General features: G+C 62.7%; 57 protein-coding genes and 1 riboswitch (2 of these 58 only partly in view). Of the genes, 34 read left to right on the forward strand and 23 right to left on the reverse strand.

All coding sequences use genetic code 11. From position 1 onward, the window contains the following. The 4 genes from DFO46_RS13095 to DFO46_RS13110 form a co-directional block, all read left to right on the forward strand. Positions 1-306 carry the 3' portion of an RT0821/Lpp0805 family surface protein gene (locus DFO46_RS13095; RefSeq protein WP_110789630.1) on the forward strand. Its footprint begins 105 nt before the window's first position, so 306 of the gene's 411 nt are visible here — the last part of the coding sequence; the start codon falls outside the window, past its left edge; its stop codon occupies positions 304-306. A 223-nt stretch (positions 307-529) separates the two neighbouring features. Beyond that, positions 530-1804: a DnaJ domain-containing protein gene (locus tag DFO46_RS13100; RefSeq protein ID WP_120277596.1), complete on the forward strand. Its 1275-nt coding sequence runs from the start codon at positions 530-532 to the stop codon at positions 1802-1804. A gap of 180 nt (positions 1805-1984) precedes the next feature. Further along, complete coding sequence (fabI, locus tag DFO46_RS13105; RefSeq protein ID WP_120277597.1) at positions 1985-2803, forward strand: enoyl-ACP reductase FabI; 819 nt, start codon at positions 1985-1987, stop codon at positions 2801-2803. Positions 2804-2820: 17 nt separating this feature from the next. After that, the gene (locus DFO46_RS13110) at positions 2821-3423 is read left to right on the forward strand and encodes a histidine phosphatase family protein (RefSeq protein WP_110789633.1); all 603 of its coding nucleotides are present in this window, start codon (positions 2821-2823) and stop codon (positions 3421-3423) included. 54 nt (positions 3424-3477) lie between these two features. On the opposite strand, the gene DFO46_RS13115 is transcribed toward DFO46_RS13110, so the two are convergent. Next, a complete protein-coding gene (locus DFO46_RS13115) occupies positions 3478-3738 on the reverse strand; it encodes a DUF1344 domain-containing protein (RefSeq protein ID WP_110789634.1) in 261 nt (86 codons plus the stop codon). 299 nt (positions 3739-4037) lie between these two features. Here DFO46_RS13115 and DFO46_RS13120 point away from each other — a divergent pair, with 299 nt between their 5' ends. The 3 genes from DFO46_RS13120 to ribB all read left to right on the forward strand — a co-directional run bounded on the left by DFO46_RS13120 (position 4038) and on the right by ribB (position 9481). After that, positions 4038-7094, forward strand: a complete 3057-nt coding sequence (locus DFO46_RS13120) for a GGDEF and EAL domain-containing protein (RefSeq protein ID WP_110789635.1) — start codon at positions 4038-4040, stop codon at positions 7092-7094. 182 nt (positions 7095-7276) lie between these two features. Beyond that, positions 7277-8371 carry a chorismate synthase gene (gene aroC, locus DFO46_RS13125; RefSeq protein WP_110789636.1) on the forward strand — a complete coding sequence of 365 codons (1095 nt, stop codon included), beginning with the start codon at positions 7277-7279 and terminating at the stop codon, positions 8369-8371. 9 nt (positions 8372-8380) lie between these two features. Further along, positions 8381-9481: a 3,4-dihydroxy-2-butanone-4-phosphate synthase gene (ribB, locus tag DFO46_RS13130; protein WP_120277598.1), complete on the forward strand. Its 1101-nt coding sequence runs from the start codon at positions 8381-8383 to the stop codon at positions 9479-9481. A 258-nt stretch (positions 9482-9739) separates the two neighbouring features. Here ribB and DFO46_RS13135 read toward each other — a convergent pair whose 3' ends face one another. The 3 genes from DFO46_RS13135 to DFO46_RS13145 form a co-directional block, all read right to left on the reverse strand. Further along, complete coding sequence (locus DFO46_RS13135; protein WP_120277599.1) at positions 9740-10438, reverse strand: RES family NAD+ phosphorylase; 699 nt, start codon at positions 10436-10438, stop codon at positions 9740-9742. Further along, positions 10439-10870, reverse strand: coding sequence for an antitoxin Xre-like helix-turn-helix domain-containing protein (locus DFO46_RS13140; protein WP_120277600.1), 432 nt, complete (start codon positions 10868-10870; stop codon positions 10439-10441). A 65-nt stretch (positions 10871-10935) separates the two neighbouring features. Beyond that, positions 10936-12999, reverse strand: a complete 2064-nt coding sequence (locus tag DFO46_RS13145) for an autotransporter domain-containing protein (protein WP_183041895.1) — start codon at positions 12997-12999, stop codon at positions 10936-10938. 240 nt (positions 13000-13239) lie between these two features. Here DFO46_RS13145 and DFO46_RS13150 point away from each other — a divergent pair, with 240 nt between their 5' ends. Beyond that, positions 13240-14187, forward strand: a complete 948-nt coding sequence (locus DFO46_RS13150; protein ID WP_120277602.1) for a hypothetical protein — start codon at positions 13240-13242, stop codon at positions 14185-14187. Positions 14188-14211: 24 nt separating this feature from the next. Here the strand turns inward: DFO46_RS13150 and DFO46_RS13155 are convergent, their stop codons facing one another. Next, the gene (locus DFO46_RS13155) at positions 14212-14628 is read right to left on the reverse strand and encodes a GNAT family N-acetyltransferase (RefSeq protein WP_120277603.1); all 417 of its coding nucleotides are present in this window, start codon (positions 14626-14628) and stop codon (positions 14212-14214) included. Between the two features lie 34 nt (positions 14629-14662). Then, entirely contained in the window at positions 14663-15850 is a 1188-nt protein-coding gene (locus DFO46_RS13160; RefSeq protein WP_120277604.1) for a winged helix-turn-helix domain-containing protein, read from the reverse strand. Between DFO46_RS13160 and DFO46_RS13165 the strand changes: the two genes are divergently transcribed. The 7 genes from DFO46_RS13165 to DFO46_RS13195 all read left to right on the forward strand — a co-directional run bounded on the left by DFO46_RS13165 (position 15849) and on the right by DFO46_RS13195 (position 20225). Further along, entirely contained in the window at positions 15849-16364 is a 516-nt protein-coding gene (locus DFO46_RS13165; protein ID WP_147412768.1) for a hypothetical protein, read from the forward strand. The two genes, DFO46_RS13160 and DFO46_RS13165, sit on opposite strands and share 2 nt — an antisense overlap. Positions 16365-16614: 250 nt before the next feature. Further along, positions 16615-17295, forward strand: coding sequence for an ABC transporter ATP-binding protein (locus DFO46_RS13170; RefSeq protein ID WP_120277606.1), 681 nt, complete (start codon positions 16615-16617; stop codon positions 17293-17295). Then, on the forward strand, positions 17289-17894 hold the full coding sequence (locus DFO46_RS13175; protein WP_120277607.1) for an energy-coupling factor transporter transmembrane protein EcfT: 606 nt from the start codon (positions 17289-17291) through the stop codon (positions 17892-17894). Before DFO46_RS13170 ends, DFO46_RS13175 begins: the two co-directional genes overlap by 7 nt. Positions 17895-17924: 30 nt before the next feature. Further along, the gene (locus DFO46_RS13180) at positions 17925-18488 is read left to right on the forward strand and encodes a biotin transporter BioY (RefSeq protein ID WP_120277608.1); all 564 of its coding nucleotides are present in this window, start codon (positions 17925-17927) and stop codon (positions 18486-18488) included. 267 nt (positions 18489-18755) lie between these two features. Continuing rightward, positions 18756-18986 carry a hypothetical protein gene (locus DFO46_RS13185; protein WP_133252992.1) on the forward strand — a complete coding sequence of 77 codons (231 nt, stop codon included), beginning with the start codon at positions 18756-18758 and terminating at the stop codon, positions 18984-18986. Positions 18987-19025: 39 nt separating this feature from the next. After that, positions 19026-19262: a hypothetical protein gene (locus tag DFO46_RS13190; protein ID WP_110789649.1), complete on the forward strand. Its 237-nt coding sequence runs from the start codon at positions 19026-19028 to the stop codon at positions 19260-19262. A gap of 69 nt (positions 19263-19331) precedes the next feature. After that, positions 19332-20225, forward strand: a complete 894-nt coding sequence (locus tag DFO46_RS13195; protein ID WP_120277609.1) for an SAM-dependent methyltransferase — start codon at positions 19332-19334, stop codon at positions 20223-20225. A gap of 32 nt (positions 20226-20257) precedes the next feature. On the opposite strand, the gene DFO46_RS13200 is transcribed toward DFO46_RS13195, so the two are convergent. After that, positions 20258-20659, reverse strand: a complete 402-nt coding sequence (locus DFO46_RS13200; RefSeq protein ID WP_120277610.1) for a thioesterase family protein — start codon at positions 20657-20659, stop codon at positions 20258-20260. A 188-nt stretch (positions 20660-20847) separates the two neighbouring features. Between DFO46_RS13200 and DFO46_RS13205 the strand changes: the two genes are divergently transcribed. From DFO46_RS13205 to DFO46_RS13240, 8 genes are all read left to right on the forward strand, one after another. Next, positions 20848-21783, forward strand: coding sequence for a histone deacetylase family protein (locus DFO46_RS13205; protein ID WP_120278252.1), 936 nt, complete (start codon positions 20848-20850; stop codon positions 21781-21783). A gap of 2 nt (positions 21784-21785) precedes the next feature. Beyond that, positions 21786-22040, forward strand: coding sequence for an exodeoxyribonuclease VII small subunit (locus tag DFO46_RS13210; RefSeq protein WP_110789652.1), 255 nt, complete (start codon positions 21786-21788; stop codon positions 22038-22040). Positions 22041-22098: 58 nt separating this feature from the next. Further along, positions 22099-22395 (forward strand): nucleotidyltransferase domain-containing protein, encoded by a 297-nt coding sequence (locus DFO46_RS13215; protein WP_245408806.1) that lies wholly within the window; start codon positions 22099-22101, stop codon positions 22393-22395. Positions 22396-22414: 19 nt separating this feature from the next. Further along, entirely contained in the window at positions 22415-22741 is a 327-nt protein-coding gene (locus tag DFO46_RS13220) for a HepT-like ribonuclease domain-containing protein (RefSeq protein ID WP_120277611.1), read from the forward strand. Positions 22742-22866: 125 nt separating this feature from the next. Next, positions 22867-23793: a pirin family protein gene (locus DFO46_RS13225; RefSeq protein ID WP_120277612.1), complete on the forward strand. Its 927-nt coding sequence runs from the start codon at positions 22867-22869 to the stop codon at positions 23791-23793. Between the two features lie 89 nt (positions 23794-23882). Further along, positions 23883-25802, forward strand: a complete 1920-nt coding sequence (dxs, locus tag DFO46_RS13230) for a 1-deoxy-D-xylulose-5-phosphate synthase (protein WP_120277613.1) — start codon at positions 23883-23885, stop codon at positions 25800-25802. Positions 25803-25901: 99 nt separating this feature from the next. Further along, entirely contained in the window at positions 25902-27086 is a 1185-nt protein-coding gene (locus DFO46_RS13235; protein ID WP_110789656.1) for an MFS transporter, read from the forward strand. Between the two features lie 4 nt (positions 27087-27090). After that, positions 27091-27432 (forward strand): YkgJ family cysteine cluster protein, encoded by a 342-nt coding sequence (locus tag DFO46_RS13240; protein WP_120277614.1) that lies wholly within the window; start codon positions 27091-27093, stop codon positions 27430-27432. 3 nt (positions 27433-27435) lie between these two features. Here the strand turns inward: DFO46_RS13240 and DFO46_RS13245 are convergent, their stop codons facing one another. Next, a complete protein-coding gene (locus DFO46_RS13245) occupies positions 27436-27765 on the reverse strand; it encodes a hypothetical protein (RefSeq protein ID WP_120277615.1) in 330 nt (109 codons plus the stop codon). 194 nt (positions 27766-27959) lie between these two features. Here DFO46_RS13245 and DFO46_RS13250 point away from each other — a divergent pair, with 194 nt between their 5' ends. The 3 genes from DFO46_RS13250 to DFO46_RS13260 all read left to right on the forward strand — a co-directional run bounded on the left by DFO46_RS13250 (position 27960) and on the right by DFO46_RS13260 (position 29395). Next, positions 27960-28562, forward strand: a complete 603-nt coding sequence (locus tag DFO46_RS13250; protein WP_110789659.1) for a superoxide dismutase — start codon at positions 27960-27962, stop codon at positions 28560-28562. A gap of 157 nt (positions 28563-28719) precedes the next feature. Then, the gene (locus tag DFO46_RS13255; protein WP_120277616.1) at positions 28720-29127 is read left to right on the forward strand and encodes a hypothetical protein; all 408 of its coding nucleotides are present in this window, start codon (positions 28720-28722) and stop codon (positions 29125-29127) included. Positions 29128-29137: 10 nt separating this feature from the next. Next, positions 29138-29395: a DUF2188 domain-containing protein gene (locus DFO46_RS13260; protein ID WP_110789661.1), complete on the forward strand. Its 258-nt coding sequence runs from the start codon at positions 29138-29140 to the stop codon at positions 29393-29395. Between the two features lie 94 nt (positions 29396-29489). On the opposite strand, the gene DFO46_RS13265 is transcribed toward DFO46_RS13260, so the two are convergent. The 4 genes from DFO46_RS13265 to DFO46_RS13280 form a co-directional block, all read right to left on the reverse strand. Continuing rightward, positions 29490-31334: a HAMP domain-containing methyl-accepting chemotaxis protein gene (locus DFO46_RS13265; protein WP_120277617.1), complete on the reverse strand. Its 1845-nt coding sequence runs from the start codon at positions 31332-31334 to the stop codon at positions 29490-29492. Between the two features lie 185 nt (positions 31335-31519). Continuing rightward, positions 31520-33556, reverse strand: a complete 2037-nt coding sequence (locus tag DFO46_RS13270) for a methyl-accepting chemotaxis protein (RefSeq protein ID WP_120277618.1) — start codon at positions 33554-33556, stop codon at positions 31520-31522. 208 nt (positions 33557-33764) lie between these two features. Then, on the reverse strand, positions 33765-34790 hold the full coding sequence (locus tag DFO46_RS13275) for a DUF4424 domain-containing protein (protein WP_120277619.1): 1026 nt from the start codon (positions 34788-34790) through the stop codon (positions 33765-33767). Between the two features lie 221 nt (positions 34791-35011). Next, a complete protein-coding gene (locus tag DFO46_RS13280; RefSeq protein WP_120277620.1) occupies positions 35012-36913 on the reverse strand; it encodes a methyl-accepting chemotaxis protein in 1902 nt (633 codons plus the stop codon). Between the two features lie 99 nt (positions 36914-37012). Between DFO46_RS13280 and DFO46_RS23775 the strand changes: the two genes are divergently transcribed. The 3 genes from DFO46_RS23775 (at position 37013) to DFO46_RS13290 (ending at position 39615) form a co-directional block, all read left to right on the forward strand. Then, on the forward strand, positions 37013-37216 hold the full coding sequence (locus DFO46_RS23775) for a hypothetical protein (RefSeq protein WP_147412769.1): 204 nt from the start codon (positions 37013-37015) through the stop codon (positions 37214-37216). A 324-nt stretch (positions 37217-37540) separates the two neighbouring features. Then, the gene (locus tag DFO46_RS13285; RefSeq protein WP_120277621.1) at positions 37541-38368 is read left to right on the forward strand and encodes a TlyA family RNA methyltransferase; all 828 of its coding nucleotides are present in this window, start codon (positions 37541-37543) and stop codon (positions 38366-38368) included. Then, positions 38365-39615, forward strand: a complete 1251-nt coding sequence (locus DFO46_RS13290; protein WP_120277622.1) for a class I SAM-dependent RNA methyltransferase — start codon at positions 38365-38367, stop codon at positions 39613-39615. Before DFO46_RS13285 ends, DFO46_RS13290 begins: the two co-directional genes overlap by 4 nt. Positions 39616-39620: 5 nt before the next feature. Here DFO46_RS13290 and DFO46_RS13295 read toward each other — a convergent pair whose 3' ends face one another. The 3 genes from DFO46_RS13295 to DFO46_RS13305 form a co-directional block, all read right to left on the reverse strand. Continuing rightward, positions 39621-39944, reverse strand: coding sequence for a hypothetical protein (locus DFO46_RS13295; RefSeq protein ID WP_110789668.1), 324 nt, complete (start codon positions 39942-39944; stop codon positions 39621-39623). Positions 39945-40076: 132 nt separating this feature from the next. Continuing rightward, positions 40077-40835, reverse strand: a complete 759-nt coding sequence (locus tag DFO46_RS13300) for a crotonase/enoyl-CoA hydratase family protein (protein WP_120277623.1) — start codon at positions 40833-40835, stop codon at positions 40077-40079. A 271-nt stretch (positions 40836-41106) separates the two neighbouring features. After that, complete coding sequence (locus DFO46_RS13305) at positions 41107-42885, reverse strand: acyl-CoA dehydrogenase (protein ID WP_120277624.1); 1779 nt, start codon at positions 42883-42885, stop codon at positions 41107-41109. 401 nt (positions 42886-43286) lie between these two features. Between DFO46_RS13305 and DFO46_RS13310 the strand changes: the two genes are divergently transcribed. Then, a complete protein-coding gene (locus tag DFO46_RS13310) occupies positions 43287-45200 on the forward strand; it encodes a PhoX family phosphatase (protein WP_120277625.1) in 1914 nt (637 codons plus the stop codon). A gap of 129 nt (positions 45201-45329) precedes the next feature. On the opposite strand, the gene minE is transcribed toward DFO46_RS13310, so the two are convergent. The 7 genes from minE to DFO46_RS13345 all read right to left on the reverse strand — a co-directional run bounded on the left by minE (position 45330) and on the right by DFO46_RS13345 (position 51067). Beyond that, on the reverse strand, positions 45330-45590 hold the full coding sequence (gene minE, locus DFO46_RS13315; RefSeq protein ID WP_062275848.1) for a cell division topological specificity factor MinE: 261 nt from the start codon (positions 45588-45590) through the stop codon (positions 45330-45332). Further along, entirely contained in the window at positions 45587-46402 is an 816-nt protein-coding gene (gene minD / locus DFO46_RS13320; RefSeq protein ID WP_110789672.1) for a septum site-determining protein MinD, read from the reverse strand. Before minD ends, minE begins: the two co-directional genes overlap by 4 nt. A 29-nt stretch (positions 46403-46431) precedes the next feature. Then, complete coding sequence (minC, locus tag DFO46_RS13325; protein ID WP_120277626.1) at positions 46432-47202, reverse strand: septum site-determining protein MinC; 771 nt, start codon at positions 47200-47202, stop codon at positions 46432-46434. Between the two features lie 177 nt (positions 47203-47379). Further along, a complete protein-coding gene (locus tag DFO46_RS13330; protein WP_120277627.1) occupies positions 47380-47883 on the reverse strand; it encodes a BA14K family protein in 504 nt (167 codons plus the stop codon). 207 nt (positions 47884-48090) lie between these two features. After that, positions 48091-48510: a BA14K family protein gene (locus DFO46_RS13335; RefSeq protein ID WP_183041896.1), complete on the reverse strand. Its 420-nt coding sequence runs from the start codon at positions 48508-48510 to the stop codon at positions 48091-48093. 224 nt (positions 48511-48734) lie between these two features. Next, positions 48735-49820, reverse strand: a complete 1086-nt coding sequence (locus DFO46_RS13340) for a hybrid-cluster NAD(P)-dependent oxidoreductase (protein WP_120277629.1) — start codon at positions 49818-49820, stop codon at positions 48735-48737. A 2-nt stretch (positions 49821-49822) separates the two neighbouring features. Next, positions 49823-51067 carry an aromatic ring-hydroxylating dioxygenase subunit alpha gene (locus DFO46_RS13345; protein ID WP_110789677.1) on the reverse strand — a complete coding sequence of 415 codons (1245 nt, stop codon included), beginning with the start codon at positions 51065-51067 and terminating at the stop codon, positions 49823-49825. 100 nt (positions 51068-51167) lie between these two features. Beyond that, a riboswitch (cobalamin riboswitch) is annotated at positions 51168-51371 on the reverse strand. 303 nt (positions 51372-51674) lie between these two features. Here DFO46_RS13345 and DFO46_RS13350 point away from each other — a divergent pair. After that, the gene (locus DFO46_RS13350) at positions 51675-52277 is read left to right on the forward strand and encodes a DUF6656 family protein (protein WP_110789678.1); all 603 of its coding nucleotides are present in this window, start codon (positions 51675-51677) and stop codon (positions 52275-52277) included. A gap of 6 nt (positions 52278-52283) precedes the next feature. Here the strand turns inward: DFO46_RS13350 and DFO46_RS13355 are convergent, their stop codons facing one another. Next, the gene (locus tag DFO46_RS13355; RefSeq protein ID WP_245408807.1) at positions 52284-53354 is read right to left on the reverse strand and encodes a GGDEF domain-containing protein; all 1071 of its coding nucleotides are present in this window, start codon (positions 53352-53354) and stop codon (positions 52284-52286) included. 227 nt (positions 53355-53581) lie between these two features. Between DFO46_RS13355 and DFO46_RS13360 the strand changes: the two genes are divergently transcribed. The 3 genes in view from DFO46_RS13360 to DFO46_RS13370 are tightly spaced (at most 5 nt apart) and all read left to right on the forward strand, a layout consistent with a single transcriptional unit that may run on beyond the window. Further along, the gene (locus DFO46_RS13360) at positions 53582-54574 is read left to right on the forward strand and encodes an L-threonylcarbamoyladenylate synthase (protein ID WP_120277630.1); all 993 of its coding nucleotides are present in this window, start codon (positions 53582-53584) and stop codon (positions 54572-54574) included. Between the two features lie 5 nt (positions 54575-54579). Then, positions 54580-56007 (forward strand): FAD-binding oxidoreductase, encoded by a 1428-nt coding sequence (locus DFO46_RS13365; RefSeq protein WP_120277631.1) that lies wholly within the window; start codon positions 54580-54582, stop codon positions 56005-56007. 4 nt (positions 56008-56011) lie between these two features. Next, positions 56012-56218 carry the 5' portion of a LysR family transcriptional regulator gene (locus DFO46_RS13370; RefSeq protein WP_120277632.1) on the forward strand. The gene runs 180 nt beyond the window's last position, so 207 of the gene's 387 nt are visible here — the first part of the coding sequence; it begins with the start codon at positions 56012-56014; the stop codon falls past the right edge of the window.

The following is a 56218-nucleotide window of genomic DNA, read 5'->3' on the forward strand; positions in this document are numbered from 1 at the left end:
ATCTCGACCTCGACGGTTGCGAAGAAGGGCAATCCCTCCAGCCATTCGGACGAACTGACCGTCCAGAGTGCCGTCTCGTCCGCAGACCTCGACAAGACCGATGGCAAGCCCCTTCCCTGGGCCAATGCCACGACCGGCAGTGCCGGTGTCGTGACCGCCATTCAGGAAGAGAAGGGCCAGGGCTTCATCTGCCGGAACTTCTCCACCACCCGCCACTCCTATGAGGGCATCGCCTATTTCTCCGGCAAGACCTGCACATCGGGAACCGGGAACTGGGAACTTATGAGCTTCGATCGCCGTTCGTAAACGGCGACCTCATGTTCGGTCGCATTTGAAAGGTTTGCTTAAGCAAGCTGAAAGAATAGCCCGACCGACACCTGCTCCATGTAACTTTCAATTAGCGAATTGCATGCGACGGTTTCGGCCTATTGTTCTGCCGTCACCGCCATGTCTGCGGTGTGGTTACCGAATTTCTGCGGCTCAAGGCGCCATGAACGGGCCTCGCCGCTTTCGATAGTTGGTGTCATCGATGCGTGACTTCTATTCGATCCTGGGCGTAAAGCGCGATGCGGGTGCGGACGAGATCAAGGCCGCGTGGCGCACGAAGGCGAAATCCATCCACCCGGACCAGAACCGGGACGATCCCAATGCGCATAACCGCTTTGCCGAGATGGGCCGCGCCTACGAGGTGCTGAAGGACCCGGCCAAGCGCAGCCGCTATGACCAGCAGCGCTCCAAGGTCGAGGCGCTGGAGCGCGAACAGACGATCATGCAGCAGCGCAACGCTGCCCGCGAGGCGGCCGAAAAGGCGAAACAGGCCAAGGCGAATGCCGAGCGCATTCTGGCGGAACTTGCCCAGGCGGAAGCCGAAAAGGCGAAGGCGGAAGCCGCAGCCGCCGCAAAGGCCGAGGCTGCAAAGGCCGCCAAGCAGGCAAAGTCCGCAAAGACTGAGAGCAAGGCCGAGGCACCCAAGGCGGCAAGCGCGACCGGCGAGACTGCCAGCAAGGCTTCGCCGGATGGGAACGCCGGCGATGGAGCCAAGGCACAAGCCTCGGCCTCCGCTTCCGGCACAAGTGCCAATGGCAAGGCGGAAGGGCCGGAGGAGATGGTCTCCCGCATCTTCGGCGACAGCCCGGAAGCGGCGGTGGCGGCCGAGCAGTTGAAACGCGATCAGGATGCGGCCGACATCAATGACGGCATTCCGTTGCGCAATACGAGTTCGCCCCTTCTGGCGCCGATCGAGCTGTTCAGCTCGCTTGTGCGTCGCCTGCGCGGCACCCCTCCTCCGCCGCCGCCGGAAAAGGCGCCTGACGTCTTTGCCGAAGCGATCGTCGCGATCTCTGACCTTCTCGAACAGAAGGCGGTCCCGGTAACCCTCACGGACGGGCGCGAAGTGCGCGTGCCGCTCAGCGGTGCCACCGAAGGGCATGTGGTCAAGCTGAAAGGCCAGGGGCTGAAGTTCCAGGGGCTGCTGCGCGGCGACCTCGCCGTCACTGTCCGGATCCAGCGCCACGAACGCTTCGTCGTCGATGGTCTCGACATCAAGACCGTTCTGCCGATCACGCTCGAAAATGCCGTTCTCGGTTGCGAAACGGACGTCGAGGGGCCGGAGGGTCCGGTCAAGGTGACCGTCCCGCCATGGTCCAATTCCGATCAGGTGATCCGCATCGAGGCGCTCGGCCTGCCGGATGGCGAAGGCGGCCGCGGCGCGCTTGTCGTCGAACTGCGTGTCATGCTGTGGGAAAAGCCGGACGAAAAGGTGACCGACCTGATGCGCCTGATGCGCGAAGGCCTCTACATCTGACGAGCTCTCGTGCGGGCGTCAAACCCGGCGCCCGCGATCGCCCCCTCCACTCGATTCATTCAACAATTCAAACATACAGGCCATTGTCGGCCCGACAGGGCCTGACCGTCCGGTTCAATCTTGAACGCTGGAACGGGCTATGCCATAGGCAACACCAATCGACGGTTTAGGGGATGCATCATGGTTCAGGGTTCGGGCCTCATGGCAGGCAAGCGCGGCGTCATCATGGGCGTCGCCAACAATCGCTCCATCGCATGGGGCATTGCCAAGGCCTGTCGCGACCAGGGCGCCGAGATCGCCCTGACCTGGCAGGGTGATGCGCTGAAGAAACGCGTGGAGCCGCTGGCGGCCGAACTGGACGCATTCCTGGCCGGCGACTGCGATGTCACCAATCTCGAAAGCATCGATGCCGTCTTCGCCAATCTCGAAGCCAAGTGGGGCAAGATCGATTTCGTCGTGCATGCCATCGCGTTTTCCGACAAGGACGAACTGACCGGCCGCTATATCGACACGACGCGCGACAATTTTGCCCGGACGATGGACATCTCGGTCTATTCCTTCACGGCTGTCGCCGCACGGGCCGAAAAGATCATGAATGACGGCGGCTCGCTTCTGACCCTCACCTATTACGGCGCCGAAAAGGTCATGCCGCATTACAACGTCATGGGCGTGGCGAAGGCGGCACTCGAAGCCTCCGTGCGTTATCTTGCCGTCGACATGGGCGGTCGCGGCATTCGCGTCAACGCCATCTCTGCCGGCCCGATCAAGACGCTTGCGGCATCCGGCATCGGCGATTTCCGCTATATCCTGAAGTGGAACGAGCTTAACTCTCCGCTGAAGCGCAACGTCACCACGGATGAAGTGGGCTCGTCGGGCATGTATCTGCTCTCCGACCTGTCGAGCGGCGTTTCCGGCGAAGTGCATCACGTCGACTGCGGCTATCACACGGTCGGCATGAAGGCCGTGGACGCGCCCGACATTTCCGTCGCCAAGGATTGAAACCGAGGTCTGCCGCCGTGCTCATCTACATGATCCGTCACGGCCAGACCGACTGGAACGCCGAAGGGCGCATGCAGGGGCAGAAGGATATCGGGCTCAACGATATCGGCCGCGCCCAGGCGAGCGAAAACGGGCGCAAGCTCGGCCAGATCCTCGGCGAGACGGCACTCGATTTCGACTTCGTCAGCTCGCCGCTCTGGCGGACCCGCGACACGATGGAGCGGGTGCGAAGCTCCATGGGCCTGCCGCCCGAACGCTACCGCCTCGACGAACGCCTCAAGGAACTCTCCTTCGGTGACTGGGAAGGCTCGACGCTTCCGGAACTCGCCCGCGTGTCGCCCGAACGGGTGGCGGAACGGGCGCGGCAAAAATGGAGCTTCATCCCCCCAGGCGACGATGCGGAAAGCTACGAAATCCTGTCCTGGCGGATCGGTGCCTGGCTCGCCTCGGTCGATCGGGCGACCGTCTGTGTCAGCCACGGCGGCGTGATCCGCAGCTGTTTCCGGCTGATCGGGAATGTCGATGAAAACGAGGCCTGCGAGATGAACATTCCGCAGGACCGGATCCTCAAGATGGAACTCGAGCCTCAGGCCGAGGGCGGCTCGATCAGCTGGATCTGACGGGCGGCCGTTGTCCGATCGGCATCCACCCGTCGGCTCAGACCAGAGGCTGCCTTACTGGACGACCTCGAGATCATCGATGACGCGCTTGCCGTCGACTTCCGTGTAAAACACGATGACCTTCTGACCCTTTTCCAGCCCTTCGAAATTGAACTCGTCCGGAACCGTGTAGGTCTTGCCGTCATCGAGCATCAGGCTCATGCCATCGACATTGACAGCAGCAATCGTCGCCTCGACGTCGTGGCTGCCGGCAAAGGCAGCGATCGGAGACAGGAGGCTTGCCGCTCCAAGAAGCAGGGAGATCACGACACGCATACGAACCACCTTCGACCAAATCAATTCTGAAAACGAGTACAAGATAGGCCTCCGGAATATGGCAAAATTTGCCCGATGACGTGTCAATTCGGTGAGATTGTGGAGAGGAACGCAGCCGTGATCAAGCCATGGACAAGGTTTATCCCGTGCGTTGACGTCTAGCCTCTTCTTCCGGCCGCCAAAGCATTCCCGGAACGCCCCGAAGGCACCAAGCTCAAGACTGCGCAAACTCTTCGAAATTCTAAATTAACCGCCATCGCATAGGGTTTCTCGCAACAGGGGTTTAAGGGTTGGTAGCGTTGCGTAAACGGAAAGCAGGGCCGCAGTCCGACGGCAAATGGGGCAACGGCATCTTCTTGCTGGCGGGTGGCGCTGTCATCGGCCTCCTGGTGCTCGTTGCCGGCTTCCTGATCGATCGCAACACCGCAGCCCACGAGCGCAAGCGTGTCGAGCATCTGGTTCAGGATGGGCTGGAACATGCCAGCGCCGCGATCCGCAGCAAGATCAACCACGATGTGCAATTGGCACTCGAAGTGGCGGATGACATCGCCGACGACCCGATGCTGTCCCCCCCCGAATTCAACCGTACGGTTGCCATGCTGCTGGCGCGGAACCCGCATTTTCGATCGATCCGCCTCCAGCCTCTTCAAGATCAATTCCGAATGGCGTTCGACCCGGTGATCCGAAACGCCGGAAGCCTTCTGTCGATCGACATTCCTGTGCCGCCGATGACCTGGCAGACGAAACGCCAGTGGCAATCCTTGCTGATCGAAATCGATTCGATGGCCTTCATGGCCGATGCGGAGATCAACAGCGACAACGCGGAGACCGCTCACACCGATGGTAGCGGACTCAAGATCGCCGTCGCCCAGATCACGCCGACCGGTGCACTGGAAATCATCCTCGGCGACCCGAAGCTGATCGAGGAGCCAACCCTTACCCTGCCCGTCGACGTCGACCGCATGTCGCTCGTCGTGCTCGGCATGCCGGAAGAGGGTTGGGATGCGGCGATGAACCGGCTGCTGCCGAGCCGTTTGCTGCTGGCAGCCGGCGTCGGGGCCATGATGGTTTCCATCCTGCTGGCGATCGTGCTGCTGCGCGAGCGCAATCTCAACATCCAGCGGCTGCGGGCTCGCGAGGAGCGGTTGCTGGAACTGTCGCAGCGTTTCCAGCTTGCGCTCGAAACCTCGAATATCGGCATCTGGGAGATCGACGAATCCACCCATTCGCTGCTCTGGGACGAGCGCACCGCCGGTCTGCACGGCCTTCCGGTCAGCCTGGACGACGAGGAAGACCGACTGGCCGACTGGTATGGCTGCATTCAGGCCGATGATCTCGGCCGTGCAGAACAACTCTATTTCGACAGCGTGATCGCCCGCACCACCGATTCCTGGGACGTGGCCTATCGCGTGCCGCTCAGCGACAACAGCTTCCGTTACCTGCGATCCGTCGGCGCGCGAACGGTGGATGGCCGGATCACCGGCATTGTCTGCGACGTCACGACCGACACGCTCATGACGCAATCGCTGAGCCGCGCCAAAGAGAACAGCGACATCAAGAATGCCGAACTGGAACTGGCGCTCGAGGAATTGTCGAGCCGCGAACACCAGCTGGCGGAAGCCTCACGGCGGCTGGACCTTGCACTCGGCTCCTACAATTGTGGCACCTGGGAAGGCGATCCGGCCAACAAGACCGCTGTCTGGGACGAGCGCATGCATCAGCTCTACGGCGTTCCCTATAGCGACAAGCCCGTTCCCGAGCATGTCTGGCTGTCGCGGGTCCATCCGGACGAACGCGGCGAGATTCAGCTGGCGACCAAACGCGCCTCCACACTGGACCAGACACTCAACACGACCCAGAAGGTCGTGCTGCCGAACAACGAGATCCGCTACATCCGCTCCGTGGGGCAACCGCATATCGGGCGTGACGGGCGCAAGAAGCTGATCGGCATCGCCTTCGACGTCACGGCAGACGCGCTTCTGGCGGAGCAGATGCGGGCGGCCAAGGCCGAGGCCGATATGCGCAATATCGAGCTGGAGCTTGCCAAGAACCGCATCGAGTTCAATGCGCTGCACGATCCGCTCACCTCGCTTGCCAACCGTCGCAAGCTCGATCTCGAACTCGACGGACTGAGCCGCGGAAACTCCGCCCAACGCGCCAAGTTCGCGATCCTCCATCTCGATCTCGACCGGTTCAAGGAAATCAACGATACGCTTGGCCATGCCGCAGGCGATGCCATGCTGGTGCATACATCGGAAGTCCTGCGCCGGCACGTGCCGCGTGGCGATCTGGTCGCCCGCATCGGCGGCGATGAATTCGTCGTGCTTGCCCGGCGCGCGACCTCGATCGAGGAACTGACCAGCCTTGCCAGCCGGATTATCGAGGAGATGCGCCATCCGATCGATTTCGAAGGCTTCGACTGTCGCTGTGGCGTGTCGATCGGCATTGCCCAGGCCTCCGGCCTGATGCCGGATGCCCGCAAGGTTCTGATCAACGCCGACATCGCCCTCTACCAGGCCAAGGAAAAGGGCCGGAACTGCTACGAATTCTTCACGCCGGACCTGCAGGCGAACATCATTGCCAAGAAGCGCATGGCCGACGACATGCTGGCCGGGCTTGAGCGCGACGAGTTCATCGTCTGGTACCAGCCGCAATTCGAAGCCAACAGCATGCAGCTCTGCGGGGCCGAAGCACTGGTGCGCTGGCGCCATCCCGATCGCGGCGTGCTGGCCTCCGGAAACTTCCTCAAGGTGGCGGAAGACCTGAACGTCATGGCGCGTATCGACCAGCTCGTTCTACAGACGGCGCTGAAGGACCAGATGCGCTGGACGGCCGCCGGCATGCCGGTGCCGCGGATCTCGGTCAACGTCTCCTCCAAGCGCCTGCATGACGAAAACCTGATCGAGCAGTTGCAGGGGCTGTCGATCACGCCCGGATCGATCTGTTTCGAACTGGTGGAATCGATCTTCCTCGACGAGAGCGACACCAAGGCCACCGAGAACATCGAGAAGATCAAGGCGCTCGGCATCGACATCGAAATCGACGATTTCGGCACCGGCCACACCTCGATCGTCTCGCTGCTGAAGCTGAAACCGAAGCGGCTGAAGATCGACCGCCAGCTGGTCATGCCGATCACGGTGCAGCCGCAGGAGCGCAGCCTGGTGCGCAACATCGTCGAGATCGCCCGCTCGCTGGGCATCGAAACGGTGGCCGAGGGCGTCGAGACGCATGAGCATGCCGGCATGCTGCGCCAGCTTGGCTGCGACTATCTGCAGGGTTATGCCTTCGCCAAGCCGCTGTCCTTCGACGACTTCACCCGCTTCGTCGACCGTCTGCCGCAGCAGAAGGCATCGTGACGGAGGGATGGCGGCGTGCGATCCGTGTGCCGCTAGACCACGCTTGCATCTGCCGGATTTCCGGGCGGCCGGGTCGAAAACCCCTTCCCCCCCTTCGGGGAATTGCTTTATGAGTGACGCCATCCAAGGCAGGGCCTGCCGGAACGCTGTCCGGTGGGAAAGAATGGAACGGTAGCTCTCGCATGTCGCACAATACCTTCGGTCATCTCTTCCGCGTCACCACCTGGGGCGAAAGCCACGGGCCGGCGCTCGGCGCTGTTGTCGACGGCTGCCCTCCGGGCGTGCGCTTTACCCAACAGGACCTGCAGGTCTTCATGGACAAGCGCAAACCCGGCCAGTCCCGCTTCGTCACGCAACGCCGCGAGGACGACATCGTCAAGGTCCTCTCCGGTGTCATGCCGCAGGAAGACGGCTCGATGATCACCACCGGTACGCCGGTGTCGCTGTTCATCGAGAATACCGACCAGCGCTCGAAGGATTACGGCGAGATCGCCAAGCGTTACCGCCCCGGCCATGCCGACTATACCTACGACCTGAAATACGGCATCCGCGACTATCGTGGCGGCGGCCGCTCGTCGGCCCGCGAAACGGCGGCGCGCGTGGCCGCTGGCGCGCTCGCCCGGCTTGCCATGCCTGACGTGACCATTCGCGGCGCGCTGGTGCAGATCGGCAAACACAAGATCAACCGCGACAACTGGGACTGGGCTGAGGTCGACCAGAACCCGTTCTTCTGCCCGGACGCTTCGATGGTGCCGGTGTTCGAAGATTATCTCGACGGCATCCGCAAGGCCGGCTCCTCCGTCGGCGCTGTGATCGAGGTGGTCGCCGAGGGCGTACCGGCCGGCATCGGTGCGCCCGTCTATGGCAAGCTGGACCAGGATATCGCCTCCGGCCTGATGTCGATCAACGCGGTCAAGGGCGTCGAAATCGGCAACGGCTTCCAGTCGGCCGAAATCACCGGCGAAGAAAATGCCGACGAGATGCGCATGGGCAATGATGGCCGCCCGATCTTCCTGTCGAACCATGCCGGCGGGATTCTGGGTGGCATTGCGACCGGCGAGCCGATCGTGGCCCGCTTCGCCATCAAGCCGACCTCGTCGATCCTGACGGAGCGCCAGTCGATCGATTCCGATGGCAACAATGTCGATGTCCGGACCAAGGGCCGGCACGACCCTTGCGTCGGTATTCGCGCCGTCCCGGTCGGCGAGGCGATGCTCGCCTGCATCATTCTCGATCACATCCTGAGAGACCGGGGCCAGAACAACCGCACAAGGTGAGGACCGCGCATGAGCTATGACCAGAAACGTGTCGTCGAGGCGCTGCGCGCCTTTGAGGCTGGCGAAATCGTGGTGGTCATGGATGATGACGGGCGAGAGAACGAAGGCGACCTCATTGTTGCTGCCGTGCATTGCACCGCCGAGAAGATGGCCTTCATCGTGCGCCACACCTCTGGCATCGTCTGTGCCCCGATGCCGAAGGAAGAAGCCAAGAGGCTGAATCTCTCGGCCATGGTGGCGGATAACGACAGCGCCCACACGACCGCATTTACCGTTTCGGTCGACTTCAAGCACGGCACCTCGACCGGCATTTCCGCCGATGACCGGACGCTGACGGTGCGCAACCTTGCAAACCCCAATGTCGGCGGGTCCGATTTCGTTCGTCCGGGCCATATCTTCCCGCTGGTCGCGCGCGAAGGCGGCGTGTTGATGCGGTCGGGTCACACGGAAGCGGCCGTCGATCTCTGCACCATGGCCGGGCTTCCGCCGATCGGCGTCATTTCGGAGCTGGTCAATGACGACGGCACCGTGATGCGCGGGCCGCAGGTGGCGGCCTTTGCCGAACAGCACAAGCTGAAACAGGTCTCCGTCGCCGACCTCATCGCCTATCGCCAGCGCAAGGAAACGCTGATCGAGCTCAAGTCAACGTTCGACATCCAGACGCCTTACGGAGCGGCCAAGGCCTATGCCTATTCGCTGCCCTGGGACCCGATGCAGCATCTGGCGGTCGTGTTCGGTGATATCAGGGACGGCGAGGACATTCCGGTCCGTCTGCATCTCGAAGATGTGGGCCGCGACGTGTTTGGCGCCGATCGGCAGATCGACGGCGTGATGAAGCGGATCGCCGACAAGGGCCGTGGCGTGGTCGTCTATCTGCGCGAGGGCTCCGTCGGGGTTGGCGTTTCCACCACCGCCCGCAGCGGCAAACATGATCGCGAGGCCCATAGCGAAGCGCAGGCGCGCGAAAGCGAATGGCTGGAAATCGGTCTCGGCGCGCAAATTTTGAAGGACCTTGGCGTCAATTCCATCCGCCTGATGGCCTCGCGCGAACGGCACTATGTCGGGCTTGAAGGTTTCGGCATTCAGATCTCGGGGACCGAGATCGTCTGAGGCCTTCGGGTCCTTCTTGATCCATTCATGCGCATGCGGCGGCTTGCCGTCGCCTGGTCACCCCACCCCGGACCTGCGGTCCGACCCTCCCCCTCAAGGGGAGGGTGGCGTGTCCCGCTCGTCCGTGGCAGCAAACGTCACCGCCGGCGGAAGCCCCCCCCACTTCCCCCTTGAGGGGGGAGGTCGCCGCGCGGCGGCGGGTGGGGGTGACCTCGGCGCTGAAGACAAAAGATGCGATCATCTGCCGACTGCGAAACGTCAAGAAACAATCGGCCCCTCGACCTTTGGCTCCGCCTTGCCCGCCCATGTGAGCCGCCAGACATCGCCCTGGCGGACGGACTGGACGGCGGCGGGGCGCAGGATGGCAAAACACGTGCCGCCTTCGTGGCGCACGGAGGGGTAGACGATGCCATTCAGGCCGGCGCCGCGTGCTTCCAGCGCGAGGCGGTTGCCTTCCGGATAGCCGGATGCCTTGTCCGGCGACAAAGCCGGATGGGCCGGCAATTCACGCAGATCGAGGAATTCGCCCGAGATGCTGCAATACATCTCCGCATATTCGGCGACTGCCCGGTATTGGCCTGTGCGGGCGAGGAATTCGGTCATATGGAACGTGATTTCCGCAAGGCAGGTCTCGACCTTGAGCGCCGCATACCAGGCACCGCGCATCTCGCCATTGAAACGGTTCGGCTCGCGCGGTTTGGCATAGGTGAAGCTGGCATTGATGAAATGCGCATGCGGCACGTCATACACCAGTTCGCGGGCCTCGAGACCGGAGATACCCCGCGTCTGCGCCTGCACGCGGCTCGATGTTGCGGCCTCGATCTCCGCCAATTGCTGCAACTCGTCGGCCGTGTCGACGAGAGGTTCGAGCACGGCCGCACGCAGCCGGGCGGTCGATACCAGGCGCACGGTGCGGGGATAGGCAAGGGTGGCGACCGGGACGCCTGATATTTGCACTCAGAGTCCCCCGCGCACCGCATCGACGTAGCGGCGCACCTCGAGCATGAGGGGAATGCCGCCCTCGATCATGGCGGCGACCGGCGTGCGGCGGTCGAACAGGGGCCCGGTGTTTTCGAGCATCGGCCAGCGATCCGCCATGGCGTCGACGAACAGCAGATGCAGCGCCTTGTAGATGCCTGTCAGCGCGGAAATTCGGGTCATCTGGTCCTGGCTCAGCGTCTTTGCCACGCCATCCGGCTTCAAGCGTTCCCAGGTGCTGAGCGACACCCCGAGCAACGCGGCGGCCTGCTGGCTTGTCAGGTCCCACTGTCCGACAAGCCGGCGAAAGGCCTTGAGCGCAGTCAGCGACAGGCGCTTGCGATCCGCCTCAAGGGAAAAGCCCTGCGTGAAGGCTTGGGGTGCGGATGACAGTTCAGCCGTGTTCAACACCGGTTTTCTCCTTCAAATGACATCTTCAATATATGTCATTTGAAGGATTTCACAAGGAGGCGGGTTCAGAAGATCACGCGCGAGCTGGCACTCAGCCAGTAGCTGCCCTTTTCCTGGCTTGAGACGTTGAACATCAGCTGCCCTTCCAGCGGTCCGGACTTCGCCTGGAAACCGATGCCACCGCGCAGCCAGTTCTGCTCGATGGGCGCCCCTGGAAGGTCGAAGCTGGAGAAGCCGATGATCTCGCCGGTGGTGTGAGGCGCCTGATCCTCGAAACGATGGGCCACTTCGGCTCGGCCGATAAGGCTGACGGTGGTCGTCAGGTCAAGGCGGCCGTCGAGCCCCAGGCGGACGGTGTTGGACGAGCCCTTCACCTGATCAAAGCGGGCGGGGAAGCTGCCGCCGGTCTCTGTGTAACCGTCGGTCTTCGTCGTCAGATGGGTGAAGCTGGCATAAGGGGTGAAGGCGGCATCTTTCACCCTGAAGGCATCGAGCCAGTCCACGCGGGCGCGGAAGCCGAGCGTGCGGCTGTCGGCCTCGCCCGCCGAAATGTCCGTTCCCGTACCGTTGAGATAGGCGCGGCGCATGGACAGCTCACCGATGCTGGCAAAGCCCGTGAGCGTGGCATAGATGTTGGGCGCGACTGCCATGCTGACCTCGGGCAGCACATAGCTGCCCTGCACGCGACTATAACCGGCAAGATCGAGATCAGCTTTGGAATAGGAGGTGCCGAGGGCGAGGCGCAATGTCACGTCGTCCGTCGGCGCATAGGCAAAGCCGATTTCGCCGGTGCCGGTCGGGCCGGTGCCGAAGTCGTTGCGCACGGCGCCCAGGTCGCCCGTGGCCCATACCGATCGCTGGCCCGCCGACAAGCGGTGGAACATCGGCGAGGAGTTGGCACCGTTCATCGCGAGATCGGCGACCTGCTGGGGCACGAAGATATGGCGCGGCAGACCGTTGAAGCTCTGCAGGTAGTCTTCGACCGTGATGATGCCAGCCGGAGGACCTGATGGTGCGGACGGGTCCGTGGACGCCCCACGGGCGAGATAGGCCTTGCCGTCCCGCAAGGTGCCGGTGATGATCCTGCCATCGGCGGAAACGGCGCTCGCGTCGTTCGTGACATCCGTTGCGATGGTGACGCCACTCTGCCGCAGCCAGTCGTCAACGGAAATCGTGCCCGTGGCCTCCGACCAGCGGAAGCCGGAGGAGGTTCCGTCACTGCGGCCGGACCGTCCGATGACGACGGAACCGTCGTCGCTGACGCCAAACGCTTCGGAGTAAATTCCGCCGAGGGTTCCGAGATCCTGCATCGTTGACGAGGCCACCACGTAGCGGAACGCGTGGGTTCCGCTTGCGACATCGGACTGGCCGACGATCACCGAGCCATCGGCATTGGCCTCCATGGCACCCGATTCGTCACCTCCGGCCAGAACGCCGATCGCGGTTGCCGGGCCGTTGTCGACCCAGTAGGCGGCGATCGCGAAGCCGCCTGCATCCTTGGCACTGCCGACCACGACATGCCCATCGCGGCTGATGCCGTTGGAAAAGGAATCAGCCCCGCCAAGCGTTCCGAGTTCCTGCATACTGCCTGACAGGGCCACCGGGTCGTAAGTCCAGCGGAAAGCGCGATTGCCGTTGCTGGAATTGCCCCAACCGGACACAACATTGCCATCGCCGCTGACGCCGGTGGCACGCGAGGCCGTGCCGCCGGGCAGAAAGCCCAGCAATTCGATCTGGCCTGCAGCCGCATCCGCCCGGTAGGCCTGGGTGGCATTGCCGCCCGCAAGGATGCCGACAGAGATGTTTCCATCCGAGCTGACATCGCCGATGGAGATCGAATACCAGCCCGGTTCCGGCTGGACGGTGCGGATGCCACTGCCGTCCGTCCAGACGAAGCCATTCGACACATATCCGCCCGGTCCGCTCGGCGGTGTAAAGTAGGTCTGGAAATTGCCGACCACGACATGGCCATCGGCGCTCATCGCCGAGGGCTGTACCGTCGATCCCGGGACGCTGGCGATCCACTCATAACCATAATCGGCGGCGGCGACATGGCTCGCGCAAAGAGCAGAACTTCCGAGGAGAAGGAGACGACGCGCCAGCGAGCCGGCGGGGGATAAAAAGCGCATGAACCGTCTTTCGCAATATCCAGAAGGCCGCCGGGCGCACAGGTGTCCCGGCAGTGGTTGTGTGAAAGAACTGTGTGAGTTGGGACTCATGCACAACTCCAAAGGTTGCATGCAATTTTCGGAGCCGTTTCATCTTCGTCGATCTGGCCGCGCGCAATGCGGGCCTGTGAGCGATGACCTTGCCTGGCGAACGCGCCATTCCTAAAATCCGGACCGGTCTTGGGCTTGGGGGACTTCACCATGTGGGACTTTTCCATCGGACGGGCGATCGGCATCCTGGCCGGCACGCTGCCCTTCATTGCGCTGCGCATCGTCATCTATTTCACCATCACGCTTGCCTATGTGCTCGGAACCGGCGGTGCGGCCGGGGTCGGATACGGCATGGGCATGATGTTCGGCAGCGGCGAGGATTTCGCCGTCTGGGGCGGGATCCTCGGCTTCGGCATGGTATCCTTCGCCGTCTACTGGATCCGCGAATGGCTGCTCTACATGGTCAAGGCGGCGCATATCGCCGTCATGGTCGAACTTTATGAGGGCCGCCGCCTGATGCCCGACGGCAAGGGGCAGATCGCCCATGGGCGGGCGGTCGTCGAGTCCCGTTTTGCCGAGGCAAATCTGCTCTTCGTGCTGGACCAGCTCATCAAGGGCGTGATCCGGGCGATCACCGGGATCATCGGCGGCATCGGCATGGCGATCCCGGGGCTCGAAGGCGTGACGCGCTTCGTCAATACGGTGATCCGGCTGTCGCTCACCTATGTCGACGAGATCATCCTGGCGCACAACATCCGCACCAACAGCCAGAACCCGTGGGAGACCGGCCGCCAGGGCCTGGTTCTCTATGCGCAGAACGGCGGGCGAATGGTGAAGAACGCCGTGTGGCTCGCGATCGTCCTCTGGCTTGTGACGGCGGTGATCTTCGTGCTGCTGATCGGCCCGGCCCTTGCGCTCGTCTATCTGTTTCCGGGTGCTGCGAGCGGCTTCGGGATCGCCATTGCCGTCGTCGGTGCGCTGGCGCTGAAGGCGGCGGTTCTCGAACCTTTCGCCATTGCCGCGCTGATGCAGGTCTATTTCCAGGCGATCGAGGGCCAGCGGCCGGACCCGGCCTGGGATGCCAAGCTCGCCTCGGTGTCGCGCAAGTTCCAGGACCTGAAGGACCGGGCGCTTGCGGCTGCCGGCCGGGCGGCGTGAGCCAGCCCCGATCTCAGCAGTGGTTCACACCACCTTGCACGCCATGCCGACCGAGCGCGGGGCCGTTTCGTCGAAGCCGAACTGGGCGTAGAGTGTGTTGGCCGGCACATCGGCGATCAGGCTGACATAGGCTGTTTTGGGCAGGGTGGCGATGACATCGGAGAGCGCCGCCATGATCCATTTGGCAAGCCCCCTGCCCTGATGGGCCGGCAGGATGGCGATGTCGGTGACCTGGAAGAAGCAACCGCCATCGCCGATGATGCGGCCCATGCCGACGGTCTCTTCGCCCAGCATGAGGCTGACGCCGAAGATCGAGTTCGGCAGGCCCTTTTCTGCCGCCTCCCGCGAAAAGGGCGTGAGGCCGGATTCGAGGCGCAGGCGCATGTAGTCGTCGATGGCGGGCACACGGGGCTCGATGCGGTAGGCGCTGTTGTCGGTCACGTCGGATCTTTCTGTCTGTTTTGATGTCTGTCGGTCAGCCCAGCCAGCCGTCTCGCAGCCGGACGCTGTCCATGCCGGAGAACCGGGCAACGCGCTGCAATTCGGCCTGCAGCCTGTCCAGGCGGCCAGCGCTCGGCTTTACCCCCGGCTCCAGCCAGAGGCGGCGCACCTCGAGCACTCCCTCCTTGCGCTCGGCCTTCATGTCGATGCGGCCGATCAGCCGGTCGCCTTCAAGCAGCGGGAAGACGTAATAGCCATATTGCCGCTTCGGCTCGGGAACGAAGACTTCGATGCGATAGAAGAAGCCGAACAGGCGCTCCGTGCGGTTGCGATCGCGGATCAGCGGATCGAAAGGCGAGAGCACGCGGATGCGGGCGGGCGGTTCCGGCGCCTCCAGCAGCGCGGCAACCCGATCCGCGAAGGCGAAAGAGGCGCGCGGCTTTCCATCGACGGTGCCGAGCGACAGCTCCTCCAGTTCCTCGCGATGCGTGGCGACCCAGGCCTTGGCCTCATCGGGCGTGACGATGTCGAAGAAGGCGGCAATCTCGCCCGAGGTGGCAAAACCGAGGCGAGAGAGCGCCGCACGGCAGGCCCAGTCGACAAAAGTTTCGTGATCGACTTCGGCGGCATGATGCTCCGGCGGGATGACCCGCTCGGAGAGGTCGTAGACTTTCTGAAAGCCCTCACGGCGGGCGATCGACAGTTTGCCCGTATGCCACAGGAATTCCAGCGCGGTCTTGGAGGGATGCCAGTTCCACCAGCCACCGGACTTGTGGTCGTCGCCCTTGACGTCGCGCGCCATGACCGGGCCGGTGTCGCGGATGCGGGCATAGGTTTCCTCGAAGGCCTTGTCGAAACCCTCCCCCTGCCACTTCGCCCAGTTTTCCATGATCTTTGCCTCGCGGCGGGCGAAGCGGTGTTTCCAATAGGGGAAGAATTCGGACGGAATGATCGAGGCATCATGCGTCCAGTGCTCGAAGAGCGAGCGATCCTTCTCCGCCAGATGGGCAAGATCCGTCTGGCGATAGGTCTGGTTGCGGGAAAAGAGGATCTGGTGATGGGCACGCTCGACCCACTGGATGCTGTCGACCTGGACGAAGCCGAGATCGTGGATCAACTGATAGAGCCCCTCGCGGCCAAGCGCCTTCGTCGGCGCGCGGGACAGGCCCTGCCGTTCAAGGAAGATTTTTCGCGCCAGCGCATTGGGAACGGGAATCGCCATGGTTGAGACGCTAGCGGATGTTCGTGGTTTGTTCAATGGGCTGACCGCTCTGGAAAGCATCGCGCAATCGCGATACAACCTATCCGACAGGCGCCGACCAAAGCTTTCGGAGAAAAATATGGAGGAATGGCCGCGGTTCAAACCTCTGATCCTGGGGGAGCTCCCGGTTCAGCATCTGCGCCGTTTCGGACTTAATCTGCAGCCCGGCCCGGTCGGCTTTTCAATCCCGGCTCAGAAACACGCCTTCAAATCACATCCGGACAGTTTCATGTCCTGTTTGCCGTTCCTGACGCAGACCGTCGCGCGGCCGACCCATGTCGGCCAGTCGCCGAAGCATACGAATGATGGCCTTGAGTTAATCCGTGAGGTTCGGCAATTGGACCTTATCCTGCTCGTGGCGTTGCTGATCCGTCCGACCCGGCAGGGCGTCTACATGGTAAAGTCGACCTACCCGATCGATCGCAACAAGCTGGAAAATCGGTTGCGGAAAGGGCATCTGATAGAGACACAATAAAAAGCCCCGCGCGAAGCGAGGCTTTCCATTTCCGCCGGGGTGCCAAAGCCCGGATCTCTTCACCTTGCGGCTACTGACCCTTGCGGGTGCGTGGGGAGGCCGTTCCCACCTCGAAACTTGCCACGCCAATATTGGCGTTTCGCCCTCGATTGTCAAGAAAACTGCGGGCAGCAGACGTCGGCAACACCTTGGAGCATTCCCCCATACGTTCCCAAACGCTATAGAGACCCGAACCTTTCGGAGACCCACCTTGCACATTCGTTTCGACCAGGCCGAATTGCGTTATGGCGATCGCGTGGCACTCCGGCCGCTCTCGCTGACTCTCAGCGAACCGCGCATCGGTGTGATCGGGCTCAATGGCTCCGGCAAGACGAGTTTCGCGCGGCTGATCGCAGGGCTGGCCAAGCCTTCCTCCGGCCGGGTGACGCTGGATGGGCTCGATACGGTCGCGGACGAAAAGGCGGCGCGGGCTAAGACCGGCTTCATCTTCCAGAACCCCGGCCACCAGATCATCCTGCCCGTCATTCGCGACGACATTGCCATGGGGCCGAAGGCGCGCGGGCTGGGAGCTGACGAGGTCGAGCAGGCCGTGGATGCCGTTCTGGCCCGTTTCGGCATCGAGGCGCTTTCGAGCCGCCGACCGCATGAGCTTTCGGGCGGGGAGTTGCAGCTCGCGGCGCTGGCTGCCGTCGTGGTCACCCGGCCCGAAATCATCCTGTTCGACGAGCCGACCAACCAGCTGGATCTTCGCAATCGAGCATTGGTGAAGGCTGCGATCGACGGGCTGACCGAACAGGCGGTGGTGATCAGCCACGACCTCGATCTCGTTGCCGATTTTGCCCGTGTGCTGGTTTTCCATGAGCAGGCGCTCGCCTTCGATGGCCCTGGCGACGCTGCCATCGCCTGCTACCGGGAGATTGCCGGATGCTGACCAGCCTGTTCGTTGAGGGCGTGAGCCCGCTGCACCGGGTGGGCGTGCGGACCAAGCTTGCCTTGCTGCTTCTCGTCGGGCTCGGGCTCTACTTCGTTTCGAACCCCATCGCGCTGATGCTCGCCATGCTGGCGACCGGCGGGCTTTATCTGTCTAGCGGGCTTTCCGTCGGCGAGGCGCTCAGACGGGTGCGGCCGGTGCTCTTCACCATCGCCATTCTCGGCCTGTTCAACATCCTTCTCCTTTCGCCTGCGGAGGCGCTCTCGACGACACTTCGGCTGCTGGCCGTGCTGTTTCTTGCCGCCGCCATCACCGCGACCACGGCGATTGCCGCCTTCATGGCCGTCATCACCGATCTCGCTCGTCCTCTGGAGCGGATGGGGCTCCTCAAGGCGTCCGATGTCGGCCTCGCCTTCGGGCTGGTCCTGCGATTCGTGCCGGAGATCGCCGCCCGCCACGAGGCGCTGAAGGAGGCCCACGCGGCCCGTGGCATCCCGGTCAAGCTCTCGCGCTTGCTGGGACCGCTGATCATTTCGACGTTGAAGGATGCCGACCGGATCGCCGAGGCGATTGACGCGCGCGGGATTAGAGGCCAGTAAAATTCCCAAAGTTTTTTGGGGACCGCCACCATGACCACCAGAGATCTCGTTCTCTCCGCCCTCTTCACCGCCATCATTGTCGTGCTCGGCTTCCTGCCGCCGGTGCCGATCCCGCTTTTGCCCGTGCCGATCACCGCGCAGTCGATGGGCGTGATGCTCGCCGGCTGCATCATCGGCGCCAAGCGCGGGGCGCTTGCCTATGTGCTTCTGGTCGTGCTGGTCGCGGTCGGCCTGCCGGTTCTCTCCGGCGGACGTGGCGGCCTTGCCGTGCTGATCGGCCCGACCGGCGGCTATATCTTCGGCTGGATACTCGGTGCCTTCGTCACCGGCCTCCTGGCGGAAAAGCTGGTGCGGGAAGACCAGTCCGCCACGAAGCAGATGACCGGCTTCTTCCTCGCGTCGATCGTCGGCGGCATCGGCGTGGTCTATCTCTGCGGCATGCCGTGGCTGTCTCTGGTTGCCGGCACGCCCTTCGACAAGGTGCTCTTCGGTTCGCTGGCCTTCATCCCCGGTGACCTGGTCAAGGCTGCGATTGCCACGCTTGCCGCCCGTGCAGTCCTGGTCGGATATCCGCTGCTGCCCGTGCGCGTGTGACATTGCGCACATTCCCTGTCTGGCCAAAATGACACAAGCCCGCTTCGGCGGGCTTTTTCATGTTTACTTTTGAACCTTGGATGAAAAACCGGAAGTATAGCCACTCAGAAAGAGTAAACTTTCTTCCTAAATTTATATATTTCAGCAGATATTAAATTAGATTACACATCTTTCTGCACGGCGCCGCTGAGGCCATTTGCCTTCCTGAACAGCCCCGCCGCACACATCCACACCGCATACATTCACAATCGACAAGGGAGACGTGACATGAGTGACACGGAAGTAGCCCGATTCATGGTCGGGGTGTCTATGGACGCGGCTGCGCTGCAGCGATTCCACGCCAATCCGGATGCCGAACTGAAACGGTTCGGCATTTCCGACAGCGCCGCAAAGATCATCAAGAGCAAGGACGCCCCCGCGATCCACAAGGCGATCAAGACGAACTTCGGCGCCAATGCCGCCGCAGACACCGTCAACGTGGTCGTCGTGGTGCTCTGAACCAGCGCGCGTCAACCAGCAGAAGGAAAGGATATTGCAATGCCTGCAATCGACAAACTGCTCGTCGACATTGCGACGAACGCCTCCACTGCCAAGAAATTCCGCGAAAACCCGCTGGCGGTGATCAACAACTCCAACCTGTCTCCGGTGGAGGAGTCCGTGCTCCTCTCCCGTGATCCGAAACTGATCCAGTCCACCCTCCATGCCGCCGCCTTGAAGAACAGTCTCAAGGCGGCCGACGGAGAAACCGTCTGGACCGTCGTCGTGGTCATCTGATCCGGCGGGCCGTGCCGGTCTGAGATCGGCGCGGCCTCACTGCATCAACACCTTTCGGGAGATACCGTCATGGATGCACTGGTTGCTGAAAAACCCTTCGATCCCATCGCGACACGCTCAGAGCCGCCGGTGAAGACCGGCTTCCTCTCGGTCGTCGGCGTCGGGATCAAGCTCGCGGCCCAGACCAGCCTCGAGGCGAAGGCCCATATCGAAGCCGCAGACCGGGTTTTCTACCTCGTCACGGACCCTGGTACCGAATACTGGCTCACCTCGCTCAATCCGGCGGCACAGTCACTGCAGTCCTTCTACGAAGACCGCAGCAGCCGCCTGGCGACCTATCTTGATATCACCGAATACATTCTGGAGCATGTCCGCCAGGGCCTGCATGTCTGCGCGGTGTTCTACGGCCATCCCGGAATCTTCGTCTTTCCGTCGCACCGGGCCGTTGCCCGTGCCCGACAGGAGGGGTTCGACGCGGTCATGTTGCCGGGGATCTCCGCCGAGGACTGCCTGTTTGCCGATCTCGGGGTCGACCCCGCCCGCAAGGGATGCCAGAGCTTCGAGGCGACGGATTTCCTGATCTTCGACCGCACCTTCGATCCGCGCAACAACCTCGTGCTGTGGCAGGTCGGCGTGCTCGGCGAAGTGGGCTACAAGATCTCGCTGTCGCAGGAGAAGCTGGAGGTGCTGAAGGAAAAGCTGCTCAAGGCCTATCCTGCCGACCACCCCCTCACGGTGTATGAGGCCGCGCGCTATCCGGTCTGCGACCCGACCATGCTCAGAACCACGATCGGCGAACTCGACGCATCGATGATCAGCACAATCTCGACGCTGTTCATCCCGCCGGTCGCCCAGCGCAAACCCGATCTCGACATCGCCAAGCGCCTGGGCATTCCCGAGGACTTCATCAAGCGCCGCTTCGAACTCAGCGACGAGGAGATCGAGCGCCTCGGCCTCGATTGAGGGTTATGTGCAGGTCGCGGGAGCCTCCACGCTCAGCGGAGGTACCGATAAAGCCAGTCGCGGATGTCTTCCGGCAGCGCGGCTGGCTCACCGGTTTCACGATCGCGGGCGGTCCAGGTCACGTCGATCTCCGCGACCGTCTGGCCGTCACGCTCCATCTCAACCTCGAAGCCGACCGACTTGCCGCCGATCTTGTCGACCCGCACGACCACGCGCACCTGATCGTCGAGACGCAGGGGCAGGTGAAGACGCAGTTCCAGCTTGGTCGGCGCATAGCGCGGTTCATCCTCCAGCGGCGGACGGTAACGCCAGAAATGACGCAAGGCGGCCTCGGCATGGGTGACATAGGCCGCCGCCTGCATTTCGCCTGTGTCGGCGATGTCGCGGTAGGGAATGGTGATTTCGCTCACCTCGACGCGGTCGATCTCATCCATGCAAGGTCCCGTCTTTTCCGTGTGTTAGCGGCATCTAACGGCATAGCCCCCTCCTCCACAAGTCGTGTCCCAAAAAGGTATCTGCGCGGGGTTTCCGGTTGCGGGCCAAGAGGAATGGGTAAAACCGCATTGCGAGGTGGAAGATGACGGTATGCCGCCTTATGTTCACCGCGACCGAGGATGGCCCGATGACAACACGTCTTTACGAGAACCCGCTCTTCCTGGAGCACAACACGCCACCGGGGCATCCCGAACGGGCGGACCGGCTGCGCTCGCTTAACATCGCGCTTGAGCACCCCAACTTCGCACAGCTTGAGCGGGTCGAGGCTGTGCAGGCCAATGAAGACGCCGTGACGCTGGCCCACCCGGAAGAGCATCTGTTTGCGGTGATGCGCGAGATCCCTGAGGAAGAGGGCGAGATCAACCAGATCGAGGCCGATACCTATGCCTCGCCGAAGAGCCTGCAGGTGGCACTGACCGCCATTGGTGGCGCTATGGCAGCGGTCGACGACGTGATGACCGGCAAGGCAGACAATGCCTTCGTCGCCGGTCGACCGCCGGGGCATCACGCCGAAAAATCCAAGGCGATGGGTTTCTGCCTGTTCAACACGATCGCGATTGCCGCACGCCATGCCCAGAAGACCTATGGCGTGGAGCGTGTCGCGATCGTCGACTGGGACGTGCATCACGGCAATGGCACGCAGGACATCTTCTGGGACGACCCGTCGGTGCTGTTCTGCTCGACGCACCAGATGCCGCTCTATCCCGGCAGCGGCGCCAAGGACGAGACGGGTAAACACCGCAACATCGTCAATGCACCGCTTTCACCCAATGTCGGCTCGGATCATTTTCGCGAGGCGTTCAAGAGCCGGGTCCTGCCGGCTCTGCACGATTTCTCGCCCGACCTCGTCCTGATTTCGGCCGGCTTCGACGCGCATCACCGCGATCCGCTGGCCCAGATCAATCTTGTCGGCGAAGACTTCGACTGGGCGACGGGGCGTCTGCTGGAAGTCGCCGATCGCTTCTGCAACAACCGGGTCGTCAGCCTGCTTGAAGGCGGCTATGATCTCGAAGGGCTCGCCGAATCGGCCGGCCTGCACATCGCCAGACTGATGAAGGGTTGAGTATGTCCGACGCCGCTGTTTCCGCCGATCTTTCCGGCCTCTCGTTCGAAAAGGCCGTGGCCGAACTCGAAAGCATCGTCGCACGGCTCGAGCGCGGCGATGTGGCGCTGGAGGATTCCATCGCGATCTATGAGCGCGGCGAACTCCTGAAAAAGCATTGCGAAACGCTGCTGTCGGCTGCCGAAAACCGCATCGAGAAGATCCGGCTTGATCGCGCCGGCAAGCCAACGGGAACCGAGCCGCTCGACGGGGCGTGAGCGACTTTTCTCGACCATAGCGGGAAAATTTGTTATGCTTTCGGCCATGGACAAGGACATGGTCATTGCCAAGCTGCGGGAGCATCGCGACGAACTGGTCGCTGATGGCATCTTGTCGCTGTCTCTGTTCGGGTCTGTTGCGCGCGGTGAGGCGACCGAGGAATCGGACGTCGATGTTGTTGTTCGCCTTGACCATTCCAAGATGGGCAAGGGCTTCAGTTTTTTCAGCGACCTAGATATTTTGCGACAGAAGCTCGAGACCATCACCGGTCGACCTGTGGATATCGTCTGCGAACCGGTCGAAAAGGAACGCCTTGCTCGACGCATAGAGAGGGATCGCCAGCTTGCCTTCTGAGCGTCCATGGCTTCGCCTGATGGACATTCTCGACAATGCGAGAAGCGTTCTCGCCTATACCGAAGGCATGACCTACGCGCAGTATCTGACAAACCCTCTGGTCAGAGATGGTTCCGAGAGATGCCTTGCGCGCATCTCGGAAGCTGCAGTGAAACTGGGGTCATTTGCGCCCGACCTGCTACCGAACCATGATTGGACAGGCATACGCGGCATCGGCAATCTTCTGCGCCATGATTATGACAAGCTGAACATCGACAAAATATGGCAGATTATTGAGTTCAAGTTGCAACCTTTGATCATAGACATCGAAGTGGCCATGCGCGCAAACGGCATTCCGGAGGAATGAGCGCTAGCGATCGGACAGGCGTCAAAGACTGAACGCAGCGTCACGCTTCCCCGCAGGCCTCACGTCTAGCTTCCGGCCTCAATCCCATCCTACACTCTCCCCATCGACCACGCGGAGACCGCCCCATGTCCTTTTTCCCCGGAAACGATCCTGTCCCTGGTGACGGTTTTGCCTGTGATGCGATCGAGCATCTGATCATCCCGCGCTCCAGCGATATCGGCGGGTTTTCCGTGCGCCGGGCGCTGCCATCGATCAAGCGGCGGCTGGTCGGGCCGTTCATCTTCTTCGACCGGATGGGTCCGGCGATCCTGAAGGCAGACGAAGCCATGGATGTGCGCCCGCATCCGCATATCGGGCTCTCGACCGTCACCTATCTCTTCGACGGCGAGATCAAGCATCGCGACAGCCTGGGCACGGAACTCGTGATTGCGCCTGGCGACATCAATCTCATGACGGCAGGTCGCGGCATCGTGCATTCCGAGCGCACGCCGGAAAACCTGCGCGGTCACCCGCTTGCGATGTCGGGTCTGCAGACCTGGATCGCACTGCCCGACCAGATGGAAGAGATCGATCCGGCCTTTGCCCATACCGCCAAGGGCGAATTGCCGACCTTCAGCGATCGCGGCGCATCCGGTCGCATCGTCATCGGCGGCATGGGCGGCCTGCGGTCGCCGGTGAAGACGTTCTCCGAAACTCTCTATGTCGATCTGTCGCTTGAAGCCGGCGCCCGCTTCCCCTTCGACGCAGGTCAGGAAGAGCGCGCGCTTTACATCCTCTCGGGCGAGATCGAGATCGCCGGCGACCGTTTTGCCGCCGACCAACTGCTCGTCTTCCGACCCGGTGACGAGATCACCCTGATCGGCGGCGCGACAGGCTGTCACGTGATGCTCTTCGGCGGAGCGGCCATGGGGACGAAGAAACATATCTGGTGGAACTTTGTTTCGTCGTCCAAAGAGCGAATCGAACAGGCCAAGGAAGAGTGGAGAACCGGGCGTTTCGATATCGTTCCCGGCGATGAAGAAGAGTTCGTGCCTTTGCCGGAGGGCCGTTGACCGCTATATAAGCGCTTGATGACGTGGAATTGCCCTGATCGTCGGGGGATGGTATCGCGCATCCAAACAGACTGAAGAGGCATCAGCCCGTGACATCCCTGCCCGATACGCCGCTCCTGGACAAGGTCAAGCTCCCGAAAGACCTGAAGGCCGTCGAAGATCGTGACCTGCCGCAGCTGGCGCGCGAGGTCCGCGACGAGATGATCGACGCGGTGTCGAAGACGGGTGGTCATCTGGGGGCCGGTCTCGGGGTCGTGGAATTGACGATCGCGATCCACAAGGTGTTCAACACGCCTGACGACCGGCTGATCTTCGACGTCGGCCACCAGTGCTATCCGCACAAGATCCTGACCGGTCGTCGTGAGCGTATTCGCACTTTGCGCCAGGAAGACGGACTCTCCGGCTTCACCAAGCGCGCCGAGAGCGAATACGATCCCTTCGGTGCTGCCCACTCGTCCACCTCGATTTCCGCCGGCCTCGGCATGGCGGTTGCCGCCGAACTGTCGAAGACCGACCGCAAGGTGATCGCCGTCATCGGCGATGGCGCCATGTCGGCCGGCATGGCCTATGAGGCGCTGAACAATGCCGGTGCGCTCGATGCCCGCCTGATCGTCATCCTCAACGACAACGACATGTCGATCGCCCCGCCGACCGGCGCGATGAGCGCCTATCTGGCGCGCCTTGCCTCCGGCCGGACCTATATGGGCTTCCGCGACTTCGGCAAGAAGCTGACCGCCTATCTCGGCAAGACCGTCGACCGCGCGATCACCCGCGCCGTCGAACATGCCCGGGGTTATGTCACCGGCGGCACCATGTTCGAGGAGCTCGGTTTCTACCACATCGGCCCGATCGACGGTCATTCCTTCGAGCATCTGCTGCCGGTGCTGCGCAATGTCCGCGACAATGCCAAGGGCCCGGTTCTGATCCATGTCGTGACCCAGAAGGGCAAGGGCTATCCGCCGGCCGAAGCGGCAGCCGACAAGTATCATGGCGTCAACAAGTTCGATGTCATCACCGGCACCCAGGCCAAGGCCAAGCCGAATGCGCCGGCCTATACCGCCGTCTTTGCCGATGCGCTGGTCGAGGAAGCCCGCCATGACGAGAAGATCGTCGGCATCACCGCCGCCATGCCGTCTGGCACCGGCCTCGACAAGCTGCATGCGCTCTTTCCGGAACGCACCTTCGATGTCGGCATCGCCGAGCAGCATGCGGTGACCTTCGCGGCCGGCTTGGCTGCTGAAGGCTACAAGCCCTTCTGCGCCCTCTATTCGACCTTCCTGCAGCGCGGTTACGACCAGGTCGTGCACGATGTCGGCATCCAGAAGCTGCCGGTCCGATTTCCCATCGACCGGGCCGGTTTCGTCGGCGCCGACGGCCCGACCCATGCGGGTTCCTTCGACACCGGTTTTCTCGCGGCGCTGCCCGGCTTCGTGGTCATGGCGGCGGCCGACGAGGCGGAACTGAAGCACATGGTGCGCACTGCGGCTGCCTATGACGAGGGTCCGATCTCCTTCCGCTATCCGCGCGGCGAAGGTGTGGGTGTTCCCATGCCCGAACGCGGCGAGATCCTCGAAATCGGCCGCGGCCGCATCATCAAGCAGGGCTCGAAGGTCGCACTTCTGTCGTTCGGCACGCGCCTCGCCGACTGTCTGCTTGCCGCCGAAGACCTCGATGCCGCAGGCCTTTCAACCACTGTCGCCGACGCTCGCTTCGCCAAGCCCTTGGATCATGACCTAATCCGCCAGCTCGCCCGCCACCACCAGGTGGTCGTCACTGTCGAAGAAGGCGCCGTCGGCGGCTTCGGCAGCCAGGTGGTGCATTTCCTCGTCAACGAGGGCTTGCTCGACAACGGCCTGAAGGTCCGCTCGCTCGTGCTGCCCGATGTCTGGATGGACCAGGCCAAACCCGAAACCATGTATGCCAAGGCAGGCCTCGATGCGGCCGGTATTCTGAAGACGGTGTTTGCGGCGCTCGGGCAGGACGTGCCAGGGGTTATCGCGGCGGGCTGAGGGTAAGCGCTCCAGCCCACCCCTCTCTGGACTTCCCCCGCTCCCCCCGCTAGACCGAGCCTTCAATCGACAGGCGCTGAAACGCGCCTTGGAGGCTCCATGCAGACGGCAGGCACCACGGATATTGCACCCGATTTCGCGCCAGACTGGGCGGCGATCGCAGTCGTGATTCTCGGTGTCACGGCCTTTGCTGTCGGCCAGGGGCTGACTTATCCGCTGATTTCGCTGATCCTGGAAAGTCGTGGCGTCTCGTCCAGCATGGCGGGACTCAATGCGTCGGTTTTCGCGCTGGGGCTCGCCTCCTCGACACTGATGATCGGCCAGCTGACACAGGCGATGCGCGGCGACCGCCTGATCGTGGCGTCGCTGCTCGGCGTTTCGATCTCGCTTGCGACCTTGGCGGCTTTCGACCAGCTCTGGGTCTGGTTCGTCGCCCGCTTCCTGCTCGGCTTCTGCACCAGCATCATCTACACGGTGAGCGAGGCCTGGCTGAACACCGCTTGTCCCGATCGCCTGCGCGGCCGCGTGTCCGGCGCCTATAGCGCTGGCATGTGCGCAGGCTTTGCCGCCGGCCCGCTCGCCATTCCGCTTGTCGGCATTGAGGACGGCTTTGCCTTTGCGCTGACGGCGGCTTACGTGGCGCTCGTCGCCTTTGCCTCGGTCATGCTGGGTCGCTACGCCAAGACGAAGCCTGAGGCCTCCGAAGCGGGCGGGCTTGTCACCTTCGTCAAGCTTGCACCGGTACTCACGCTGATGGTCGTCGCCTTCGGCTTTTCGGATATCGCGGCGATCTCAATGATCCCGCTCTATTTCGTCGAGCGTGGCTACAGCCAGAATTTCGCGGCCTTCGTCGTCACCATGGTCGCCCTGCCGACGGCGCTTGCCCAACCCTTTGTCGGCTGGCTGCTGGATCGGCTGTCACGGCCTGTCATCGCCATCGCAGGCTCGCTGATTGCCGCCGTCGCCTTCCTGGTTCTGCCTCTGATGACCTCTCCGCTCACCCTGCTGATCACCATATCGATCCTCGGGGCTGCGAGCTTCTCGCTCTATACGGCTGCGCTCACCTTACTCGGCGAACGCTTTCGCGGCGGTCTTCTTGTCTCGGGAAGTGCCGTCTTCGCTCTGGCTTACGCGATCGGCAGCGCCGCAGGCTCCGGCACCACAGGTCTCACCATGGATCTCGTCTCGGTCGATGCCGGGCCCGTCTTTGTCGGCCTGCTGATGCTTGTTTTCACCGGCTTCTTCGCGGTCAATCTCATGCGCCTGCGCGCGGCGAAGCGCTGAGCCCATGCTGGAGACGTCCCCGCCCGAGATCTTCGATTGCCAGGCCTGCGGCGCATGCTGCGCCTATTCCGCCGACTGGCCGCGCTTTTCGCTTGAAAGCGACGAGGAGATATCCGCCATCCCGGAAGCGATGATCGCCAAGGACGAAAGCGGCATGAAGTTCGAGAACGGGCGATGTGCGGCGCTCACCGGCGACGTCGGCAAACATGTCGGCTGCGCAGTCTATCTGGTGCGGCCGCATGTCTGCCGCACCTGCATGCCGGGCGACGAGGAGTGCAAGATCGCGCGGGCCGAATTCGGCTTCGCCATCGACGGCTTGCCCGAGCCGGAGGTCTACGAGGCCTAGGCCTCAGGGAACGGTGATCGTCACCTGGTCGGCGGGAAGCTCGCCGCCGATCTCCGCCGCCTGGGTCTTCTTGTCGTAGACGCAGATCGAGCTCACCACAGCATCCGCCCCCACGGCCTTGCCGGTCACGATGGCCACGCCATAGCTCTCTGTTCCGAAGGGATCGACAACGACCTTTGGCTGCTCGATGCGACCCTCCGCCAGGGCCGTGCATTTCGCGGCGACATCCTTGGCGAACTCGGCCCAGGCGTCATCCGAGGACGCGACGGCCGGGGAGGAGAGCGGGACAACGGCGAGGGCGGCAATCGCGAGCAGCTTGCGGGAACGGAACATGGGATACCTCGGTTGGGGGATGTCGGGCCGGGACCGTGGGATGGAACGGCACACAGCGCAAGTCCAAAAACGGAAGATATTTCTTTCGATCAGAAGCCGGTTTTTGGAAGGCCGAAGGTTGCCTCGCCCTCCTTCCGCACCTATGTTCCCGTCACCTGCCAAAACGCAATCCATTGCCCAAAGGAGATATCACCATGGCCTTCGAATTGCCCGCCCTGCCCTATGCTTACGACTCGCTTTCGCCGTTCATGTCGGCTGAAACGCTTGAGTTTCACCACGACAAGCATCACCAGGCCTATGTGACCAACGGCAACAACCTCTTGAAGGACTCGGGCCTTGAAGGCCTGTCGCTGGAAGAGATCGTCAAGCAGTCCTATGGCAAGAATGCCGGCCTGTTCAACAATGCCGGCCAGCATTACAACCACATTCACTTCTGGAACTGGATGAAGAAGGACGGCGGCGGCAACAAGCTGCCCGGCAAGCTGCAGGCTGCCATCGACAGCGACCTTGGCGGCTATGACAAGTTCAAGGCCGATTTCGTTGCAGCCGGCACCACGCAGTTCGGCTCCGGCTGGGCCTGGCTTTCGGTCAAGGACGGCAAGCTGGAAATCTCCAAGACCCCGAACGGCGAGAACCCGCTCGTTCACGGTGCCTCGCCGATCCTCGGCGTCGACGTCTGGGAACACTCCTACTACATCGACTACCGCAATGCCCGTCCGAAGTATCTCGAAGCCTTCGTCGACAGCCTGGTCAACTGGGACTACGTGCTGGAAATGTACGAAGCCGCGACCAAGTAAGGCCTTCTCAAGCCATAATTTCAAAGACGCCCGGTGCCGCAAGGTGCCGGGCGTTTTCATTTCAGGCTGCGACACTTGCGGCAGCCTCCTGCATGGAACCTTCCGGTGCCGGCCACGTTTGTTCCGCAAGACCGGACAACAGGAAAGGAACCGTTCCATGGCCTCTTCGAACCTTCAGGCAGAACTGCGTGACCTGCGCGAGCAGATGAACCATCTCAAGGACACGATTGCACGCGAAGCGAGCCGCAGCGGCCGGACCGTCCGCAACCGCGCCTCGGAAGCGCTTGATGATGCAGCCCGCACCGCCTCGTCGGTAACCGGCTATAGCGCCGATGACGTTCGCAACCGCGCCTCCGACGTGGTGAATGGTGCAGCCCGCACCGCCCATGTGGTTGCCGATTACGCCCGCGAAGGTGCGGACACCGTTGCCGGCGTCGTTCGCCGCCATCCGGGTGCCGCAACCTCTGCCGGTCTCATCACGCTCGGCATCATCGGTGGCGTCGTCGGTTACCTGCTCGCCAACTCGGCGCCGCCGGCCCGCGACAGCCGCTGGCGCTGGAACTGAGGCAGAATACATGGCCAAGGTGACCTATCACGTCGTCGAACATGACGAAGGCTTCGCCTACCGGCTGGGCAATGTCTATTCCGAGCCTTTCGCCACCCATGCCGAGGCGGTTGCGGCCGCACGGCATGCCGCCGGCGCCCAGCAGCTTGCCGATGGCGATGCCGAGATCAGCTGGCAGGACGAAAACGGCGAGTGGATCCATGAACATGCGGACGGTGCGGACCGGCCCATGGCGGACGTGGTCGACGATGTCGATGACGCCCGGTAAAGCCTGCCCAGCAGGCTAAACGGGGAAAGCCCGTGGCATGCGCCACGGGCTTTCTTCGTTTGTGCAGGATGGCAGAAGGGTCGGAGACCCGACCTCACGCGGCCCGGCGCATTGCCGACGGTCGTGCCTGCAGTTCGAAACGTTCGATCATCGCCCGAAGCGCTGCCGCCTGCTGCGCAAGACGGCTCGCCTCGTTGCTTTGGTCATCCGAAACGCGGGCATTGTGCTGGGTTGCGGTGTCGAGTTGATCGACGGCGCCGGCGATGTCGCGCAGACCGCTCGACTGGTCGCGCGAGAAGTCGGCAATGGCGTCCATGTGATCATTGATGGTCTGGATCAGGCTGCCGATTTCGACCAGCGTTTCGCCGGTTCCATGCACCAGCTTCACACCGTTCTCGACCTGAGCGGTGGAATTCTGGATGAGCGCCTTGATCTCCTTGGCGGCGTTGGCAGACCGCTGCGCCAGTTCGCGCACTTCCTGCGCCACCACGGCGAAGCCCTTGCCGGCTTCCCCGGCGCGGGCGGCTTCGACGCCTGCATTGAGGGCGAGGAGGTTGGTCTGGAATGCAATCTCGTCAATCACACCGATGATATTGGAGATCTGCTGCGCACTTTCCTCAATGCGGCGCATGGCCTGCTCGGCTTCGCTCACCACCTGGCCGGAGGTGAGCGCGCTCTGATTGGCCTTCTTCGCGACATCCCGCGCGTCGGCCACACGCTGGTTGGCGGCATGCACGGTGGCGTTGATCTCCTTCAGCGACGCGGCGGTCTGCTCCAGCGAGGCCGCCTGGCTTTCGGTCCGGCGGGCGAGTTCATTGGCGCCAGCCGCGATCGTGCCGCTGCCGTCATCGATGGTCCCGGCCGCGATCTGGATCGCAGACATGGTATTGGCCAATTCGCGGATCGACGCATTGAAGTCATGGCGCAGGGCCTCGAAACTCGGGTCAAACGGCTCCTCGATCTGGAAAGCGAGATCGCCGGCCGCAAGGCGCCGCAGGCCACCGGCGAGTCCGGCCGTGGCGATCCGCAGCTTTTCCGCCGCTTCCTCTTCGGCGCGGCGCTCGACATGACGCCGGTGCTCCTCGGCCTTGTGCCGGGACTGCTCCGTCTCGGCTTCGAGCGCGCGGGTGCGGCGCAGATTGTCGCGGAAGATCTCCAGCGCGCGGCCCATGACGCCGAGTTCATCGCGTCGATCCTGGGTTCCGACGTCGACATCAAGATTGCCTTCAGCAAGCCCCTGCGTTGCGCGGGCGAGCTTACGCAGCGGATTGACGGCCGTCATGCGCAGCATCAGGATCACAAGTGCGATCATCACGGCAAGGGCGCCGGCACCAATGCCGACGCGCTTCCAGGCATTGGTCCGCCAGGCCGCAAGTTCCGGCGCGAGGTCGACCTCGGCACTGTAGACACCGATCACCTCACCCGGCTGGATGTTCATCTTGGCGGTATGACAGCTCGCGCATTTCTCGTCGCTCGCACTGCCCTGACCAAGGATAACAGGGCGGGTCATGCGGAAGCGCTCGCCCTCGAGGCTGTTCAGCCGCGCAAGAGCCGAGATCGCCTGCTGATCGATCGTATCGCGCGGTCCCTCGAATTCGGTTTCCCCCTGGGATTTCTGGAAGTCGATGACCTTCGGTCCCATGACCAGCCAGAGCTTGACGCTGCCCCCGGAGTTGGAAAACTGGTCCATGGTGCCGTCGAGCGTTGCGATGGCCGGATCGTCCTCGCCGACTTCTTTGCGATTGAGCATGGCCTGGGTGTGGACGGATTCCAGCATGTCCAGTGCCGCATCACCGCGCTTGGCGGCCTTGTCGGTCAGGGTCAGGCGTTCGGCGGAAATTTCGTAGGCAGCGGTGCTCGCCTGAATGGCCACGACTGCGATGCCGATGCCCAGGACCATCTGGAGCGAGAGCGGCAGTTTCTTGAAGGAACTAAGCATGGGGTTTCCGTTTATAGGCCGCTCTCCGCGGCTGTGTTAACGGTAACAAATTCCCGAAATGCTGTTAATTTTCCGTTCCTGACTGCAAGGTCTGGCCCTGAAATCGCGAGTTATTGTTGAATAGTACTTTCGAGCGTGCGACCGGACATTGGATGCCGAAGAGGATCCAATGTCCGGTTGAGGGATCAGAACTCCGTCCAGTCCTGCTGGGCCGGCACGGGGGCGGTTTCGCTGGGTTTCTGAGCCGTGGCCTGGCTGGCGCCAAAGGCGCGGCCGAGCTTGTTTGCCAGCGCGCGGGCGGGCGATGGTGTGCCTGCATGGCTGGCTGAGGCTGCCTTCACGGAAGGTCTGGCCGGGCTTGCCGGAACCGGTGGCGCAGAGCGTTGCGGTGCCACGTGGCTTGTGCGCGGCGATGCCGTGGCTGGCGCAGGGCCGCCCTGCCCCAGACGGAACTGGGCGAGCAGCATGTTGAGCGAATCCGCCTCTGCCGCCAGGGTGTGGGAGGCGGCCGTCTGCTGTTCGACCATGGCGGCATTCTGCTGCGTGCCCTGATCCATGGCGGTCACGGCGAGGTTGATTTCCTGCAGGCCGGTCGACTGTTCGCGGGCGGCCGTGACGATCGCCTGCACGTGATGGCTGATTTCCTGAACGGCGGCGACGATCTTCTCAAGTTCCGTGCCGGTCTCGCCGACCAGCGCCACGCCATTGCCGACCTGGGCGGTGGAATTGGCGATCAGCGACTTGATCTCGCGGGCGGCATTGGCCGAGCGCTGGGCGAGTTCGCGCACCTCCTGGGCAACGACGGCAAAGCCCTTGCCAGCTTCACCGGCACGGGCCGCTTCGACGCCGGCATTGAGCGCCAGAAGGTTGGTCTGGAAGGCGATGTCCTCGATGACGCCGATGATGTTGGAGATCGACTGCGAGGACTGCTCGATGCCCGACATTGCGGCCACTGCGGAGCGGACGACTTCGCCTGAGCGTTCGGCGCCGGCCCGAGTGCGCTCGACGAGCTGGCCGACATCTTCTGCGCGCTGGGCCGTGTCCTTGACGGTGGTCGTCACTTCCTCGACGGCGGCTGCCGTCTGTTCAACGGAGGCGGCCTGCTGTTCGGTGCGTTTGGCGAGATCGTCGGCCGAGGCGCGAATTTCGGCTGCGCCAGCATTGATCGCCTCGGCATTGGCGCCCACCGTGCGCAGCGCTGCCTGCAGCTTGTCGACGGAATCGTTGAAATTGCCGCGCAGCCGGTCGAGCCTCGGTGCAAACGCACGCTCAAGCCGGAAGGCGACATCGCCATTGGCCAGCGCGGTCAGGCCCTGTTCCAGCTCGGCCATGGCAAACCGGATTTCCTCGGCTTCGCTCGCCTTCTCTGCTTCCGTCTTCTGCCGTTCCGTCTCGGCCTGTTCGCGCATCACGCGGCGCTCCTCGGCCATACGGGCGGTTTCGATGGCGGCGTCCTTGAAGACCAGCACGGCCTTGGCCATCCGGCCCACTTCGTCGCCACGGTCGATGGCGGGCACCTCGACCTTGTGGTCGCCTGCGGCAAGCCGTCCCATGGCGTCGGTCATGCCGGTAATCGGCGTGACGATGGAGCGGGCGAGAAGCCAGATGAGGCCGACGGCGAAGACACCGGCGACGGCTGCGCCGAGGATCAGTGCAAGCTCGAGGGCGTGATGCGCATTGTCGAGCTGGGTGCGAATGGCGCTTGTCCGCTCGGCCAGAAGGGTTTTGATCTCTGCGGCGGCGGCGCGGAACTGGTCGAGTTCGCCAATGCCTTCACGCTTGCCGATGGCGGCGACTTCCGCAATTCCGAGCGTACCGGCCTTGCGGGCGGCAATCTGGGGATCAGCGACATTGGCACCATAGGCATGCGCGGCTGTGCGCATCGTCTCCAGGATACCCAGCAGGGCCTTGTCTCCGGACGCGAGTGTCGATGCATCGGCCAGCGCCGTGTCCACGGCCTGTCGCTCGGTTTCCACGGCCGCCAGGGTCGTGTCGGTGCCCGTCAGAAGATAACCGCGCTCATTGGAGGCCTGCTCCGCCATTGCCGTCATTGCAGAATCGACGAGGTTGACGATGCGCTGTGCACGATCCTGGTCGACGACTGCCATCTTGGCTGTGTAAGCCTGCAGGAAGACGACGACGGATGCCAGGAAGCATCCGGCCATGATGGTGCAGAAGGTCAGGATGAGCTTCTTGCTGAGGGACAGGTTGTTGAGCGACATGGGCCTCGACTTTCGGACATGACTTTCGGGCCTGCGCACCCGTCTGTTCGGGACGCATGGCGGCAAACGATGCCTGTGGCATCGCCGAAGGGGGCAAATGCATGATCAATCCGGGGTTTGCGCAGCCGTCATGGCGCACTCAGGGGGAAGCCGGACACATCCGATCGTCGCGATAGTGTCGAAAACGATTTTACAACCCGTTACCAAATTATGGCTGATTGCCGGGGTTCCAGTCCTTGCTGGAAACCAGCAACAGAATGTCGAGATCCCGTTCGGGAACGAATTCCTTGGCGCGCATCTCGAAGGTCGTGTCACCGGTCTTCTTGATATCCTGGCCGCAGAAGCTGACGACGTGGTTGGGATTGCCCTTGTCCACCGTCAGGTGGAAGTCGCCGATAGGCCCGAACCAGTTGTTGCCTGTGGTCAGGATATAGGACAGCCAATGCTCGAAATAGTAGAGACCCGTGTTGAAATCCTGCGACTTTTCAAGCCTGATCGCCGTCTTCATGAAATCGTCGTCGATGCAGTAGCGCCGCTTGTAGTCTTCGAACTGGTTGTCCGGCTTGCCCTCGTAGAGAAAAGCCATTCCCGTCGTGCCGCCAAGACTGGGGCGGTAGGAGTGCTCGACATTGACCTCCTCGCCGGCCGGGAATGTCGTCTCCCACCAGTAGACTGAATCGAGCTGCCAGACGGGCACATATTCCGGTTTCTCGGCACCGTAGTCCATGGCGGCGACGAGGCCCTTGACCAGCCAGTCCTGAAGAACGGTCTCGTCGAGCCGGGCGACCGCCGCACGTGTCTTGTCCGACAGCGGTTGCAACGGGACCCCTTGTGCCGCCACTTCGTCGGTAAAGTCGATCCCCTGGACGAGGACGCGCTGCTGCAGCCTGGGCTCGATCGTTTCACCGTCCTGCGTGACCGAGAAGCCCATGAAATTATCGCTCTGCTCGTCAGGGACGGCTGCCATGGTTTCGACCGGGCCACCGATCTTCGGCATGGGGAAGGCGACGATGGTGGTCACGTCCGTGTCGCCGGTGTTGCGATAGGTGTATTTCACATCCACGCGTTCGGGGGAAATGTAGAGATCCTCCCGCGCCATGGTGATCTGATCGGTGCGGGTGAATGTCAGGCCGCCGGCGCCGAGCACGGCCATGGTGTCATTGGCGCAAGCCCCTGTTGCCGCCAGTCCCTGCAATGTCAGCGCCCATGCTGCGGCGATCACCCTTGCCTTCATGCCCGTCTTCCTCGCTTGATCCGAACCATGGAACATTGTCCCAGACTAGAGATCGGATTTGGGGCCGGTCAATGCCGGACTGCGACCATGGCTGGGTAAAAGCGGCTGCTCGTCCGGGCTTTGAACACGCCGGTCAATCCGCGGTTATGGCAGAGAGAGAAGCGCTCCCGACCATTCGATCGGGAGCGCTGTCGAGAACCCGTTCGGACCGCTTCCTGCGATCAGAATTCGTTCCAGTCGTGTTTCAGGGCCAGATTGCCGCTCACAGCGGCCGGGGCGCGGCGTGCCTGATCGGCTGCGGGACGCGAGGCCGCCTGGCGGCTTTCGCTTGGCGCACCGGCCAGCTTGAACTGGGCGACCAGGGAGCGCAGGCGGGTTGCTTCCTGGGCCAGAGCGGCCGAGGCTGCGGTCGACTGCTCTACCATGGCGGCGTTCTGCTGCGTCGTCTGGTCCATCTGATTGACGGCCGAATTGACTTCTGCAAGGCCGGTCGACTGTTCGCGGGCGGATCCGGCAATCGCATCCATCAGCGTGTTGATCTGCACCACGTAGTCACCGATGGCCTTCAGGGCCGTGCCGGTTTCGCCAACCAGTGCCACGCCGGAGCTGACCTGGGTGCCGGAGGCCGTGATCAGGGCCTTGATCTCCTTGGCGGCCTGGGCGGAACGCTGGGCGAGTTCACGCACTTCCTGGGCAACGACGGCGAAGCCCTTGCCGGCTTCACCGGCGCGTGCTGCTTCAACACCGGCATTGAGCGCCAGAAGGTTCGTCTGGAAGGCGATCTCGTCGATGACGCCGATGATGTTGGAGATCTGCTGCGAGCTGTCTTCGATCCGCCGCATGGCTTCGACCGCCTGGGAAACGACCTGGGCCGAGCGGGCTGCGTTCTCGTTTGCCAGGACGGCAACGCTGCGGGCCTCGTCGGTGCGCTGAGACGAGTTGCGCACGTTGACGGTGATCTCGTCGAGCGCAGCTGCGGTCTCCTCAAGAGCGGCGGCCTGCTGTTCCGTACGCTTCGACAGATCGGTCGCACCGGCGGAGATTTCGCGGGTGCCGCTGTCCATGCTGGTCACGCTGTCGAGGACCGAGCCGATGGTCATGGCGAGCTGCTGCAGCGAGGCGTTGAAGTTCCGGCGAAGAGGTTCGTAATCCTCCGCAAAGGCTTCCGTCAGCTGGAAAGAGATATCACCTTCGGCCAGCCGCTGCAGACCATTGCCAAGCGTTTCGGTGGCAAAGCGCAGCTTTTCGGCTTCTTCCTGGATGCGACGCTGGTTGGCAAGGCGCGTCTCCTCAGTCTGGCCCCGGGCAGCGACTGCTTCCTCTTCGAGCTTGCGGTTGGCAATCGCGTTCTGGCGGAACACTTCCACGGCAGCGGCCATCTGACCAACTTCATCCGTGCGGCCGACACCGGGGACGCCGATGCTGGTATCGCCGTCAGCCAGCACACGCATTGAGCCGGCAATGCGGACGAGCGGGGCAACAAGGCTTTTCTGCAGCAGCACGAGAAGGCCGATGACAGAGGCAATCATGACGGCCGCCCCCTTCAGGATCGTCATGCGGGCGCTATCGGCCGCTTCGACGGCAGCCGTTGCGCGCTGGGTCAGAAGGGACGCTTCATCGCCGGCAATTTCAGCCGCCTTGGCACGGATGCCGTCCATCCACTTCTTGCCGGCGCCATTGATTTCCATGGCGCGCGCCTGTTCGACGGTCGCGGGGTCCTTCATGAGGGCGATTTCCTTGGCCGCGACTTCCTCGGTCCAACCCTTCACCAATGCGGCGAGCTCGCTCAACCGCTTCTGCTGGGTGGCATTGTCAGAGGTCAGCCGAACGACCTCGTTGAAGGCCTTCTCGTAATTCTCGGAACCGGCGTTGTAAGGCGCCAGAAAGCCTTCGTCGCCGGCCAGGAGATAGCCGCGAACGCCGGTTTCCCGATCAACCATTGCCGACACGATATCATCGACGCCCTGCAACACTTCATAGGTGTGGACAGTCCAACCATTTGCCGTTTGCTGAAACGACAGGGACGACCAGCTCAGGGCGTTCACGATGACGCTGATCACGATGACCAAGGCGAATGCGCAGATCATCTTGGCAATGGTGCGCATATTGTTGATTAAATGCATAGTCACTCTCCGGGGAGTTCAAGTCTGTGCAGAACCCAGGCGATCGACGCCGTCGACAACTGTGTAATGGAGGGGAACATCGGCAACGCGAACGCTGCGATGGTTGATGCCAGCGATGAGGAATTACTTGGCTCTGACCGCCGTAAAGGAGGGCCACCCACTTTCATCATGAATTCTGTGGCGACTGAATCCCCTCAATATCGAGGGGCTGATACTGTCAAATTAGGCAGCACCGGTAAAAACATCACTAAATTTTGTTGTGCAAATACAACTTTTGGCACGCAAAATTTGACGATTGCATGACAGCCCAAAAATGGTCCGAGGTTTCGATATATGGCAGAAAAAGCGAAGCCCTCCGGGCCCGAATCCGGAGGGCTTCAGTTTGACTGCGGCCGGGAGGGGAACGGGGCGCGCAGGGATCGGCCGGTCGACGATCGCTTGGGAGGAGGAGATCTGCATCGGCCGACATCCGAATATTAGCGTTCATCGATTAAAGCTTCCCTAATGAAGCCAAAAAACGCATGGCGGACGCGGCGCATGGCGCCAGCGTCACTGCAGAGGGTTCGAAGCGGCGGCGCCGGCAGAAAAACACTTGCGCCGCAGCGCCGCACCGATCATTGACGGGGGATGAGACATTTGCCCGAACCCCAGCGCCTCGACCAGCTTCTGGTCGCCCTCGACCTCTTTGCCAGCCGCTCGCGTGCGCGCGACGCGATCCAGCGCGGCACCGTGAAGGTCGATGGTAAAGTCGTCACCAAGCCCAGCCTCGTTTTTGCTGCGACCCATGAATTCACCATTGACGACCCGGCGCAGGATTATGTGTCGCGCGCCGCACTGAAGCTGGTGGCCGGGCTCGACCATTTCGGCCTTTCGCCCGAGGGCTGCGAATGTCTTGATGTTGGCGCCTCGACCGGTGGCTTCACGGAGGTCCTCTTGAAGCGCGGCGCGGCACATGTCGTCTCCGTGGATGTCGGTCATGGCCAGTTTCATCCCCGGCTTGCAGATGATCCGCGCGTCACCAATATCGAGGGACTGAACGCCCGCTATATGGAGCCGGAGGATATCGACGACAGGCCGATCGATTTCGTCGTCTCCGATGTCTCCTTCATCTCGCTGAAGCTGGCTCTGGTGCCGGCGCTGGAATTGGCCGAGCCCGGCGCGCATTGCCTGCTGCTGGTCAAGCCGCAGTTCGAGGCGGGTCGCGAGGCGATCAGCAAAGCGGGATTGCTCAAGGAGCCGGAAACGGCACCGCTGGTGGCCGCCGAACTGGAACGCTGGCTGGTCGAAGATATGGGCTGGACGAGCCTCGGGCTGATCCCCTCCCCGATATCAGGCGGTGATGGCAACGAGGAATTCCTGCTTGCCGGCGTCAAGCCTGACGATGCCGAGGGCGCCGATGACGAAGACGATGACGACATCGATGGCGATGACATGACCGGCGAGGACGCAGAATGAGCGCCGAGACCGTCACCATATCAAGCCTCGGCGCCAAGGGCGACGGCGTTGCCCATGACAGCAACGGTCCGATCTTCGTGCCCTTTGCCCTTCCGGGCGAAACCGTCTCGATCGCGCGGGTGAAGAGCGAGGGCACGATCATGTCCTTCGCCACCACCTCACCCGACCGTGTCCAGCCGCCCTGCCGGCATTTCGGGCCAGATGGCGTCGGCGGCACCTGTGGCGGCTGTTCTCTGCAGCATCTCGCCAAGGCACCCTACAATGAATTCAAGCGGCAGATCCTGATCGATGCTCTGAAGTCCAAGGGTCTTGAAGCACCCGTCGGCGATATCTTCGAAGCGGCCCCGCATCAGCGCCGCCGTCTCGTCTTCACCGTGCGCCGGCGCGAGAGCGGCATCGTCATCGGCATCAACCAGGCCGAGACGCATCATGTCGTGAAGATCGAGGAATGTCCCATCGCGTCCAACGGGATCCTTTCCCGGATGGATGCGATCTACACCATCGCCCGCGCCGCCGGCTCGGATGCCTTCCGCATCACGGTCACCGAGACGCTGACGGGTCTCGACATCTCGCTCGACGGTTTGCGTGGCGGACTTGGCGACCAGGAGCGGCGGGCGGTGACCAATGCTGTCATCAAGCTCAAGGGCATTGCCCGCGTGTCGGCCAATGGCGAAATCGTCATCGAGCCGAACAAGCCGCTGCTCGATTTCGACGGCGCGCGCGTGGCGCTGCCGCCGGGTGGGTTTACCCAGGCGACGCTGGAGGCCGAGGCGCATATGGCGGAACTTGCCATTGCGCATATCGGCAAGGCGAAGAAGGTCGCTGATCTCTTTGCCGGGGTTGGCACCTTTGCATTGAGGATCGCGCGCACGGCGAGCGTGTTTGCCGTCGAGTCCGACGAAAAGGCGATCAAGGCGCTCGATCAGGGCGCACGGACAACACAGGGGCTGAAGCCCGTCAGCATCGAGCGACGCGACCTCTTCCGCAGGCCGCTGATGACCTCCGAGTTCAAGACCTTCGACGCCGTCGTCTTCGACCCGCCGCGTGCGGGTGCTGAGGCGCAGTGTCTGGAACTGGCGAAGTCGCAGGTGAAGAAGATCGCGGCGATCAGCTGCAACCCGCTGACGCTGGCGCGCGATCTCGCAATCCTGACCGCTGGCGGCTATCGGATCGACAAGGTCACCCCGATCGATCAGTTCCTCTGGTCACCGCATGTCGAAGCGGTGGCAACGCTTACCAAGGGCTGATCTGCTCAATAGGTATAGAGCGTGCCGGAACCTGTGACGTTGGCGCAGCGGCAGCTACCGCCAACGCGACCGGGCCTTGCCGGGCACTGCGCCTGGCCGGTGCCACCGATCATATCGGACTGGTCGACGACGCAGACGTAACGCTGCGGCCGGACATAAGGCTGACGCGGACGCTTTGATTCACTCTGGAGGATGTCGTTGTCGTCGTTGCTGTCAACGAAGACCACGGCGGCCTTGGCCGTCGGTCCGGACACCGCCGGAACGGGGCCGGCATGGGCGGAGAGAGTGGCCATCATCAGGCCGATTGCGACACAAAACACACGCAACATGGGAACCTCGAATAGCAACAGATTGGGCAAGGAACGCCCGATGCGGGCAATGGTTGCCGACCCTAGGCCGAAAAGCCTGAACAGAGGCTGAATTGCCGGCTCGAGATGACCGTCGCGACCTGAACCCGGCCCTTACCGCCCCTTCATGAAGGCTTCGAAGGCGGCGCGGGCTTCGGCGCTTTTCAGCTGGGCGACGAAGTGGACGAGCTCTTCCTGCATGCGCGTGCGCACCTCATCGGCGCTGCCCTTGATGAGGGCGCGGGCGATCTTCATCGCGGCCGGCGGCTTGGAGGCGAGCGAGGAGGCGATCTTCAGGGTCTCAGTCTCGACCTCTCCCGGGGAGACGACCTTCCAGATGAGACCGGCCTCACGGGCCTGCTCGGCGGAGAAGCCTTCGCTGGCGGCGAGCATGGCAAAGGCGCGCTGGTGGCCCATGATGCGCGGGGCAATGAGGCTGGAGGCAGCTTCCGGGACCAGCGCCAGATCGACAAAGGGGGTCTTGAACAGGCTGCGGTCGGAGGCAACCGTCAGGTCGCAATGCATGTGCAGCGTCGTGCCGATGCCGATCGCCAGACCATCGACGCCTGACACAAGCGGCTTGGTGACTTCGGTGAGCGCCTTCAAGAGGCCGAAGGCGGCGGGTTCGCCGACGGCGCCGGCCATGGCGAAGCCTAAGAAATCGGCCATGTCGTTGCCGGCGGAGAAACAGCCTTCGGTGCCGAGGAAGGCGATCACGCGGATCGTATCGTCTTGCTCGCCCTCCAGCAGACCTGCGGTCAGCTTCTGATACATGGACTGCGTGATGGCGTTCTTCTTGTCCGGGCGGTTGAAGCGCAGGACGAGGACGCCGGGATGGGCTTCTGGGCGGGTGATCTCAATGTGGTCGGTCATTCTTGTCCCTCTTCAATTGTGTCCGTCGCTGCGAAAGGCCCCTCACCCCGCCTCCGCTTCGCTCGGCGCTCCCTCTCCCCGTAAACGGGGCGAGGGGGACCGGAGGCGCTGCGGCCTTCGCTCGTCTCCCCGCTTGCGGGGAGAAGGTGCCGGCAGGTCAGGCGCAATTCCATTGCGCCGGGGATGAGGGGCAATAATGACCGGTTGAAGGATCAGTCACCCCCACCCGCCGCTTTGCGGCGACCTCCCCCCTCAAGGGGGAGGTGGGAGCTTATGCAAACAGCGCGCGTGCCGCTTCCAGGCTCGCGGCACCATTGACCACACGGTCCTTGAGAGCAGCGGTCTCGGCGATCAGGTTTTCTGCGGCGAAGCGGCAGAGCGCCAGGCGGTTGTCGCGGCCGTGGTCCTCGTCCGCCAATGCTCCCTTGGCGAGGTAGACACCCGTCAAGGCGAGGCCGAAGAGGCGCTGGTAGGGCGTGGCACCTGCGAGTGCGGCGGAGGCATTGCCGCTCGCCAGCTGCGAGAGCAGCCATTCGGTGGCGTCTTCGAGGTCGGAGAGGCTGGCGTCCAGACGGGCGGCAGTCTCGCCGAACCCTTCGAGATTGGAGGCGCGCACGGCGTTTACCACCTGCTTCAGCTCGGTGATGTAGCCACGGACATGATTGCCGTTCGACAGCGGCAGCTTGCGGGTGACGAGGTCGGCGGCCTGGATGCCGTTGGTGCCCTCATAGATCGGCGCGATACGGCTGTCGCGCCAGTAGCGGGCGGCACCAGTTTCCTCGATGAAGCCCATGCCGCCATGGGTCTGGATGCCGAGCGAGGCAACGTCGACGCCGGCATCGGTGGCGAAGGACTTGGCAATCGGGGTGAGCAGGGCAGCGCGTTCGGCCCAGTGGCGGGCCTCATCGCCGTCTGCATGATGGCTCATGTCGGTGGCGTGGGCGCAGACATAGCAGATGGCGCGCGAGCCTTGGGTCAGCGCCTTCATGGTTACAAGCATGCGGGCGACATCGGGATGCTCGATGATCGGTGACATGCCCTGTCCGCTCCAGCCTGGGGCCTTCCCTTGCGTGCGGTCCTTGGCGTATTGCACGGCCTTCTGGGTGGCAGCCTCGCAGATGGCGACGCCCTGCATGCCGACGGCGAGGCGGGCATTGTTCATCATGGTGAACATGCAGGCGAGGCCCTTGTTCTCCTCGCCGATCAGCCAGCCGATGGCACCGGCTTCATCACCATACTTGCCGTCGCCATAGATCATGGTGCAGGTCGGCGAGCCATGGATGCCAAGCTTGTGCTCCAGGGAGTGGCAGTGAAGATCGTTGCGGGCGCCGAGCGAGCCGTCATCGTTGACGAGATATTTCGGCACGAGGAAGAGCGAGATGCCGCGCGTGCCGGCCGGTGCATCGGGCAGACGGGCGAGGACGAGATGGATGATGTTCTCGGTGATCTCGTGTTCGCCCCAGGTGATGAAGATCTTCTGGCCGAAGATGCGGTAGGTGCCGTCATCGCGACGTTCTGCGCGGGATTTCATCACGCCAAGATCCGAGCCGGCATGGGGCTCGGTGAGGTTCATCGTGCCGGTCCATTCGCCGGAGACCATCTTCGGCAGATACTTTGCCTTCAGCTCTTCCGAGCCGTGGGCGGTGACGGCATCCACCGCACCCATGGTCAGCGTCGGTCCAAGCGCAAAGCCCATGGAGCCGGAATTCCACATCTCGAGGGCCGCCACATTCAGCATATGCGGGAGCCCCTGCCCGCCGAAATCCTCCGATGCGGTCAGCGAGTTCCAGCCGCCTTCGGCCCAGGCGCGGTAGAGATTATCCCAGCCCTCGGGCACGACGACCTTGCCATCCACCATCCGGGCGCCCTGCTTGTCGCCGATCTCGGCGAGCGGAGCGACCTCGTCTGACGCAAAGCGGCCGGCTTCCGTCAGGATCGCGTCGACGAGATCGTCGCTCAGGTCACCCAGTCTGCCGTCGTCGATGGCTTTCGAGAGGCCTGCGACATGCTTGAGGGTGAACGCGATCTCTTCTACGGGCGCCTTGTACATGACGTGCTCCTCCAACTGGCGTATGCTCGTGGCCACGCCAATTCTCCACCCAGGAGGCGCGGCTCATTCTCTCAAATGGCTAATTGATTTTTACGTAAACGTCAAATCTTTTGGAGGCGCCAGCTCGCCCCATCCGCTGCCGGCCTGCGCCTCCGGATGAAGGCGGGTCAAGGCATAGACAAACTTGCGTGACCGACCACCGCCGCACCGTTCTTGACGGCTCCGGAGTGAAGGCCAAAGGCAAGGCAGTCCAAGCATTTGTCGGGACAATTCCGGCAAAACCGGGCGACTGCCCTTACCCGCGCACGTCGCACGGGATGTTTTCGGACGGAAATTCGTCACATGACTGTTACCCAGGCTGGCTAGTCGGGGGTGGACTTCAACCCAAAGGAGGCACTGCCATGACCGAGACCAACACCAATCATCTCTCCTGGGACGAATGGGACGAGCTGCACAATCCGCCGCCGGCCGTCACCGATTTCGACCGCGTCGTCGAGCGCGCCGTTTCCCGCCGTGGTTTCCTCGGCGGCGTGCTGGCGCTTGGGTCTGCCGCTGCCGCCATGGGCACGCTCGGCAACCTGATGAGCACGACCTCGGCCCAGGCGCAGGACGCCGGCTCGCGTTTCCCGTTCAAGCCGGTGCCTGTCTCCACGGACAACACCGTGCATGTGCCGGAAGGCTATCGCTGGGAGCCGCTCGCCAAGTGGGGCCAGCCGCTGTTCTCGACCGCCTCCGACATCGACCCGATGAATGGTGTGTCGCTGGAGAATTCCGACAAGGTGTTCGGCGAAAACACCGACGGCATGGAGCTGTTCGTGATCGGCAGCGCCCAGGTGATCGCCGTCAACCATGAATATGTGAACAACGAGACCAACCTGCCCCACAATGAAAAGGGCATGCCGAAGAGCCTCGACGACGTAAAGATCCTGCAGCACATGCAGGGCGTGACCGTCATGGAAGTGGCCGAAGGCGAAAAGGGCTGGCAGATCGTCGTCGACAGCAAGTTCAACCGCCGTATTCACCACAATACGCCAATGAAGCTCTCCGGCCCGGCTGCAGGTTCTGATCTTGTGAAAACGGCTGCCGATCCCAATGGCGTCGACTGTCTCGGGACCTTCAACAATTGCGGCGCCGGCAAGACGCCGTGGGGCACCTATCTGACCTGCGAAGAGAATTTCAACGGCTATTTCGGCTCGACCGTCGCCGACTTCAAGCTGCCTGACGACTACAAGCGCTATGGCATCGTGGCCGAGACCCGCTACGGCTATGAACTGTTCGACGAGCGTTTCGACGTATCGAAGAACCCGAACGAGCCGCGTCGCGCCGGTTACGTCGTCGAGATCGATCCGTCGGATGCTTCCTCGACGCCGATCAAGCGCACGGCGCTTGGCCGCATCAAGCATGAGAACGCCGCAGTGGTGGTTGCCCGTGACGGTCGCGTCGTCGTCTATATGGGCGACGACGAGCGGGGCGAGTTCCTCTACAAGTATGTCTCCAACGGCATCTATGTGCCCGGCGGCGACACCTCGACGCTGCTCGACGAAGGCACGCTCTATGTCGCGAAGTTCTCCGACGAGGGCACCGGCGAATGGCTGGCGCTGACGGAAGAGACGACCGGCATGAAGATGGACGAGATCTGCGTCTTCACCCGCCAGGCCGCTTCCAAGGTCGGCGCCACGACCATGGACCGCCCGGAATGGGTCGCCACCAACCCGGTTGCCATCGAAGCCTATTGCTGCCTGACCAACAACAGCAATCGTGCCGTTCTCAAAGACGGCAAGATGAAGACCAATGCCGGCGGCGACGTGATGGCACTCAATGCCGTCAACCCGCGCGAGGCCAATGAATACGGCCAGATCGTGCGCTGGTATCCGGAGAATGACGACCATGCCGATGGCAAGTTCAAGTGGGACCTGTTCCTGATGGCGGGCAATCCCGCCGTGCACAAGGACGGGCCCTATGCCGGTTCGTCGAACATCAACGAAGGCAACATGTTCAACTCGCCTGACGGCATGATGTTCGATTCGACCGGTCTTCTGTGGATCCAGACCGACGGCGAAGATTCGAACGAAGGCGACTTTGCCGGCCAGGGCAACAACCAGATGCTGGCGGGCGACCCGGTCACCGGCCGCATCGAGCGCTTCCTCACGGCACCGAAGGGTGCCGAAGTCACCGGCCAGACCTGGTCGGCCGACAAGCGCACGCATTTCGTCGGCATCCAGCATCCCGATGCGCCGTTCCCGGATGGTGAAGGCAAGCTGCCGCGCTCGACGATCGTTGCGATCAAGAAGAACGACAACGCCCGAATCGGCTGATACCGGGTCAGAGGCAAGGCGGCACTGCCGCCCTGCCCCACCCATAGAACGACAGCACAGCAAACAAGAAGGCCGCCAACCGGAGTTCCGGTGGCGGCCTTTTCTATGGGTGGGCGTTTCGGTCTCTGCTCAGGCGGCGAGGCGCTGGGCGTTGAGCGGGATTTCGACGTCGATCTCAAGGATCGAGACGTCGCCGTCGCGGTCCATCTTGATCTCGACCTTGTCGCGGTCGAATTCGACATGCTTGGCGATCACGGCGAGGATTTCCTCCCGCAGGACGGCAACCAGATCGCTTTCCAGCGACGCCCGTTCATGGGCGAGCAGGACCTGCAGTCGCTCGCGCGCCATCGGGGCGGAACGCTGCTTGCGGAACAGGGAGAAAATGCTCATGCGGCCCTCCGCGCGAAGATCTTGTCGAGGAGGCCACGCTTCTCGCCAGGGATGGTGATCGGGACGTTTTCGCCAGCCAGACGGCGGGCGGCGTCGAAGTAGGCGAGAGCCGGCGCACTGCGGGCGTCAGCCAGCGTCACCGGAGCGCCGATGTTGGAGGCGCGCAGAACGTCCATGCTTTCCGGGATGATGCCGAGCAGCGGGATCGAGAGGATCTCCAGCACGTCATCGACCTTCAGCATGTCGCCACGCTGGGCGCGGTTGGCGTCGTAACGGGTCAGCAGCAGGTGCTTTTCCATGCGCTCGCCGCGCTCGGCCTTGAGCGTCTTCGAATCGAGCAGGCCGATGATGCGGTCCGAGTCACGCACCGAGGAGACTTCCGGGTTGGTGACGACGACGGCCATGTCGGCATGGCGCATGGCAAGCGTCGCGCCGCGTTCGATGCCGGCCGGGCTGTCGCAGATGATCCAGTCGAAATATTTCTTCAGCTCGGTGATGACCTGCTCGACGCCTTCGGCGGTCAGGTTGTCCTTGTCGCGGGTCTGCGAGGCGGGCAGCAGGAAGAGCGTTTCCAGCCGCTTGTCGCGGATCAGCGCCTGGGGCAGCTTGGCATCGCCCTGGATGACATTGACCAGATCGTAGACGACGCGGCGCTCGGCGCCCATCACCAGATCGAGATTGCGAAGGCCCACGTCAAAATCGACGACGACGACCTTTTCATTGCGCTGCGCCAGCGCTGCACCGAGAGCGGCCGTCGACGTGGTCTTGCCGACCCCGCCCTTGCCGGATGTCACGACTATCACCTTGCCCATGTGGTTCTCCTGTCTATCCCCGCTCACGTTCACGTCATTCTTTCTGTCATGATTGCATCCCCCTCCAGCCAAAGCTGAACTGGATGCCCTTTCAGTTCCGGATCCATATCGTCGGTCATCGCGTAGACACCGTCGATTGCCACCAGTTCGGATTCGAACTTACGACAGAAGATCCTTGCGTCGGCATTGCCAACGCATCCGGCGAGCGCTCTGCCACGCAATGCGCCATAAATATGCACCGAGCCTCCGGCGATCACTTCGGCACCGGATTGCACCGAACCGATGACGGTCACGTCGCCCTGGGTGTAGATCACCGACTGACCGGATCGCACCGTTTCCCGCACGATCAGCGAGGGCGCCGAGATCTGGCTCTGCTGCACCACCACCTGCGGCGGGGCCTGTTCCACCGGCGGGTTCGCCGCCGCTTCGGCGCTGTTTCCGCCCGCCGGCTCCGGCGTCTCGGATCGCGGCACTTCGTAATCGGCGGCCGGCTTGCCACCCTTCAGCATCGGCGGCATGCCCGGCTCGACCAGCGACGGGCGACCGCCCTCGACGCCCATGATCGAGACATTGCGGCTGGCGAGCCCTGCGATCAGCGCCTTCAGCTGCGGCCGGTCGATTTCCAGGTCCGACACGTCAAGGACGACGGGGCGACCGAGAAAGAAGCCGGCCGAGCGGGCCGCAAGATCATCGAGCCGGACGAGCCAATCGTCGAACGGCAGATCCGGCGTCAGGACGACGGCCAGGAAGGATCTACCCTTGATGCGGATGGAGCGTGGTTCGGTTAGCACTTTGGTCATCTACGTAAACAAATCGTTGATGAAAGGAGTAGCGCCGATTTGGTTAACAAATGGTTAATGCGCCTCCGGCGGCGTTAGGAAAGTCGCGGAAATGCCATAGAAAAAGCCGCCCGCAGCGTGAGGCTGCGGACGGCTTTCAAGAGGGTCGAACCGGGCGGATTTTGCCGCCCGAGACGATCAATAATAAGGCGACAGGCACTGCTGGCGCGGGCCGTTATACGGCTGGAAGGTGTTCGAATAGCTGTCGTACGAACGATAGCGGTTCTGGCACCACTGATAGTGCTGCGGGTTGATATTGCCGGCCCGCGGCACCGCGCGCGGCTGGTTGGCAATCGCACCGCCGATGATGGCGCCAGCCGCGAAGGCTGCGAGCGGGTACCAGTAGCCATTGTGATAACGGTAACCCGAGCGGCGCTCACGATAGCCACGATGGCCGTTCCAATAGCGGGAACTTTCGTAGCGATTATAGCGCTCATAACGCTCGTAGCGGTCACGCGGATCATAACGACGATCTCGGTAGATGCGGATGCCGCCATCAATATACTGGACATTGCTGGCATCCGTCGTCGTGGTGATCGGTGCTGCCGGGCGGATGACCTGCGCCTGGGCGGGGATCATGCTGGTCACAGCAAGGATCGATGCGAGAGCCGCGACGGCCGTCGTCTTCAATGCACGCTTCATGATGTTTCTCCCTGCATGTTTCTTCGGGTCGTCGGGAGCGGGGCATGCCCCGGTCCTCGACCGTGAAAGAAAGGTTAACGGGGCCAGCCTGAACTGAGAATTAACATGCCGTTCATGGCTCGCGCTTCGCGCGCAACGGTTCTGTGACCGCTCCGACGCGCAAGTGCCGGTTAACGACGGGAGGCGTGTTTTGTTCCCTGAGAGGCCTCAGCCATAGGGCGAGTAACATTGCGCGCGCGGGCCGTAATACGGCTGGAAGCTGTTGCTGCGCCAATGATAGGAGCGGTACCGATCGGCACACCAGCTGTAGTGGCGCGGGTTGAGACCGCCGCCATAGCCGACGATGTGACGGCGCGGGATCGGCACATCAATGATGACCCCGGCGCGCATGGAGCCGGGCGAGAACCAGAGCCCGTTATGATAAACATAACCTGGTCGGTGGAGCCTGTGGCCGTAGGGCCTGATACCATATGGGCGCGCCATGACCGTGACACGCTCATATTGGCGGTAGCTGGTATGGCGCTCATAGATGCGGATTTCGATGCCGCCGGCCTCAGCCTTGCTGCCGGACACCGCCAGACCGGTGAATGTCAGGCACAAGGCCGCGAAAACAGAAACAAGCTTCATGCGTGATCCCCCTTTGGCAATGCCCCACAAGCCCCCCGCCTTCATGGCTGGGGCTGGCCTGACCGCAATCAGCGGTCGGACAATCTGCTTGAGACAATGCTAATCGGGCTCTGAAGCGCCCGCAAGCGGGTGTGACTGCGCGGGGCATGTCTGCAACGAAATGAGGGCGAATCCGACCCGGACTCGCCCTCATTTCAATCACACACGATGTCGGGACTGAGCGCTCAGGCCTCGATCTCGATGTCGCCCTTCGGCCGTGAGCAGCAGGCGAGGATGTAGCCTTCGTCGATCTCGTCGTCGAGGATGCCGCCATTGTGGTCCATCTCGACCTCGCCGGAGATCTTCATCACCTTGCAGGTGCCGCAGAGGCCGGATTCGCAGGCCGCACCAATGCGCACGCCGGCGGCGCGGGCCGCCTGGAGAACCGTGTGGCCGGGGGCGCAGAGGCCGTCCTTGCCGGACATGGCGAACTTGACCTTGGTCGGCTGCTCGCCATCGGCATGGTCGGCGACCACCACCAAGGGCTCTGCCTTGACCGGCTGAAAGGCCTCTTCATGATAGTTCTTCATGTCGAAGCCAGCGCCCTCAAGCGCCTCGCGCACGGTTGCCATGAAGGGGGCCGGGCCGCAGCAGAAGACGGTGCGTTCGAGGAAGTCTGGCGCCAGCAGCGCGATCTTGGCCTTGTCGATGCGGCCCTTCAGGCCCGACCAGAGCTGACCGCGGCCGAGCTGCTCGATGATGAAGCCGAGCTGGAAGTTCGGCATGTCGCGCGCCTTGGCTTCCAGCTCCCAGCGGAAGATGATGTCGTCAGGCGAACGGGCGCAGTTCAGGAACGTGATGTCGCTGTCCGGGGCCCGGTCGCTGAGGTCACGGGTCATCGACATCATCGGCGTGATGCCCGAGCCGGCCGAGACGAAGAGGTATTTCTTGCCCGGATGGCGGGCATAGGAAAAATCGCCGAGCGGGCCAAACGCCTTCAGCGCCATGCCAGGCTTCAGGTTGTCGAACATCCAGCGCGTGCCGATGCTTTCGGCCTGCGCCTTCACCGTGACCGCAACCGTATAAGGGCGCGAGGGGCTGGAGGAGAGCGTATAGGTGCGCATCACCGGCTCAGGCTCGGCCGGGATCTCCAGCGTGACGAACTGGCCGGGCTGGTAACGGAACCAGAGACCCGGCTTGTTCGGCTTGAAGGTGAAGGTCATCACGTCGGGGGCTTCCGGCGTGACGGCAACACATTCGAGCAGATGCTCCCGGTCGGACCAGGGATGCATCTCATCGACGTGACGGTAGGGATTGACCGCGATGTTCATCTTTACGCCACCGCCGACAGGCGGGCCTTGTCGCCCTGCAGACGCTCGATCATGAAGTTCGAATACCATTCGACGAACTGCATGACGCCGCCTTCGTGATCGACCGAATAGGGACCGGGCTCATAAGCTGGCGAGCGAATGCCGAAGGCATTTTCCTCGACGATCGAGCGGTCCTGGTCGTTGGTCATGGTCCAGACATGGGTGAGTTCGTCGAGGTCGTAATCGACGCCTTCAACCGCATCCTTGTGAACCAGCCAGGTGGTGGTCACAGCCGTTTCCTCGGCCGAGATCGGCAGCACGCGGAAGGAGATCGCGTGGTCGCCGAGGATATGGTTCCAGGTGGTCGGGTAATGGAAGAGCAGCATGGTGCCGATATGGCTGATCTGCACGTCGCCGGAGAGCGGCTTCTTCACCGCGCGCTTGCCCGACATGGTATAGCTTTCGGCATCCTGGATCAGCGGCATGCGGGCGACGCGGAACTGGCCTGACGGGTCCATCTTGAATTCGGAGGGCAGGCCGGCGGCCTCGCAGCGCGCCCAGTGTTCGGCGATGAAGGGGTCATCCTTGGCGCCCTGCACGCCGGTTGCCGTCGGGGCTTCCGGATAGGTGCGGCAGAGTTCCGGATGGTTGCCGGCGCAGTGGTAGCATTCGCGGTTGTTTTCCCAGACGAGCTTCCAGTTGCCCTTTTCGATGATCGTGGTCTTGTGCGCGACCTTGGCTTCCGACAGGCGATGCGGCGCCATGTAGGGTTCGATCGAGGCGCGGACGGGGGCGAAATCCGGGGCTTCATTGGCGAGGCAGATGAAGATGTAACCGGCGACGGTTTCGCAATGGACCGTCTTCAGGCCGAAATCGGCCTTGTCGAAATTCTCGCCCATCTGGCGGGCGAAGACCAGCGAGCCGTCGAGATCATAGGTCCACTGGTGATAGGGACAGACGAGCTTGGCGGATGCGCCCTTGTCCTGGGTGCAGACACGGTGGCCGCGATGGCGGCAGGTGTTGTGGAAGGCGCGGATGACCTGGTCCTTGCCGCGCACGATGACGACGGGATAATCGCCGACCTGAACGGTGAAGTAGTTGCCGGCACGCGGGATCTCGCAATCATGGCCCATGAACAGCCAGTCGCGATACCAGATCGTCTCCATGTCGAGCTTGAAGTAATCCTGATCGATATAGAAGGGCTGCTCGAGGCTGAAGCCCTCGCGGCGGTTCTTCAGCTGGCGCAATGCCTTGGTCTGCAGGTCCATGTCGTCCTCGTTTTCCTAAATCGGCAGACGAGGAGCGCAGCAGGGATCCGCCCATCGGGATGGGGCAGAACACAACTATCTCCGGCCGCCCGCCGCGACCCTGATGTATATTTCCCGAGGCTGGTTTCCGGGCTGAGGAGTGGTCCATTGACGGACCGCGCTGGCGCCTTCCCAGGGGTCACCCCAGTGGCTTTGGGCCGAAACGCATTCTCCACCACCGTTGCGGGGGCAGCGCCGGATTTCGACCGGCTTCCCGATTTCCTGCCCTCCCTAGCTGGGCAGCACCTCGAGCGTCAGATCATCTAATCACAAGGGCGAAGGCGGCGCTGCACTGCGAAACGACACGGCAGAAATCGTTTGCGACATCGACGCGTTTGCCACCACACACAGAAGAAAGGCGAATTCTCTTTATATTTCCGAAAACTGCAGCAACGGGGAAGAATTTCCGATCTCGGCAATGGCGCAAACAAGCGATCCAAGGAAGTTCCGAAGATTTGCGTTGCGGCAAGCCTCGGGAAACCTCTGTGCTGCAGAATACCGGCAAATGATGATTAACCATGCTGCGGTAAGCTCAAGACATGAAGCCGGGCACCGTCAGAGCGTTACCATGCAGAAACTGAGATATTTCGCGGCATCCAAGACCGACAAGACAGGGCTTCCCGGCAAGGCGGCGCATACCGAATTCCTGCGAACCGGACGGATCTCGCGCCATCGCGACGACTGGGTGCCGGAGCAGAAACGCTATCTGACCTATGAGGAAGTGGCCGAGCGGACCGGCAAACGGCTGGAAGCAGCCGCCGACACGACCCATACGAGGATCAATTCCTTCCATCGCTCGATCCAGTTTCCCAAGATCATCTTCCACCGCACATTGGCCGACAGCCCGCATCTGGGTTACTGTCATGTGACGGCGGCGCGGACGAACTTCGCGCACTATGCCGATGTGCGCTGGGCCTTTTACATCGCGAACTTCTTCGCCGAGATCGGCGAGAACGAAGCCTTCTTCGAGCGTATCCGGCAGAACTATTCGCGGATGTATTTCGCGGTGGCGATGAAGCCGGAAGCGGAGGCGAAGAGCATGTCGATCGACCGTTCGATCCGCGACAACGGGTTGCTGTTTCGCACCCATGACCCCAAGGAAGCGCTCCGCAACGTGCTGTTGCTCGGCGCACGGGACGCCGAGCTTCGCAAGATCATCAGGAAGCTTTGAGCGCGATCACGCCCCGAAGCCGCCAACCGGCTTCTTCTTGTAGAGCAGCCAATCCTTCGAGACGTAATCCGATGCGCCGTAGACGGTGACGGTATCGCCGCCGGCCGCCTTGGAGGTGGCGAGCGCCTTTTCCGCAAAGTTGGTAAAGTCGAAGGCATTCGGGGCCTGCTCGGAGAAGCAGATGCCGAAGGACATCGACAGCTGACCCAAGCTGCGGCCGCCATTCGAACCGACGAGGGCGCTGGCCTTCAACTTGCCGCGCACGAGGTCCACGACGCGGCTGATCTCATCCTGATCCGAGGTGTAGAGCAGCAGGCCGAAGCGACCGCCATCGAAGCGGCAGGCGAGGTCGCCACCGCCGGAGACGGCTTCGAGAACCTTGCCAACCTGCATCAGCAGGCGTTCGGCGACGGTCGGACCCATCTGTTCCTGGATTCGCGCATACTCGTCGATCTCGCCGACGGCGACGCCGCAGAGGACGGGCATTTCGGGATTGGAATAGATCTTCGCGACGGCCTTATTGAAGGCGCGGCGGCTTGCGAGCCCGGTCAACGGATCGACGAATTTTGCGGCTTCGGCCTCTTCCGCCTCGCGCTGCAGATCGGCAAGGGCAGCGGTCTTGTCGACGACGGCGCGCACGACATTGCTGTTCTGGTGCGCGCGCTTCTCGGTTGCCGCCTTCAGCATCTTGATCGACTGGCCAAGCGGGGTGCCTTCGAGATCCGCCTCTGTCAGGATGGTGCGCGAGGCGTGGCCAATGACACGGCCGTAGTCGGTGAGGGAGATCTTCTCCTCGTTGAGAAGCGAGATGAAATTGCTCATTTCGGCGCGAACCTGACCGTTCTGGCGGCTCAGCAACCCGTCTTCATGCTGGTGGGGCAGGTATTTGCGTCCCAGTTCGTCAAGCGCTTCCTGGGTCTTGACCTTGCCAAGCGCGATGAAGTCGCGAACCAGCTCCGGATTGCTGCCCGAATAGGCCTCGTAGACGAGCTCGTAATTGCGCGGAAGGCCATCAATGCCCATCTGGTGCATGGCGGTCGCCACGCGAAGCGCGATGCTGGCCGCTGGGTTCTTCATTTGCTGCATCTCATACGTCCCGGATCTGGAGGCAATCTTGTCGCTGAGATTAGAATAAGCAGAAGACTTCTTTCTTTCGGTTACGCCGCTATTTAAAATTTGAACCATTCAAATACCCCCTTGAATTAAAGGGTGTGATTTTCCGTGGTTCCGATCACAAAAAGAGGTTTGATCACGCAACCCCGTCCGGGCTATGCACGGGTTTTGAAACTGGCAGGGCGGGCGCGATGGCGCGGGTGATCTCGACAGGTGACGACGGCGGAGCGGAGGCGGCGATTGCGGCCAGCATTGCGGTGCTTGGCGCGGGCCGCCCGGTCGCCATACCCACCGAGACCGTTTACGGCCTTGCCGCAGACGCGACCAATCCGGCAGCGATCACCTCGATCTACGAGACCAAGGGACGGCCGCGCTTCAACCCGCTGATCTGCCATATGGCGGATCTCGCCATGGCGGAGCGCCATGCGGTGTTCGATCCGATTTCGCGACGGCTTGCCGAGGCTTTCTGGCCCGGGCCCCTGACGCTGGTGCTGCCGCTGAAGGAGGATTCAGGCATTCATCCGCTGGCGACGGCCGGGCTCGACACGGTCGGGATCCGTGTGCCCGTCGGCTTCACGTCAGCGCTCATCCGCAGTTTCGGGCGACCGCTTGCAGCCCCCAGCGCCAATTCCTCCGGGCGGATCAGCCCGACCACGGCTCAGCATGTGGAGGCCGATCTCGGCGCGAAGATCGAGGTCATCGTCGATGGCGGCGCCTGCCCCGTCGGCGTGGAATCGACCATCGTCAAGGTCGAGGACGGTGAAGCCCGCCTGCTGCGGCCGGGTGGCGTTGCCGTCGAGGCGATCGAAGCGGTGATCGGGCAGAAGGTCATTCGCCCGAAGGCAGCCGGGACGGCCGCGATCGAGGCGCCGGGCATGCTCGCATCGCATTATGCGCCCAGTGCCTCGGTGCGGCTGAATACGGCAGCGGTCGTACCGGGCGAGGCTTTGATTGCCTTCGGCAACGGCGATATTGCCGGCGCAGCGGATGCGAAGGCGGTGTTCAACCTCAGCCCCGACGGCGACCTTGCCGAAGCCGCCAGCAACCTCTTCGACTTTCTCAAGCGCGCAGACGCGAGCGGCGCCACGGGTATCGTGGTGGCACCGATCCCGGATGACGGTCTCGGGGAAGCGATCAATGACCGGCTGACGCGGGCGGCTGCGCCGCGCGGCACGGAGGAATGACAGACATGACCGTGACCATGAGCCTTGCCGAGCGCCTGCGGGCCTTTGTCGACATCGTCGGCGAAGCCAATGCGCTGACTGCCCCCGATGACCTCCGGCCGTACCTCACCGAAAATCGCGGGCTTTACCACGGCGCCTCGCCGCTTGTGCTGAAGCCCGGATCGACGGCCGAGGTCTCAGCCATCCTCAAGCTCGCCTCCGAAACGGGCACGGCGATCGTGCCTGTCAGCGGTCGAACGGGTCTCGTTGGCGGCCAGGTGCCGCGCGAAGACAGCCAGGACGTTCTGCTGTCGCTGGAGCGGATGAACAAGATCCGCGAGGTCGATCCCGTTGCCGACGTGATCGTTGCCGATGGCGGCGCCATCCTTGCCGATGTGCAAAAGGCGGCGGAGGCTCATGGCAGGCTCTTCCCGCTGTCGCTCGGCTCCGAAGGATCCTGCCGCATCGGCGGCAATTTGGCGACGAATGCGGGCGGAACGGCGGTGCTCGCCTATGGGAACATGCGCCAGCTCTGCCTCGGGCTGGAAGTGGTGTTGCCTTCAGGGGAAATCTGGGATGGCTTGCGCAGGCTCAAGAAGGACAACAGCGGCTATGACCTGCGCGATCTCTTTATCGGCGCGGAAGGCACGCTGGGGGTGATCACCGGGGCGGTGCTGAAGATGGTGCCACGCCCGCGCGGGCGGCAGGTGGCCTATGTCGGGCTTGCCTCGCCTGAGGCCGCGCTCAAGCTGTTCGAACAGGCCTCCCAGCGCTGTGGGTCGGCACTCACCGGCTTCGAACTGATGCCGCGCATCGGCATCGAGTTCACCACGAAACACATTTCCGGTGTGCGCGATCCGCTGGCGTCCATCCATCCGTGGTATGCGCTCGTCGATATCTCGACTTCGGATTCGGAAGAAACCGCCGGGACAATGATGCAGGAAATGCTGGCGGATGCCTTCGAGGCCGGCCTGATTGCGGATGCGGCGATTGCCAGTTCGATCGCCCAGCAGGATGCCTTCTGGCACCTGCGCGAGAGCATGTCGGATGCGCAGAAGCCCGAGGGCGGCTCGATCAAGCATGATGTCTCCGTTCCGGTCTCGCGCATTCCCGCGTTTCTGGCGGAAGCGGATGCGGCTGTGCATGCGCTGATGCCGGATGCGCGCATCTGCGCTTTCGGCCATCTCGGCGACGGCAATATCCATTACAACATCAGCCAGCCCGTCGGCGCCGACAAGGCGGCGTTCATCGCCCGCTGGCGCGAGGTGAATGCCGTGGTGCATGCCGTCGTTCACAAGCACACCGGCTCGATCTCGGCCGAGCACGGCGTCGGCCAGCTGAAGCGGGACGAGCTTGCGGCAAGCCGCCCGGCGATCGAAACCGACCTGATGCGGCGGATCAAGCTTGCCTTCGACCCGGCCGGCATCATGAACCCCGGCAAGGTGATCGGCTGATGCCATGACAGGCTCCCCGCACCTTTCGCTCCGGATCGATCTTGCCAACGGCGCACGGCTGGGGCCGGGCAAGGCCCAGCTGCTGGCTCTGATCGTCGAGCATGGGTCGATCCGGGCGGCAGGCGCTGCGATGGGCATGTCCTATCGTCGGGCCTGGCTTTTGGCGGACGAGATCAACCGGATGTTCCGCGAGCCGTCAATCTTCACGCGA

The sequence above is a fragment of the Rhizobium sp. AG855 genome (assembly GCF_003610655.1).
Lineage (GTDB): Bacteria > Pseudomonadota > Alphaproteobacteria > Rhizobiales > Rhizobiaceae > Allorhizobium > Allorhizobium wuzhouense.

Coding starts and splice junctions, on each gene's coding strand:
- DFO46_RS13100 (WP_120277596.1), top strand. CDS start 530: ATGCGTGACTTCTATTCGATCCTGGGCGTAAAGCGCGATGCGGGTGCG.
- fabI (WP_120277597.1), top strand. CDS start 1,985: ATGGTTCAGGGTTCGGGCCTCATGGCAGGCAAGCGCGGCGTCATCATG.
- DFO46_RS13115 (WP_110789634.1), bottom strand. CDS start 3,738: ATGCGTGTCGTGATCTCCCTGCTTCTTGGAGCGGCAAGCCTCCTGTCT.
- aroC (WP_110789636.1), top strand. CDS start 7,277: ATGTCGCACAATACCTTCGGTCATCTCTTCCGCGTCACCACCTGGGGC.
- ribB (WP_120277598.1), top strand. CDS start 8,381: ATGAGCTATGACCAGAAACGTGTCGTCGAGGCGCTGCGCGCCTTTGAG.
- DFO46_RS13145 (WP_183041895.1), bottom strand. CDS start 12,999: ATGCGCTTTTTATCCCCCGCCGGCTCGCTGGCGCGTCGTCTCCTTCTC.
- DFO46_RS13150 (WP_120277602.1), top strand. CDS start 13,240: ATGTGGGACTTTTCCATCGGACGGGCGATCGGCATCCTGGCCGGCACG.
- DFO46_RS13165 (WP_147412768.1), top strand. CDS start 15,849: ATGGTTGAGACGCTAGCGGATGTTCGTGGTTTGTTCAATGGGCTGACC.
- DFO46_RS13160 (WP_120277604.1), bottom strand. CDS start 15,850: ATGGCGATTCCCGTTCCCAATGCGCTGGCGCGAAAAATCTTCCTTGAA.
- DFO46_RS13175 (WP_120277607.1), top strand. CDS start 17,289: ATGCTGACCAGCCTGTTCGTTGAGGGCGTGAGCCCGCTGCACCGGGTG.
- DFO46_RS13180 (WP_120277608.1), top strand. CDS start 17,925: ATGACCACCAGAGATCTCGTTCTCTCCGCCCTCTTCACCGCCATCATT.
- DFO46_RS13185 (WP_133252992.1), top strand. CDS start 18,756: ATGAGTGACACGGAAGTAGCCCGATTCATGGTCGGGGTGTCTATGGAC.
- DFO46_RS13190 (WP_110789649.1), top strand. CDS start 19,026: ATGCCTGCAATCGACAAACTGCTCGTCGACATTGCGACGAACGCCTCC.
- DFO46_RS13195 (WP_120277609.1), top strand. CDS start 19,332: ATGGATGCACTGGTTGCTGAAAAACCCTTCGATCCCATCGCGACACGC.
- DFO46_RS13200 (WP_120277610.1), bottom strand. CDS start 20,659: ATGGATGAGATCGACCGCGTCGAGGTGAGCGAAATCACCATTCCCTAC.
- DFO46_RS13205 (WP_120278252.1), top strand. CDS start 20,848: ATGACAACACGTCTTTACGAGAACCCGCTCTTCCTGGAGCACAACACG.
- DFO46_RS13210 (WP_110789652.1), top strand. CDS start 21,786: ATGTCCGACGCCGCTGTTTCCGCCGATCTTTCCGGCCTCTCGTTCGAA.
- DFO46_RS13215 (WP_245408806.1), top strand. CDS start 22,099: ATGGTCATTGCCAAGCTGCGGGAGCATCGCGACGAACTGGTCGCTGAT.
- DFO46_RS13220 (WP_120277611.1), top strand. CDS start 22,415: ATGGACATTCTCGACAATGCGAGAAGCGTTCTCGCCTATACCGAAGGC.
- DFO46_RS13225 (WP_120277612.1), top strand. CDS start 22,867: ATGTCCTTTTTCCCCGGAAACGATCCTGTCCCTGGTGACGGTTTTGCC.
- DFO46_RS13235 (WP_110789656.1), top strand. CDS start 25,902: ATGCAGACGGCAGGCACCACGGATATTGCACCCGATTTCGCGCCAGAC.
- DFO46_RS13240 (WP_120277614.1), top strand. CDS start 27,091: ATGCTGGAGACGTCCCCGCCCGAGATCTTCGATTGCCAGGCCTGCGGC.
- DFO46_RS13245 (WP_120277615.1), bottom strand. CDS start 27,765: ATGTTCCGTTCCCGCAAGCTGCTCGCGATTGCCGCCCTCGCCGTTGTC.
- DFO46_RS13250 (WP_110789659.1), top strand. CDS start 27,960: ATGGCCTTCGAATTGCCCGCCCTGCCCTATGCTTACGACTCGCTTTCG.
- DFO46_RS13255 (WP_120277616.1), top strand. CDS start 28,720: ATGGCCTCTTCGAACCTTCAGGCAGAACTGCGTGACCTGCGCGAGCAG.
- DFO46_RS13260 (WP_110789661.1), top strand. CDS start 29,138: ATGGCCAAGGTGACCTATCACGTCGTCGAACATGACGAAGGCTTCGCC.
- DFO46_RS13265 (WP_120277617.1), bottom strand. CDS start 31,334: ATGCTTAGTTCCTTCAAGAAACTGCCGCTCTCGCTCCAGATGGTCCTG.
- DFO46_RS13270 (WP_120277618.1), bottom strand. CDS start 33,556: ATGTCGCTCAACAACCTGTCCCTCAGCAAGAAGCTCATCCTGACCTTC.
- DFO46_RS13275 (WP_120277619.1), bottom strand. CDS start 34,790: ATGAAGGCAAGGGTGATCGCCGCAGCATGGGCGCTGACATTGCAGGGA.
- DFO46_RS13280 (WP_120277620.1), bottom strand. CDS start 36,913: ATGCATTTAATCAACAATATGCGCACCATTGCCAAGATGATCTGCGCA.
- DFO46_RS23775 (WP_147412769.1), top strand. CDS start 37,013: ATGGTTGATGCCAGCGATGAGGAATTACTTGGCTCTGACCGCCGTAAA.
- DFO46_RS13285 (WP_120277621.1), top strand. CDS start 37,541: ATGAGACATTTGCCCGAACCCCAGCGCCTCGACCAGCTTCTGGTCGCC.
- DFO46_RS13290 (WP_120277622.1), top strand. CDS start 38,365: ATGAGCGCCGAGACCGTCACCATATCAAGCCTCGGCGCCAAGGGCGAC.
- DFO46_RS13295 (WP_110789668.1), bottom strand. CDS start 39,944: ATGTTGCGTGTGTTTTGTGTCGCAATCGGCCTGATGATGGCCACTCTC.
- DFO46_RS13300 (WP_120277623.1), bottom strand. CDS start 40,835: ATGACCGACCACATTGAGATCACCCGCCCAGAAGCCCATCCCGGCGTC.
- DFO46_RS13305 (WP_120277624.1), bottom strand. CDS start 42,885: ATGTACAAGGCGCCCGTAGAAGAGATCGCGTTCACCCTCAAGCATGTC.
- DFO46_RS13310 (WP_120277625.1), top strand. CDS start 43,287: ATGACCGAGACCAACACCAATCATCTCTCCTGGGACGAATGGGACGAG.
- minE (WP_062275848.1), bottom strand. CDS start 45,590: ATGAGCATTTTCTCCCTGTTCCGCAAGCAGCGTTCCGCCCCGATGGCG.
- minD (WP_110789672.1), bottom strand. CDS start 46,402: ATGGGCAAGGTGATAGTCGTGACATCCGGCAAGGGCGGGGTCGGCAAG.
- minC (WP_120277626.1), bottom strand. CDS start 47,202: ATGACCAAAGTGCTAACCGAACCACGCTCCATCCGCATCAAGGGTAGA.
- DFO46_RS13330 (WP_120277627.1), bottom strand. CDS start 47,883: ATGAAGCGTGCATTGAAGACGACGGCCGTCGCGGCTCTCGCATCGATC.
- DFO46_RS13335 (WP_183041896.1), bottom strand. CDS start 48,510: ATGAAGCTTGTTTCTGTTTTCGCGGCCTTGTGCCTGACATTCACCGGT.
- DFO46_RS13340 (WP_120277629.1), bottom strand. CDS start 49,820: ATGAACATCGCGGTCAATCCCTACCGTCACGTCGATGAGATGCATCCC.
- DFO46_RS13345 (WP_110789677.1), bottom strand. CDS start 51,067: ATGGACCTGCAGACCAAGGCATTGCGCCAGCTGAAGAACCGCCGCGAG.
- DFO46_RS13350 (WP_110789678.1), top strand. CDS start 51,675: ATGCAGAAACTGAGATATTTCGCGGCATCCAAGACCGACAAGACAGGG.
- DFO46_RS13355 (WP_245408807.1), bottom strand. CDS start 53,354: ATGAAGAACCCAGCGGCCAGCATCGCGCTTCGCGTGGCGACCGCCATG.
- DFO46_RS13360 (WP_120277630.1), top strand. CDS start 53,582: ATGGCGCGGGTGATCTCGACAGGTGACGACGGCGGAGCGGAGGCGGCG.
- DFO46_RS13365 (WP_120277631.1), top strand. CDS start 54,580: ATGACCGTGACCATGAGCCTTGCCGAGCGCCTGCGGGCCTTTGTCGAC.